This is a genomic window from Bdellovibrio bacteriovorus, from assembly GCF_048286975.1.
Taxonomy (GTDB): Bacteria; Bdellovibrionota; Bdellovibrionia; order Bdellovibrionales; family Bdellovibrionaceae; genus Bdellovibrio; species Bdellovibrio bacteriovorus_H.
This window is the reverse complement of record NZ_JBLVRT010000001.1, coordinates 739,157-795,267: the sequence shown is the minus strand read 5'-3', so window position 1 is coordinate 795,267 and position 56,111 is coordinate 739,157. Positions and strand designations below refer to the sequence as shown.

The following is a 56,111-nucleotide window of genomic DNA, read 5'->3' as shown; positions in this document are numbered from 1 at the left end:
TCGGCATCAAGATTTTGTGGTGGAATTCGCGTACTCATTGAACCCCTCTAGAGTGGCGAAAATTAATAGAACTCAAAATTTGCGGGCCTCGTGCGTGGTGGTGGTTCTAGGTGGCCCGCTGATGCAAGACTTGAACGATACTAGTTCATTTTCTTTACACGAATCTTATAGTTGTCAATTTTCTTCTTAAGGGTGTTGCGGTTGATGCCCAGCATTTGCGCGGTTTTCACCTGGTTGCCGTTATAGGCACGCAAAGCCAGTTCAAGAAGAGGTTTTTCAACTTGTTCCAGAACCACATTGTACAAACCGTTCAATTCAACTTGTGCTTCTTTTTGCTGGGCAAAAAGAACTTCTAGTTTGCTTTTAACTAGTTTCTCCAAGCTTACAGATTGAAGGTTAGCGACAAAAAGATTATCGGAACTGTTTAGGTTCGGCGTCATGGAACTCCCAAAATTTCAGACTGAATAGTTAGAGACTATACTCCGCGTGTTTCGGGATTCCAAATATACTTATGGAGCTGTAATTGCAACCTTGCTGATGAATTTTTCTGCAAAATTTTTTCTGCCAACCAGCGTTCAGACACTTGGCCGTATGATGGGCTGTATAAAACCACAAATTTTTCAAATAAATTATGTTGACGGCAGAAATCCTCAGACCATTCGAAATCTTTTTCTGAACAGATCACGAACTTGTATTCCGTGCTGGGAGTGGAAAAGCCGATGTTCTCCATCACAAATGAATCTGCAGCACCACTGTCAGGAGTTTTCACATCCAAAATAATTTTTACGCGAGGATCAACCATCTCAACACTTTTTGATCCACTTGTTTCCAAAGAAACCAAGTAGCCTTTGTCGCACAAAGTTTTCATCAAAGTGTGAACTTCTTTTTGCAACAGCGGTTCACCACCGGTGATGCAAACATTAGGTGCCTTATGAGAATCGATTTCGGCGATGATGGCTTCCAGAGTCTGCATCTCACCTTCGTAGTACGAATACTTGGTGTCGCAGTAAGTGCAGCGCAGGTTGCAGGCGGTCAGGCGCACGAACACCGTGGGGCAGCCCACATAGGTCGTTTCACCTTGAATACTATAGAAAATCTCATTTATTTTAAGCATTTGACTGGCTCTTTGTCGGGCATACCGGGGCTTAAGTCAAGGAAGGCCCCGGGGAGCATGACTAACTGCTGGGAATTTCGTAAATTTTTTAAATGAACCAATTCCTTAAAAAGTTTCGACAGGACGTCATTTCAATAGGCTTTTTAGGCTTGGGGCTTTTCCTCGCCCTGGCCCTTGTTAGCTACAACCCTATGGATCCTTCCCTAAATTCAATGGGACAGGGCCTAAGATCCACAAATTACTGCGGAATTGTCGGAAGCTTCCTGGCGGATATGCTGTATCAGGCGATGGGCCTTGCGGCCTGGGTTGTGGTGGCCTGTTTTGGCAAAATCGCCTATGCGAGCTTTAAGGGTGAATCCCTGAACCTAAAAAACATTCGTTTTGTCTGGGCTTTGTTGCTGATCGTGAATGTGGCGGCTTTGTTCAGTCTGTATTTGCCCAACACCAAGATCTTCCAGGGGCAGATCTATCTGGGGGGCCTTTTGGGTTTGGGCGTGTCCCAGGCGCTGATGCAGGCGTTTAACTCCGTGGGTGTGCAGGTGATCTTGTGGTCTTTGATGGCCGTGCTGGTGGTGTTCTATTCCGAACGCACACTGCAGGAACTGGCAGAGATTCCCCAGGGTCTTTTTGCTGACATGAAAAAGAAAAAGTTCACCGACAAAATTGCGGCGTTCTTTTCTGGCATGTTCGTGAAAGAAGAAAAAACCAAAAAGTCCAAAAAAGAGGAAAAAGCCAAAGCGGCGATCTTCCCTCTTTCCGATAAAAAATTCGTAGAAAAAGCATCTGAAGAAGAGGAAGAGGACGAGGAGCTGGAAGAGCTTCTGGCCGCGGCCGAAGAAGAGGATGAAGAGGAAGTCGAAGAAGACGAGGAAGAATCCGACGACGAAGAAGAGGAAGAAGTTCCTGCTGTTCGTCTGGCGCAAAAACGCAAAGTCGTGATGAAAGCCAAGCCTCCGCGTCGTATTGAAAACTGGGATATGCCGAAGCTGGCGTTGTTGGAAGATCCTCCAGCATCCCGAATCAAGATCGACAAGGCCGAGATTCAGCGCAAAGCCGATTCACTGGTCGAAAAATTGAAGAACTTCTCCATCGAAGGCAGCATCCAGGACGCCAAACCCGGCCCGCTGGTCACGATGTATGAATTTAAACCCAATGCCGATGTGAAGATCTCAAAAATCTCAGAACTGGAAGACGATCTGTCTTTGGCATTGTCTTCAGAATCCGTGCGTGTGGTGGGTCACATCCCGGGCACTGATGTGGTGGGTATTGAAACCGCGAACTTGAAGCGTGAAACCGTTTATTACAAAGACTTGATCGCGGAAGACACCTTCTGGAGTGAAGACCTGGCATTGCCAATGGCCGTGGGCCGAGCGGTGGATGGGGAGCCAAAAGTTGTGGATCTGAGAAAGATGCCGCACTTGCTGATCGCCGGGACGACGGGTTCTGGTAAGTCCGTGTTCGTGGGCTCGATCATCACGGGTCTGTTGTTCAGGCACTCACCGAAAACGCTGCGTTTGGTACTGATTGACCCGAAAATGGTCGACTTAGCACCATTCTCGACCGTTCCGCATCTGGTGCTTCCGCATGTGACCGAGCCGAAGAAGGCTGCGACTGCGCTGAAGTGGGCGGTGCGTGAGATGGAAAAACGTTATAAGTCCCTGTCGAAATTCGGTGTGGGTAAAATTGAAGCCTTCAACGAAAAGACCGGCAATCTTTCCAAGGCCGACGTGGAAGAGCACGAAAAGATCAATCAGGATCTGGAAGAAGGCAAAGCGAAGCTGGATCAGTACTATTACCAGCCACTGCCTTACATCGTGATCGTGGTGGATGAGTTGGCGGACTTGATGATCGTTGAAAAACAAAACATCGAAGAGCCGATTCAGCGTCTGACACAAAAAGCCCGTGCCTGCGGAATCCATTTGATTCTGGCGACACAGTCTCCGCGTAAAGACGTTGTGACCGGTTTGATTAAAACGAACATCCCAGGCCGTGTGGCCTTGAAAGTGGCTTCCAAGATGGATTCCCGTATCATCATCGATGACTCGGGCGCTGAACGTCTGCTGCCAAACGGGGATATGCTGTTCCAGGCGCCGGGTGTGGGAAAACCAACCCGTCACCATGGTCCTTATTTGTCAGACGCCGAAATCGGCAATGTCGTGAAGCACTGGGCATCGCAGGCAGAGCCGGAATACGATCCACTGGCGATGAAAGCCCTGGATGGATTTGCTGGCGGTGATGGCGGCGAAGCTGGTGGCGGCGATGGCGGCGGCTTTGGTGAAGAAGAGTATGATGAAAGATACGACGAGATTCTGTCTTGGGCTTCTGAGCAGAAAGAAATCTCTGCGTCTTTAATTCAGCGCAAATTCAGACTCGGTTATCCGCGTGCCGCCCGCATGATTGAGATCTTCGAAAAAGAAGGTGTTGTGGGGCCAGCGAATGGCAGCAAGCCGCGTCAAGTTCTTGTGAGTAGTTACAGAGAACAATAAATAGAGTCTTGACTGCACCACCCTTGGTCGTGGTCTCATTAGGAGACCATATAACCATTCAAGGAGGAATTTATGTTCAAGGCTCTTATTGCGGCCCTAGGTTTGGCGTTCTCTGTTAATGCAGTTGCAGCACCATCTATCACGGAAGTAGTAGTTCAGGCTCAAATGCCTGGTATTCTGGAACAGGCTCAAACAACTGGTTTGGACTGGAAAGTTGGCGACAGAGCTGACTACAGCATCGACATGGGCTTCATCAAAGGCTCCATGATCACGTCTGTAGCTTCTATCGGCGCTGATGGCATCTGGATGAATCAGGATATGGATCTTGGTTTTGCTGGTAAGCAAAAAATGGAAATGCTGATCGATCCAAACACTGGCGAAACTAAAAAATTGCTGGTGAACGGTAAAGAACAACAAATCCCTAAACAAGACATCGAAGTTATCGAAGTTAAAGAAGCGCGCATCACAGTGCCTGCTGGAACTTTCGATTGCATCCACGCTCGTCTTAAAAACAAAGAAGACAACTCTGAAATCAACGCATGGATCAATCCACAGTTGGTTCCAATGTCCGGTTTGTTGAAACAAGTTGCTCCAAGCCAATTCGGCCAAGTGACTGTAGCTTTGAAATCATTCCAGAAGAAATAATTCATGAGAATGACAGTGATGAGAGCCGCCCTAACAGCGGCTCTTTCCTTTTTGACCCTGCCCGCTTTTTCTCAGACAAAACTTCCCAAGTCTGAGACCTACAAAGATATTATCGAAAAAGCCTACAATTTGAGTCTGCAGCGTGACCGCACTCAGGCGCTCAATATTCTTTCTGCCGCGATTCAAAGAGAAACCCGTCCCCAGGCGGTGGCTGAACTGAAAAAAACCGTCAGCGAAGTTTCCAACATCTTTTTCAGCGACAAGTCCCAGCAGCTATATGAAACCGGCGTTTCCTTGCGCAAGGCTGACGTGAATCAGGCTTTGGATAAGGTGTCGGAAGCTGCACGCATCGAACCTGACAACTTTCCGATCGTGATTGAGATGGCGAGGCTGATGATTGCCAAGGGCGACTGCAAGGCCGGCCTTGAAACTGTAAGAAAACAGCTTTTGGTGGTGCCTTTTGATGAGGATCTAAAGCTCACCCAAGCCCAGGCTTTGGCGTGTCAGACCAAATGGCCGGAATACCAGAAAGTCTATGACACGGTGGCTGTGAAGAAGTCTCCGCTGCAGAAATACTGGTACGCCTTGGAGGTCCAAAAGTTTCTGGATCTTAACAATCCGCTAAAAACTCAGGAATCCCTGGTTCTTTTGAAGAAAGCGGACGAAAAGTTTCCTGAATTCTTCTATTGGCAGTGGAAAGTGGCTCATTCTCAGAAAAGGATGAACACCGAACAGGCTCAGAAATACGTGATGACCTGCAAAAACATTTCTGCGAACCAGTACAGACAGTATATGATAGACCCCATGCTTTGCCGACGCATTTTGGAAGTCGAGGGCGAGCTTAAGGGGATGAATGGAACCACTGAATAAAATCCTTCTGTTTGCAGTATTGGCCCTGGCTGTCTCCGCGTGTGGAGTTAAGGGCCGTCCCCTGCCGCCACTGAATCCGGCACCGCTGGGCCGTGGTGAGCCGACCTTCAAGGATGCCAACCAGGCACCGAATCCCAAAAAGAAATCCATCAAAAAAAATCAGGATGACGACACCGCCGCCGAGACGGAGGAGCGATGAACCGTCTGTTGCCGCTTTCCATCACCAAGATGTCCGGAGCGGGAAATACGTTTTCACTGATCGATGCCCGCACGGGCTCGGCGTGGGCCGACCTTGAAAAAACCCTGGGCCTGACCCGCCCGCAGTTTGCAAAACTGGTGTGTGACCGCGTACTGGGCCTGAGCACCGATGGTTTCTTGCTGATCGAAGATGGCAGTGAGGGTTTTGATTTTCATTGGGACTTTTATAACAACGACGGCTCCACCGCGGAAATGTGCGGCAATGCTGCCAGATGTGCGGCCCGTTTTTGTTATGACACTTTAGAAGCCAAGGGCACCGGTGTTTTGCGCTTTAAAACCGGTGCAGGCCTGGTGGTGGCGCAAATTCTGGGTAACAGCCGCATCCGCGTGAAAATGCCGGAAGCCCGCTTTATCCAGGAACTGATCGAACTAAAAACCAAATCCAGCTCCACGGAAAAATTCGCACTGGTGAACACCGGTGTTCCGCACTTGGTGCAAAAGATCCATGCGTTTTCAGACACGGTGGCTTTAAAAGACATGGCCCGCGAAGCCAGATCCCATCACGATCTGCAGCCCGCAGGTGCCAACGTCACCTTCTATGCCGAGGAGTCCGCGGGAAAAATCAGAGCCGTGACTTTCGAGCGCGGGGTGGAAGACTACACCTTGGCTTGCGGCACGGGAGCTGTGGCGGCAGCGTTCGTTCATAACAAAGAAACCAAAGAATCCAGCGTGGAAGTGCAAATGCCCGGGGGTTCAATGCAAGTGACATTCGTCAGTGGTGATCCCCACCCGCTGATGGAAGGGGACGCGGTTTTTGTCGGGGACTTTAAATACAATCTTGAGGTGGTAGGATGAAAAATTTCAAAGGCACGTTCACCGCACTGGTAACGCCATTTAAAAACGGAAAGATCGACTTCGCTTCGCTGGATAAGCTTCTGAAGCAACAACTTGCTGGCGGCGTGGATGGTTTTGTCGTCAACGGCACGACGGGTGAAAGTCCTGTATTGACCTCCTCAGAGAAGGCCGAGCTTTTCAAACACATCCGCAATGTCTGCGGAGACAAAGTTGTTCTGATCATGGGAACCGGATCCAACAACACGGCCCAAACCATTGAAGACTCCCGCAAGGCGGAAGAAATGGGTGCGGATGCGATTTTGGTTGTGGTTCCCTACTACAACAAACCACCACAACGCGGACTGTATGAACACTTTAAAGCCGTGGCTTCTTCCGTGAAGATTCCAACGATTCTTTACAATGTTCCAGGTCGTACCATCACCTCGCTTGAAACAGGCACCATTCGTGATCTTGCCAAAGTCAAAGGTGTGGTTGGTATCAAAGAAGCCACCGGCAAAATTGATCTGGCCAGTGAAATCATCAAGGCCTGCGGCAGCGAATTTGTGATGCTGTCCGGGGATGACGGCACTTACGTTGAATTCCTGGGCGTTGGTGGCCACGGGGTGATTTCAGTCGCGTCACATGTGATTCCCGCACAAATGGTGCAGTGGAAAAAATGGGTGTCTGAAGGCGCGCTGGATAAAGCCCGCGCGGACATCGCAAAATACAACGACCTGATCAATCTTCTTTTCGTTGAAGCCAATCCGATCCCGGTGAAAAAGGCGTTGCAGTTGATGGGCATTCTGGAGTCCGCAGAACTGCGTCTGCCATTGGTGGAGCTGGGAGCTGAAAACACCGCAAAACTTCAGGCCGAGATGAAAAAAGTGGGTGTGCTGTGAAGAAAATCAAAATCGGCCTGATGGGTTCTGCCGGCCGCATGGGTCAAGAGATCGCCGGGGTGATTGAAGCCAACCCCCGCTGCGAACTGGTTTATGCTCCACTGCGCGGTGAAAAGTGGGACTCCAAGAAGGCGCAAGCTGTGGATGTGTGGATTGACTTCACTTCACCGGAAGCCCTGAAAGATGTTTTGAAAAAAGCCAGCGAAACCAAAACACCGGTGGTGTGCGGAACGACGGGCTTTTCCAAGAAAGAAAAAGAGCTGCTGAAAACCTACAGCAAAAAAATTCCGGTTCTGTGGTCTTCCAACATGAGCCTGGGTGTGGCGGTGCTGAACGAAGCGCTGAAAGCCTTTTCCGCGATTTCGCATTTTGATTTTCAGATTGAGGAAATCCACCACAACCGCAAAAAGGACCGACCTTCCGGCACGGCGATCACGCTGCAGGAAAATCTGGAAAAAGCGGTGGATAAGAAACTTCCCGAAGCTTTGGCCATTCGCGGGGGCGGCGTGTTTGGCGTGCACAAGATCTTTGCCATGAGTGATGAAGAGGTTCTGACCTTTGAACACACGGCCTTGAACCGCACCGTCTTTGCCAAAGGATCGGTGCAGGCAGCCGAGTGGCTGGTGAAACAAAAGCCGGGTCTATATCAGATCCGCGATGTTCTGTTCGGAAAAAGCAAAAAATGAGTCCTGTGCGGCATTCGGCATTGATATATCTGACGCTGGATCTGGTCGGCGGCACCGAGAAAGCCAAGGCACTTTTGGCTAAATTGTCAGAGTGTGGAGACATTGTGGCGATTTCTTCGGTGTACAAACGTTACCTGACTCCGGAGCGTCTGGATCTGAGTGCCCGCATGGAGTTTGTGATTCGTTTTGAAACCATGATGTCGGTCGATCAGTGTCTGCATGTGGTGCTTTCCGGTTGTGCGGAAGGCGCGCCGGGTCTGCTTCAACGCAGCCATGCCGAACTGACCCTTTTGACTTTCGATGACATGATTCTAATGTCACCGCGTCTGACGCTTCCCTATCCGCAACTGCACCAGGATCCTCTTATTATTCGCTGTGCCGCAGAGGCCTGGGGGCAATATGAGCATCCCATCTATCAAAAGAGCTTAAGTGAAATTGCGCGTTCCGCCCTGCCGGCCAAGCAGGCCGAGTTCCATATTCAGGGTAAAAGCCTGGTTGATTTTTAATCCTGGAAAACGTACAAATTGAGGGTATCCAAAAATCACGTTTCCAGACTCGGGAGTCCCCATGAAGTTTTTCATCGATACAGCAGAAATTGAAGAAATCAGACAAGCCAATCTTCGTGGTTGGGTTGACGGTGTTACCACCAACCCTTCTTTGATCGCAAAAAGCGGCAAGGACTTCCACACCGTGATCAAAGAGATCTGCAAAGAGATCACAGGTCCAGTATCTGCAGAAGTGATCAGCCTGCAGCACGAAGAAATGGTTCGTGAAGGTAAAGAGCTGGCGAAACTGGCTTCCAACGTTGTGGTGAAAATCCCAATGTGTGAAGACGGCATGATCGCCGTAAAGAAATTGAAATCAGAAGGCATCAAGACCAACGTCACACTGGTGTTCTCTCCAATGCAGGCGTTGCTTGCGGCTAAAGCCGGCGCGACGATGGTATCCCCGTTCGTGGGTCGTCTTGACGACATTGGTGTTGAAGGTATGCAGATGGTTGATCAGGTTATCCAGATGTACCGCAACTATGACTTCGAGACTGAAGTATTGGTAGCCAGCGTAAGAAGCCCGATGCATATCCAACTTGCAGCTGAAATGGGCGCGGACATCGCGACTATTCCGTTTAAAGTAATGCAATCCATGACTCACCATCCGTTAACTGACAAAGGTATCAAGATGTTCATGGATGACTGGAATAAGGCTCAGAAGAAATAATGATGAAGACCTTCGTCTGGGTATTCCTTCTTGCATCGACGCTTTTTTTTGCTGGTTGTCGCACCGGTGGGGTGATCTTGCGTGAAACCCCACTGAACTTGAGTGAGACCCGTCGCGCGATTGTGGCTGTGATTGGTGAACCCAAATCCATCAGTCAAAACGGGCGCGAGATGACGTCTCAGTACTACGACAAAAAAGGCAAGAATATCGACAAGATGGATATGGCCAGAGAACGTTTTTACACCCATGTCACTGTTCTGGGTGACCGCCGTCCTTACGATGTTCAGGTCCAGGTTCTGGTCGAAGGTCGTAATGAAGATGGCGGTTTTGACCTGCTTGACCGCGACGACGACAAAGCCGCGCCCATCGCGGAAAAGATCCGCCAGTCCCTTAACCAAAGTCGCGACAGTCGTAACGTCATTGACGACTTCCGTTCCTTCTAAATACGATAAAGGCTAGTCAGAAATGACTATTCTTCAAATGAGGTGACTGTTGCAAGGAATGCGACTGAAGCGGTTCATATTGCCGCTCCTGGTATTAGCTGGAAGCTTATACTGGTCAAGCCCCACGGGTGGCTTGAAGTTCATACCTATTTATGAAGCCCTCACCATCAAAGCTCAGAAAAATTCTCCACCACATATCGCCTTTGAAGAACTGCTGGAATCCGAGAGGCAACTTGCAGAGTGGTCAAGAATCGAAAAAGTGAAACCATTGAATCTTGCCGCAGAAAAGTCCACCGCACCGCTGTTTGCGAAGCGTGTGGAGATCGCTGAAATGGTGATTCAAAAAACTCCGGAAAGATTTGTCGCGGAAGCACCATCCACAACAACGGTGGATGCCGATCCGACGGCATGGATGAATGATCTTTCCCCTGCTCAAGCCAAGCGTCTGCAAGCCGCTCAAAGCCGCAGCGAAGTGATGGGTCAGGACTGGAGCCAGCCAACGTGGTCTGACATGGCCAAAGAGGTTCTGGAAAAATCCGGCGTGATGACGGCGACAACATCCTCCAACCCACGTGTGTATGTGGCGGGTGTGGATGCTTCCGGCAAAGCCAGCACCAAAATTCCCCAAGCTGAAGTGCGCATCCCGGATCGCAACAATCAACCCTCTGAGGACGGTCTGAATCCTTCCTATGGTTTGGTGGAAGAACAAAGACCGGCGGGCATTCGCACGATTTCGGGTCCTTTGGAAATCACCGGCGGTCTGGCGGTCACCAATGAACATCATATTGAAATCCGTCGCAGTGACGAAGGCGTCTTAAAAGAACTGGGCAAGGTCAATCTTGTTCAGGGTCAGTATAATATAGATGTCGAAGACGTGACCGGATCCATCATTGCCCGTCTGGTGGACAAAGAGGGTAAAACCCTGGGTGAAGGCAGCTTCCGCTTAAATCGTGTCGCCTCGATTGCGCAAAACCGTTTGCAGGGACCGAAGATTCGCATCGAACCACATCCTGACTTTGGCGGCATTGTTACAAGTGCTTACAATCCAAAGCCGGATGATGCAGCTCCCGCCAAGACTCTGGTGACCTTTGTAAAAGGTGCCAAAGAAGTCGCTCCGAAAAAAGACGGAGCCGTGGCGATGGATAATGTGACCAAAGGATCCACGACGGTGATGCGCGCGGCAGCGCCTTCGCACATGCAGACAGCATCGATTGTGGTTTCGGGTCAGGAATTTAAGACGCCTCTTTATCCGGCTTCGATGATCCAGGCCCTGCAGGACATTTTGAGCCAGCAACGACAGATGTCCTTTGAAGGCGCACCAACCATCATCTGGGGTAAGGTCAGCCTTGATGGCAAAACACTTTCCGGAATTGATGTGGTTGTCGAATCAGATCCAAGCCTTGTGCCGGTTTACTTTAATCAGTTCATGCTGCCGGATCCAAGTTTGAAATCCACCGGCGACAACGGTCTGTTTGCCTTTGTGAATGCGGAGCCAGGCTTCCATTCCCTGCTGGCAACAAGGGCGGAAGCGATTGTGGGTTATCAGAACGTGGTGGTCGAAGAGGGTTCTGTGGCTCAAGGGGATATTCAGTCCACTATGAAAAACGAAGCCGTTCCGCTGCGGGTGTATGACGCCTTTGCGGGCGATGCGGTTCCGGCCACCGTGACCATGCAAAGCTTGCAGAGCGAATTTGAAGTTCAGGGTGCCACGACGGTGACTTTGCCGAACCTGAAGCGCTATGGTCTGATGCGAGTACAGCCTGAGGGCACCGACTATGTGGCGGCCAGATATGTTTACAATGACAACGACGAATACGTGCACGCCCCGGTGGTTCGCTGGTCATGGCTGAGCGCTATCAAAGGTTATCTGAAGATTGATGATCTGCCGACGGCGGGTGTGATTGTGGGCTTTGTTCCGGATGAAAACTTTGAAGTTTATCTGGCTGCATATGATTCATTCAACCCGCGCCAGATTGTGTACTTCGATATGCAAGGCCGTATCCTGCAAAATGGCAAGGGCATCGCGGGTGGTGGTTTCATTCTTTACAACGTTCCTGAAGATATTCACGAAGTTGTGGTGGTGGGCGAAAGAACGCAGAAGATCTATTCCCGCGTTCTGCCCGTGGATCCAAACACGCTGTCCGTGCTTAGTTTCCGAGAGTAAATTCAGAAACACATTTCTTGAAATAGTTCCCGCGATCTTCAAAGGACTTGAATTCATCAAGACTGGTTCCGCCCGGGCTTAGTAATACTGTATCACCAGGTTTTGCACTTCCCAGGATGTCACACAGGGCTTCACCCAAACGGGCAAAAGACCTTCCGGGCAACGTGGATTTTGTCTGTGCGATATCACGACATTCACCGAAGAACACAAACTCAATGTCTTTCAGATTTCCCAGGGCTTTCAGATCCTGCCACGGCAGATTTTTATCCCGGCCGCCCAAAAGCAGCCACAGCTTTCCGGATTTTGAAAGAGTGTCGTGGGCCGCCGCGGTTGCAATCAACACACTGTCCATGGCGGTGGCTTTGCTGTCGTTGATGAAACGAATGCCCTTGTGGGTGCCAACACTTTCCAGTCTGTGGACAAGGCCCTTAAAGGCCTTCATGCCCTCAATTGCTGAAGCCGGCCATTTTGCAGAAAGTGCCAGGGCGCTGGCCAACGCCAGATTGTCCTGATTGTGCTGCCCGATCAGTTGCGCTTTCTCAAGCTGCAAAGAAGTTAAAGCCTTGTCCGATCGCGAGATAATTTTCACCTGTTCAGATCCGCCATTTTTGTGGAAGTACTCAACAAGGTCGCCGCCTTCGCGATTAAGTAACAAAGCATCCTTGGTCAAAGACAGGATCTTCCATTTGGTGTCGTAATAGTGCTGAAGGTTGTCGTAGCGTTCAAGATGATTGGAGGTGAGGTACGTGATCGCGGAATAATCCAGGGAAAGACCCTCGCAGTTTTCCAGTTGATAGCTGGATAGCTCCAGAATCACCCAGTCGGCGCGCGGACGTTTGCCTTCAATCACATCGGCGGCATAGTCTGCAAACGGGGTTCCCAGGTTTCCACCGACAAAGCCAGTTTTGGAAAAGGCCTCTAGCCCCGCACCTAAAATCGAAACGGTCGTGCTTTTTCCAACGGAACCGGTCACGCCGATCATCTTTTCGGTTTCCAGGGTCGCACAGGCCAAAGAAAGTTCGCTGGTGATTTGGACTCCGTTTTTCCGAGCGTCTTGAATCCAGGCCGATGCCAGGGGAACACCCGGGGACACGACCAGTGTTCCGGGTTTTTGATTCATCAGGACCTGAGGGTCACGAAACTGAGCCGATTCCAGTTTTCCATCAAAAGTAAGAATGGATTCGGGCGCATGACCCGCCAAAGTCAGCAGGCGTTTGGCGGCTTCACCGCTTTTACCCATGCCGACAATTGCAATTGGAGTCTTCAGGTTCTTGATAAATTCTTTCATCTGCACGATCATAGACTTGGGAGGCAGATTTGCCCACTTCTTTTTCAAGACCTTTTCCTGATTTTAAAATGGCGTCGCACACTGCGATCATCAGTGATTTGCATTTGTGTGAAGCCGAACCTGTGAACCTGCGTTTTCCGTTGTGGAAGAAATTCAAGACGCGTCAGTTCTTCTTTGATGACACCTTTGAAGTGTTTCTGAAGAACTGTGAAGAAAAGGCTCAAGGTGCTTCGGTTGAGCTTGTTCTGAACGGGGATATCTTTGATTTTGACAGTGTCCTGCGTTTGCCGGATGAACCGGTCTTTCATGTCAGCGGTCTTGAAAAGCGCCGCGGGCTGTTTCCGATTGAAGAGCGATCCCGATTTAAAATTGAAGTGATTCTGAAAGATCATGCCGACTGGGTCCGCGCCCTGCGCGAGTTTGTACTGCGTGGAAATCGCGCCGTCTTTGTGATTGGCAACCACGATCTTGAGCTTCACTTCCCGGAAGTGCAGGCCGAGATCTATCGTCATTTGAACCTGCCGGAAGACAAAAAATATCAGGTCCGTTTTGTAGAGTGGTTCTATATCAGCAATCAGGACACTTTGATTGAGCACGGCAATCAGTATGATCCCTATTGCATGTGTGAAGACCCGATCAATCCGTTTGTTCGTGGTTATAATTTTGTTTCGTTGAAGCTTCCGTTTGGAAACCTGGCTTGTCGATATCTGATGAACGGAATGGGTTTCTTCAACCCGCATGTGGACAGTAACTACATCATGAGTATTCCGCAGTACATTAAGTTCTTCGTGAAGTACATGCTGCGTGCACAGCCGGGATTGGTACTGACCTGGTTCTGGGGCTCTGTGCTGACTTTGCTGCACTCGTTCTATGACCGTCTGGCGGCGCCGATCAGAAACCCATTGAAGATTGAAGACCGCGTGTCTTTGATCGCAGAAAAATCAAATGCCGAGCCACGCATGGTGCGTGAACTGAAAGAGCTCTTTGTAGCTCCGGCAGCCAGCAATCCGTTTTTACTGGCGCGCGAACTGTGGTTGGATCGGGCGTTTATTATCTTTGTGGCTTTCTATCTGATCTTTCAACTGATGATCTTTGTGCGGGCCATTTATGAAATCTCGTTCTTCTGGGCATTCATTCCGCTGTTCCTGTTGTTGCCGTTTTTCTTATTCTACAGCAAGTCCGTGACGTCCCTCGTGTCTGGCTACAAAGAACCCGATGACCGGGTGATGGCCATGACCAGTGCGATCACCAAGGTCAATCGCATCGTTTACGGGCACACCCATCACACCCGTCATGAAATGATCGGGTCTGTCGAACACTTGAACAGTGGATGCTGGTCACCGGCCTTTTTGGATGTGGAATGCACCAAGCCTCTGGATCAAAAAACGTTCGTGTGGATCTCTCCGGGTGAGGCCGGAGCCCGTCAGGCAGAGCTTTTCAAGTTCGTGGATGGAAAACCGGAGCTGTTAATGAACCCGGGGCGCTCTTAAATTAGTGCGCCGCAAGAAGATTTCATATTGTCATTCACAGGACCCTATGCAAACCTTTTATCTGTTCGATTAACATGGATGGAGAGGTATATCATGGCAGAAGTACTTGTAGTAACAAGCAAAGTTAAAAAACTGATCAAAGAAAAAGGTCAAATGAACACATCTGCTGAGACTATTGACGTACTCAGTAAAGCCATTGAGCAACTGTGCTTGAAAGGCGTTGAATCTGCAAAAGCTGACGGTCGTAAAACCGTAATGGCTCGCGATATCGTTATCGACCACCTTTAATTCGGTCGAACGAAAGTTCGTTCAGCATTGGTTCAATTTTAAAACCCACGGCCCTGAAACCGTGGGTTTTGCATTTTTTAGCACTGAAAATTCCGCCGGAGTTTGAATGATTAAAAAAGCCCTGCCCGTCCTTCTTGTTCTTGGCGCTGTCATCAGCTATCTGCTGTGGCCCCTGTCTTCTGAAAACACAGAAGTCCCTTATTCGACCCCTATTGCTGAAAACCAAGATCCTCAAGAAGCGGAAGCTCCATCCGACTCGGAGCCGGATGCAGTTTCCTCGGCCTTTGAAATGAAGACTGAACAAACTGTCAGTGAAAGTGTGCCCTATGAAGAGCCGTCGTCACCTCATGATGAAGTTTCTGCCAAGAGTGAAGTGACCTATGTGGTGGAAGACGGCGTGGCGGTTGTTAACGAGGACATCGTGATCGGAGTTCCCCGCAGCGCCAAAGTCCGCGGCAGTGTGGCTGTGGAAAGTGTTCAGTTGTGGGAAGGCGGTGTGGTGCCTTTTCATATTCAGGGTGATGTACCCAATAAATCAGAGATCATTCAGGCTATCGCCGCGTTTGTTGAAACACCCATCAAGTTTGTTCCTTACACCAATCAGGAAGATGTTCTGGTGTTTGAAGCCGGGTCAGGATGTAAATCCTATCTTGGAAAAGTCGGTGGCAAGCAGCCGCTGTGGATTTCTGGAGGTTGCGGTGTGACCGAAATCATTCACGAAATCATGCACGCTCTGGGGTTTATCCATGAACAGAATCGCAGCGACCGGGACCGGTTTGTTGAAGTGATGTGGGATAATATCCAGGAAAAGTACAAACACAACTTTGAACTTTTTCCCGCGTCGTTGATGGTGCTTAGCGGGGCTTCGGCGTTTGATTTTGAATCCGTCATGCTTTATCAGCCGACGGCTTTTAGCAAAAACGGCGGCGTTACCATGAAATCAAAAACAGAATTTCAACTTGCCCCAAGTGCCGCGCTGAGCGCCGGAGACATCCAGCGCCTGACAAATGTTTATGGCAGAAACTAAATCATAGCCTGAAGTTCTTCCCAAGAGATAATCTTCACGCCCAGGCCCTGGGCCTTTTCAACTTTCGAGCCTGGATCATCACCCACGACCAGATAATTCAGCTTGGATGAAACCGAGCCCAGAATTTTCCCGCCGTTTTTTTCAATCAAGTCTTTGGCGTCATCACGCTTCACCGGCAACGTTCCGGTGATCAGGAAGCTCATGCCAGAAAGCGAACCCTCTTGGGCACGCACGGGACCTGCGATGGTAACCCCAAGCTTTAGCATGGCGTGAACTTCGTCGACCAGCTTGGGATTTCCTGTCCAGTCGCGGATGGATTTGGCAACCTTCGCGCCGATCTCCGGCACCAGCAGCAGTTCTTCTTCGCTGGCCTCCAGGAACTTATCAATTGTCAGGAAGTGATCGGCCAGATGTTTTCCGGTTTGTTCACCCACAAATCGAATTCCCAAAGCAAAGATGAATCGCGCCAGCGTCGGGTTTTTGCTGTTTTCAATGGACTTGATGATGTTGTCGGCCGACTTTTCACCCTGACGATCCAAGGACAGAATCTGCTCTTTGGTCAGACGATAGAAATCCGAAAAGCTGGTCAGCAGATTGTTGTCGACCAGGGTTTCAATCAGACGATCGCCAACTTTGTCGATGTTCATCGCCCGTCTTGCCACGAAATGTTTCAGCGATTCCTTCACCACGGCGATACACAGTGGATTCACGCAACGGGTGACAACTTCGCCTTCGGCCTTCACAGCGACAGAACCGCACGCCGGACAGTTTTCAGGAATCGAGTATGGCAGACGATCCGCCGGTCGCTTGTCAGGGTTTACAACTTCCACCACTTCGGGGATCACATCGCCTGCGCGCTGAATGATCACGGTGTCGCCAATGCGGATGTCTTTGCGGGTGATTTCATCCTGGTTGTGCAAAGTGGCGTTCGTAACGGTGACCCCGCCCACTTTCACGGGCTTCATGATCGCCACCGGAGTCAGCGCCCCCGTGCGACCCACCTGAACAATGATGTCTTCCACGGTGGTTTGAGCCTGTTCCGGCTTGAATTTCGCGGCCGTGGCCCATCGGGGGCTTCTTGCCACCAGTCCCAGGTCCTCTTGCAATCGCAGGGAATTGACCTTGATCACCACACCGTCGATATCAAAAGGAAGTTTAGGACGGACTTTCTCAATGTGGTGATAGTACTTCACAACCTCTTCAGGCCCCTTGGCCACCACCAGCAGCTCTTCTTTGTAGGGAAGCACTGTTGGGATGCCGTGATCGCTAAAGTATTCCTGAATGTTCTTTTGTGTGCTGAAGCTTTCACCTTCCACCGCGCCCAAGGCATAACCGAAGAAACGCAACGGGCGAGAAGCGGCGATGCGCGAATCCAGCTGGCGCACAGTACCGGCGGCGGCATTGCGAGGATTGGCAAAAGTCTGCTGCCCGTTCTCCTGCTGAGTTTCGTTCAGCTTTGCGAAGTCCTCCTTGAACATCAGAACTTCCCCGCGCACCTCCAGAAGCTCTGGCGGATTCTTATGAGCAAGTTTTAGCGGGATGCTTTTGATGGTTTTAATATTGTGAGTGACGTCCTCTCCCACGGTGCCGTCGCCACGGGTGATGGCGCGAACAAGCTGACCTTTTTCATAGATCAGCTCCATGGAAAGGCCGTCAAATTTAAGCTCGCAAAGATATTCCACCGGTTCTTCGGTGTTTAGGAATTTTTTAACACGTTCATCGAACTCGAAAATATCTTCGGGCGAGTAGCTGTTCGCCAGTGAAAGCATCGGCAGGCGGTGCTGGGCTTTTGCAAAGCCTTCCAAAACAGTTCCGCCCACTCGCTGGGAAGGTGAATCGCTGAGGTCCAGACCTTTGGTGCTTTTTTCAAGCTCCAGAAGTTCATTGAAGAGCTGATCGTATTCGTAATCTGTAATGGTGGGCTTATCCAGAACATGATAGTTGTGGTCGTGTTCAGAAATGATCTTTTTTAGCTCTTCATGGCGTTTTTTGGACATAGAACAATTTGCACCTATCTCTGAGGTCCAGTCACCATCAAACGCATTGGGCAAAAGATGACTCTCAAGGCAGTTTGTACTAGCTTAAATGTCGATAGACCGAGAGGAGCTTCCGGTGATTGACAAAAAGAAGATCGAAGCGATTGCCAAACTTGCCCGCCTGCATGTGACGGATGAAGAAGCCCAGGAATACAGCACCCAGCTGGCCAAGGCCCTGACCCACTTTGAGCAGATTTCAAAAATCAACACCGCCGGGATTGAACCTTTGGTGACTCCGACGGAAATTGAATCCTATTGGCGTGAAGATGTCGTCAGTCAGGAATTCACCGCGGATGAAATGACCGGAAATGCACCGGACCGCGCGGGCAACCTTTTCAAAGTTCCACCGGTTGTCTAGGAGGTTGATTGTGGATTTAACATTTGCCTCCATTTCTGAAATCGCCGACGCCGTCAAATCCCGAAAAATAAGCGCCAAGGAAGTGGCACTGCATTTTCAAAAGCGCATTGAGGCCTTAAATCCGAAACTGAACGCCTTCACGTCATTGAATCCCCTGGCCGTCCAGGACGCCGAGGCCCTGGATGCGCGCATCGCCAAGGGCGAGAACGTGGGTCTGCTGGCGGGTGTGCCCTTTGGTATTAAGGAAATGTTTTGCACCAAGGGTCTGACAACCACCGCCGGAAGCAAGATTCTGGAAAACTTTGTCCCGCCTTATGATGCCACCGCCGTGGCTCGTCTAAAGAAATCCGGCATCGTGGTGATGGGAAAACTTAATCAGGATGAATTTGCCATGGGTTCTTCCAATGAAACGTCTTTCCACGGTGTGGTGAAAAACCCGTGGGATCTGGAGCGTGTGCCCGGGGGATCTTCCGGTGGCTCTGCCGCCGCCCAAGCTTCGCGTTTGGTGGCGGGAACGCTGGGTACAGACACCGGGGGATCGATTCGTCAGCCCGCAAGCTTCTGTGGCATTGTCGGGGTGAAACCCACTTACGGTCGTGTGAGCCGCTATGGCATCATCGCTTATGCATCTTCGTTGGATCAAGCAGGCCCGATGGTAAGTTCGGTGAAGGATGCCGCTTTGACTTTGGAAGTGATTTCCGGATTTGACCCGCAGGATTCCACCACAAGTCAGAAAAAAGTCCCGGCCTGGAGCCAGAATCTGAACGCCGATGTCAAAGGCATGAAGATCGGTCTGATGAAGGAATACATGACCGGTGCTTTGGATCCGGACGTGCAAAAGACTGTGGAAAACTCCGTGGATACATTGAGAAAACTGGGCGCTGAGATTGTTGAAGTCTCTGTTCCCATGACCGAGTTTGCTGTGCCGGTGTATTACCTGGTGGCTGCGAGTGAGGCGTCATCGAATCTTTCCCGCTATGACGGCGTGAAATACGGATATCGTGCCGAATTTAAAAATCTTTCGGCGGTGGATCTTGAAGAGTTCTACAGTCAGACGCGGGGTCAGGCGTTCGGTGCCGAAGTCAAACGTCGTATCATGCTGGGCACGTACTGCCTTTCCAGCGGTTACTATGATGCCTTTTACAACAAGGCCGGTCAGGTGCGCCGCCTGATCATGGAACAGTATCTGGAAGCCTTCAAAAAATGTGATGTGATTTTAAGCCCGGTCACCACTGCACCCGCTTTCAAGATTGGCGAACGGGTTTCTGATCCGTTGGCGATGTATTTGAATGACATCTTTACCACCTCGACAAATCTTGCCGGTCTGCCGGGAATGAGTGTTCCTTTTGGCCATTCACAAAGCGGTCTGCCGATCGGTATTCAGCTGACGGCGGGTCACTTTGAGGAACAAAAGATGCTGAATGTGGCTTACGCGCTGGAAGGCGCCTCTTTGGTGAAAGGAAAACATCCCCATGTCATCTAGAGGATATGAAGCCGTCATCGGTATTGAGATCCATGTGCAGCTGAGCACGAAGACAAAGATCTTCAGTTCGGAATCAACGGCCTTTGAAGCCGGCGACAATGAAAACACCTCGCCAGTCAGCGTGGGTATGCCCGGCAGTTTGCCGGTTCTAAACAGCAAGGTGGTCGAATACTCGATAAAAACGGGTCTGGCCTTGGGTTGTGACATCCGTCGCAAATCCGTTTTTGCGCGCAAGAACTATTTCTATCCGGATCTTCCCAAGGGCTATCAGATCTCCCAGTATGATCAGCCTATCTGTGAAAACGGATCGATCACTTTCAAAGTGGATGGAAAAGAAAAGACCGTATCCATCACCCGCGCCCATATGGAAGAGGACGCCGGGAAATCCAACCACCACGGTGAATACACACTGATCAACTACAACCGTTCCGGCATTCCGCTGCTAGAGGTTGTCTCGGGTCCTGACATGCGCTCACCCCAGGAGGCAGCAGAATACGCGCGCACCATCCGGCAGATCGTGCGCTATCTGGATGTCTGTGACGGGAATCTGGAGGAAGGATCATTGCGTTGTGATTGCAACGTCTCGGTTCGTAAAGAGGGTGCGACCCAGTTCGGCACCAAAGTTGAAATCAAAAATATCAATTCATTCCGTTTTGTTGAAAAAGCCATTGAATACGAAATTGAACGCCAGATTGATTGTGTTGAGCGCGGTGACAAGATCATCCAGGAAACCCGACTGTGGGATCCGGATAAAAACCGCACGTTCTCGATGCGCGCCAAAGAAGATGCGCAAGACTATCGCTATTTCCCGGATCCGGATTTGCAGCCAGTGATCGTCACGGACAGCATGATTGAAAAATACAAAAAGGAACTGCCCGAGCTTCCCATTGCCCGCGCCAAGCGTTTCCAGGATGAACACGCGTTGCCGGAGCTGGATGCCACGGTGCTGACCACGGAAAAAGATCTGGCCGACTTCTATGAAGATACTGCGAAAGAATCCAAAAACTTCAAGGCGTCCTCGAACTGGATTATGACCGAGCTTTTGCGCGAGCTGAATTCCGCCAATAAAAACATCAAGGATTCACCAATCAAGCCGGCGCAGCTGGGCAAAATGATTGCGATGATCGACAAGGGCACAATTTCCGGTAAAATCGCAAAAACCATCTTCCAGGAAATGTGGGCCTCCGGAAATGATCCGGAAGTCATCATGAAGGAAAAGGGTTTGGTGCAGATCTCGGATCCTGCGGCCATTGAGAAGCTGGTCGAAGAAGTATTGGCGGCCAATGTGCAGACTGTTGAAGATCACAAATCCGGCAAAAAGAAAAATCTCTTTGGTTTCTTTGTCGGTGCCGTGATGAAAGCGTCCAAGGGTCAGGCCAATCCGGATCTTGTGAATAAGATTCTTCTAGAGAAACTGAAATAGAACAGGACATTTGAGATGAAAAAAGTTGCAGCCCTTGATCTTGGAACCAATACCTTCCTGTGCCTGATTGCTTCAGGTGACAAGGATGGAATTAAAAAGGTGCATCGTGATCTGATGCAGGTGGTGCGTCTGGGTCAAGGGGTTGGGCAGACCGGTGAATTTCACCCGGATGCTTTGGCCAGAGCCCGTCAGTGTCTGACGGAATTCAAAAAAGAAATCGATTCCGAACACGTCGATCAGATTCTGGCAATGGCGACATCCGCCGCGCGTGACGCCCGCAACGGTCAGGAGCTTTTCCGTATCGGTGAAGAGCTGGGCATTCCCATTGAAATTATTCCGGGTGAGGATGAAGCAAGAATTACTTATCTGGGGGGTACCGCAGGCGGCACCAATCCGCATGTGACTTCCCTGGTGGTGGACGTCGGTGGAGGTTCCACTGAACTGATCGTTGGCAAAGGGGCTGACATTCTGTACGGCCACAGTCTTGATATCGGCGGCGTTCGTCTGACAGAAAAGTTCATCACGACTCAGCCGGTGATTGAAAAAGACCGAAAGTCTTTGGAAGTGTTCATTCAGGAACAATTGAAAACAATTCTGCCTGAAATTCAAAAACACAATATTGATCAAATCGTGGCAGTGGCTGGAACACCAACCGCCCTGGTGGCGATTGAGGTTGGTGGCTTTGATGAAAAGAAGGTCGATGGCTTCTTCCTGAAGAAAGACCGTCTGGCTCACTGGGTGGAGGAATTTGCCCGTACCACAGTCGAAGAAAAAAAGACCAAGTATCATCTGGGTGGCCGAGCGGATATCATTTTTGCAGGAGCTTCGATCCTGCTGGCAGTGGTGGAAGCTTTGAAATTGGAAGGTATGGTTGTTACGACCAAAGGGGTTCGTTATGGTGTTGCGCTGGAAATGTTCTACGCTCGCTAAATTTGTCATGTTCGCAGGAGTGTTCGTGGTCCTGCTTCCGCAGGCCTTTGCGGCTAAGGAATTTTCAAAAAAGAAAGTTACTCTGGGCTCCAAGACTTTTGTCGTGGAGATCGCCGAGACACCGGACCAGCACGAGCGCGGCCTGATGTTTCGCTCGCAGATGGGTGAAGACGAAGGAATGCTCTTTATATTCAAGAACGAGGAAACTCGATTCTTCTGGATGAAAAATACATTAATAGATCTGTCCATCGGGTACTTCGACAAAAGTCTGACGTTGATTGATGTGAAGGAAATGAAGTCCGGTAAAGGTGTGCCGGACGCGGCCCTGCCGTCTTATGCCAGTGCACAACCTGCGAAATATGCGCTTGAAATGAATAAAGGTTGGTTCGATAAAAATAAAATAAAGATGGGTTCCAAACTCAAGATCCACTAGATCAAAAGTCCAGTGATTTTCTTAGTGTTTGCATGACTTCGATCTTGTGCTTAGATTGTTAATAACGCTTAACTGAAACAGTATGTTTCGTGGCATCAATCAAGGATGAATACATGATGAAAAAACTCGTTATCTTACTAGCGTGCCTAGGTCTGGCATTCCAAGTAACAAGCTGTACGTCTAAAGATAGCCAAGCAGACGCTGAAGTTGCTTCCGACTTCGATTCCGCAGACCTTGAAAAACTAGAAGGTGATGACGCCCTTGAAATTGCTGGTGACGACTCTTTGGCCAGCGACCAACTTCCAGAAGATGCTCTGGGCGAAACAACCACGACCACTGAAACAACCACAACAACTGCTGAAACGACTCTAGGTGATGATCAGGCGACGACAGAACAGACCGACGTCGCAACAACCACCGAAACATTGCCAGCAGATCCGTTTGCAGAAGCTCCAGCGGCGGATGTTCCAGCTCCAACAACTTCAGTGGCTGAAACAACGACCACAACTGACACTTCCTCCAACTCTGTTTTTGAAAGCTCTACCGTTACTGAATCTTCAACGACCGTGGTAGACTCCTCTTCTGAAGCTCCGAAAAAAGCCAGCGCACCTTTGCAAAAGGTTGCAACGACTCCTTGGAAAGCCGGCGGTACTTGGTTTAATACAGTTTACTTCGCTCGCCCGGGTGACACTCTAAAAGGTATCAGCCAGATGATCTATGGCGCTGACAAGCGCAAGGAACTGAAAAAAGGAAATCCGACATTCAATTCCCGCGACGTTCGCGCTGGAGACAAGGTTTATTACAGCTCTCCAAACCGTCCGGATGATTCTGCACGCATGATCACCTACTACGAAGACAATGGTATTGCGCCAGAGACTTACGTGGCTAAATCCGGTGACAATATCAGAACGGTTTCCAAAAACCTTCTGGGTTATGACAATGCCTGGAAGGAAGTTTGGTCTTCCAACTCTGTAGATTCCAAAGGCAACATTGCTGAAGGCACTGAGCTTCGTTACTGGAGAGGCGGCGCAGTGGCTGCTGCTCCGGCGCAACCAGCGATGGAACAACCGCACCAGGAAGTTGCTGGCAACATGCCACAGGCTCCTGCAGAAGAGATCCCGGCTCCACCAATGCCGGAAGATCCAATGGCTCAACAGGCTCAAATGGACATCCCGCCTCCGCCAATGGAACAAGCGGGTGATATGGCTCCGCCTCCTCCGCCACCGGACATGGCTCAGGACATGGCGCCACCTCCACCACCACCAGTGGAAGCCATCAACCCTCCAGCTCCGCAAGTGGCTGAAGAAGCACCGACTGGCATGGACAATGACACGACAATGGCTTTGGCAGTTGTTGGTCTGGCAGCGGCAGGTTTGGCAGTGCTGATTGTGATGAGAAAGAAAAGAAAACAGAAAGAGCTTGAACAACAGGCGATGGACAATACCCACGTAGGAACATAATCAGTTCCCGGGTTCTCCAAAAAAGAAAAGAGCGAGTTTTCACTCGCTCTTTTTGTTTTTGCGGATCTTATCCGACTTTTTTAAAGATCGTGTCCATCACTGACCGGCGATCGTTTCGGGAGTTCTCCACGAAATAGATCAGGTCATCAACGATCTGAACGTCGCGATTGTTCACCGGCATGAACTTCACACCGACCCCAACGGAATTGGTCCAGATCACATGAGCGGCGATCTTGCGCTCACGACCGGCCACGATAATGACCAGGTTTAGTTTCTCATTGGCGCGAACTTCTCCGCCCTCAAACTCTAAAAAGGCTCCCGTGATGCTGATATTCTTAAGCGTGCCTTTGGTCTCTTCGCGCGCGTAATTGCGCTTAAAAGACACCTCGAGGTTAAGAGGGGTTCTTGGTGCCGGAACTGTATATGTGTCCTCCACGTCAGACTCCTTGTGCTTAAATTGGATACTATCCTTTCGGTATTACTTACCAAAAATTAATAGGGGGTCCGGGTGATTTTTAACTTTTCGGATTAAAATTCTGAAAACTGGACTTACTTAGGCTCATATTTAAACACCTGAAATAGCTTCATTTTTAGAAAACAAGAAAAGTGTTAAACCCTCGAACATTATGAACAATCTTCTGTTTCCTCGACCCCGTTTCAAGCTGGGACAGGCAAGGGGGCCTGGGAGCCGCCAGAGTTTTGCTATTGACAAGCAGGGGGCGGCTCAAGGACAGTGAGGTCATAACGAATAAGCATGAATCCAATCGGATCAGCTTCCTATATATATATCGCTCTTTTTTCTGATTAAATCCTACAAGGAGAATTTGTTTGTCTGAACCTAAAGATCAACAAGGCGTTGAGGTGGCAAAAAAACGTACTCGCACTGCGAAGAGTACATCTGAAGATACCTCCGCCCCCGCTGCTGAAGCTTCCCCAGCTCCGGCCGCCGAAGCCGCCCCTGCGGCCCCAGCACCTTCCGAAAATGCCCCTGTTTCAGCAGCTCCTGCCGCTGCTCCGGAAGCCCGCCAAGACAGACCTCAACAGCAAAACCAACAACGCCGTGAATTCCGCCCGCACAATCGCGACAACCGTGATCGTGGCGATCGCAATGACCGCGGCGACCGTAACGACCGTGGCGACAGAAATGATCGTGGTGGTCACCGTGGTGATCGTGGCAATAATCAGCGCCGCGACTTCCGTCATGACCGTGGCCGCGATGAAGCCCAGCCAATGGGTGACGATGCTCACTCAGCGATGCCGGCCCAGGTTCAGGACGTGGATTTGGCGGACATCTCTTTGACTGATGAGGAAAAGAGCTGGTTGTCCTCCAAGGACTTGAAATCAAAAAACATCACGCAGCTGACAGAGCTTGCGAACAAACTGAAAATCGAAAACGCTGCCGGTCTTCGCCGTCAGGACATGATCTTCGAAATTCTGAAACGTGCCGCGAAGCTGGGTCAGGACATTTATGGTTCTGGCGTTCTGGAAATCCTTCCGGACGGTTACGGATTCTTGCGTTCTCCGGATTACAACTATCTTCCAGGTCCGGATGATATCTATGTATCTCCGTCCCAGATCCGTCGTTTCGGCCTAAGAACCGGTGACACCGTGACGGGCACAGTTCGCCCGCCGAAAGATGGCGAGCGTTACTTTGCATTGTTGAAAGTGGATTCTCTGAACTTCGAGACCACTGAAAAAGGCAAAGACAAGATCCTGTTCGACAACTTGACGCCGCTTTATCCGAATGAACGCCTGAAGCTGGAACACAGCCCTGGTGAATACACCACGCGTGTTGTGGACCTGATGGCACCGTTGGGTAAAGGTCAGCGTGCCTTGATTGTTGCGCCGCCAAGAACAGGTAAAACCGTTCTGATGCAGCAAATTGCCAATGCGATCACACACAATCATCCGGAAGTGAAATTGATCGTTCTTCTGATCGATGAACGTCCGGAAGAGGTGACCGACATGCAACGTACCGTAAAAGGTGAAGTTGTTTCGTCCACGTTCGATGAGCCACCAACTCGTCACGTTCAGGTTGCCGAGATGGTTATCGAAAAAGCAAAACGTTTGGTTGAACACAAACATGACGTTGTAATCCTGCTGGATTCCATCACTCGTCTGGCGCGTGCCTATAACACCGTTGTTCCTCCATCCGGTAAAATTCTGTCTGGTGGTGTGGACTCCAACGCCCTTCACAAACCAAAACGTTTCTTCGGTGCGGCTCGTAACATTGAAGAAGGCGGATCTTTGACTATCATCGCGACGGCTTTGATCGATACGGGTTCCCGTATGGACGAGGTTATCTTCGAGGAGTTTAAAGGTACTGGTAATGCCGAGATCCACTTGGATCGCAAGCTGATGGAAAAACGTATCTTCCCTTGCATGGACATCAACAAATCCGGCACTCGTAAAGAGGACCTGTTGGTTGATAAAGCAGACTTGAACCGTCTGTGGATCCTGAGAAAAGTTTTGGCACCAATGAACGTTATCGACGCGATGGAATTCCTGATCGATAAAGTTGAAGGTACAAAAACAAACAACGACTTCCTGAAAGCGATGTCCGGACCGGGCTAAGCTTTGCTTCGCGCTGGAGATTGTAAATTTGAAGTTATGAAAAAGGGAGTCGATGAGACTCCCTTTTTTATTTATGGATTGGGTTGGGGTTGGGGTTGAGGCTCGGGCTGCGGTTGAGGCTGCGGCTGGGGTTCTGGTTGTGGCTCAGGCTCTGGCGTGGGTTCGGTTTTTTTCAAAGTATCGGTTTCGCAACCGCCGTAGATTTGATCGGTGTTGATCACACCTTCAAACGGATAGACGAAGTCGGACATTCCGTCGGAGCCCTCTTTAGTCGTATTTACTGTCAGCTTGTGGTTCAGGCCTTCAGAGGTGATATGAATCAGGCCGCCTTTATCAAAAGTCACTTTGCCGGTCAGTTCAACCGAACCCTGATCCGAAGTGGACACTTTCACTTTGTTGGTGTCGGAACTATAGGACACAGAAATAAAAGGTTCAGTGAAGGTGCAGTAGATGCTTTCAGCCGAAGCCACATGAGACAGGGTTAAAACGGCCGCAAAAGGGATCAGAAACTTCATGGAAATCCTCCTTGTTATAGTGGCTCAAGGGTAGGTGCGCTGGGGGTGGCTCTCAAGAATCCGTCAGGGGCGAAGGCAAAATACAAGGGGCTGTCAGCTTTGGGGAGGTCTGGTTTTCCTGGGGGGCGCAAGAACACCGGAAAGCAATCGCCGCCCGCCCTGGATACTACTTAAATATATGTAATCACGAATGTTTGTGCGAACTAGTCGGGCTTCTGAATGGGGTGTCTGTTGCTAAAAAAAGCAGCGATTTATGCTCGACACGGGGTAGTCAGTATGTTACATCCTTACAGCTTAAGACCCATAGGTTAAATTATTTAGAAGGAATCAGGTCATGAAACAAAACCTACACCCAAAAGTAAATACTGTTGTATTTAAAGATATCTCTTGCGACTTCAGTTTCTTGGGAACATCTACTCTGCACTCTTCCGAAACTGTTAAATGGGAAGATGGTAAAGAATATCCACTAATCAAAGTTGAGATCTCTTCTGCATCTCACCCGTTCTTCACTGGTAAGCAACGTGTGATGGATACTGAAGGTCGTATCGATCGTTTCAAAAAACGTTACGGCAAGAAGTAAATTTCAGACCTCCGTTCGGAGGACGTTCTTGTATGAAATGCGGTTCAATCTTCGAACCGCATTTTCGTTTTCAGCGATGGTCCCAATCCCGATCAGCATGATGTATCAGACCTATCAATCGATCCGTTAGTACCAGGAGCCTCAGCCATGTTCTCGAAGTTAGATGCAGTCGAATCTCGTTACGAAGAAGTCAATATGGCTCTTCAAAGACCCGACATTGCCTCTAATCAGACGCAATACCGTGCTTTGATGAAAGAACTGGGCAATCTGGAAAAGATCGTTCTGGTTTATCGCGACTATCGCAAAAAAACTGAAAATCTGAAAGCCAGCAAAGAGCTTCTGACCGCGGAACAGGATGCAGAAATGCGTGAACTGATTCGTGAAGAGGTGAAAGAGCTTGAGGCTGAGCTGCCTGATCTTGAACAACAGCTTAAAATCGCATTGATCCCCAAAGATCCGAACGACGACAAGAATACCATTCTTGAGATTCGTGCCGGTGCCGGCGGGGACGAGGCGGCTTTGTTTGCTGATGAATTGTTCCGTGGTTACGTTCACTATGCCTCCACTCAAGGGTGGAAGGTGGAAATGATCTCTTTCTCTGAAGGCAATGCCGGCGGCGCCAAAGAGATCATTGCCAGCATCACGGGTGACTCTGTCTTCAGTAAAATGAAGTTTGAATCCGGTGTTCACCGCGTTCAGCGTGTTCCTAAAACGGAAGCCGCGGGCCGTATCCATACGTCCACGGTGACCGTGGCGGTGATCCCGGAGGTTGAAGTTTCTGAAATCAAGATCCCGATGTCTGACGTGAGAATTGAGACCATGCGTTCTCAGGGCTCTGGCGGTCAGTCGGTGAATAGAACTGAATCAGCGGTTCGTGTCGTGCATTTGCCGACAGGTATCGACGTAAAATGTCAGGAAGGTAAATCACAGTCCACGAACCGTGAGCGTGCTTTCCAGATCCTTTACGCAAAACTGCAGCAGATCGAGGACGAAAAGGCCCGTAAAGAGGCTTCCGATGTCCGCCTGGAGCAGATTGGTACGGGGGATCGCTCTGAGCGCATCCGCACTTACAACTTCCCTCAGACCCGTATTACCGATCACCGTATCGGTTTGACGATCCACCAGCTGGATCAGGTCATGAGTGGTTCATTTGAGTTGCTGATCGACCCACTCGTTGCTAACTTCCAAGCAGAGGCACTTAAAAAACAAACCTCTGCTTAAAGAATGAAACTCAAAGAAATACTCGATAAAACCACAGCTTTCTTCAAAGACAAAAAAATCGATACTCCACGTTTGGATGCGGAACTGCTTTTGGCCCACGGGCTGAAGCTGGAACGCATTCAGCTTTATTTGCGCTTTGATCAGCCGATGAAGGATGAAGAGCTGGCCGTTCTGCGTGAACTGGTCCGCCGTCGTGCTTCGGGCGAGCCGGTGGCGTACATATTGGGGTATCGTGATTTCTTCAATCACCGTTTCGAGGTGAATAATCAGGTGCTGATTCCGCGCCCGGAAACTGAACACATTGTGGAAGACGTTCTGGCGTGGGCTTCGGACAAAGAAGCTTCCTTGGGTCTTGTTGACCTGGGATGTGGTTCGGGGTGCATTGGACTGAGTCTGCTGAAGGAATATCCGAATGCCAAGCTGATCGCTGTGGACCTGCTTCCGGGGGCCATTGAGGTTGCTCAACGAAATGCGCAAGCTCTTGAGGTGGCCGATCGGGTTCAGTTCCTGAACTTGGATGCGGGTAATGTGGAAGCTATCATGTCGGCTTACAAGGACTTTACCGGTCAAAGCAGTATTGATGTGCTGGTCTCCAATCCTCCGTACATTGCTTCGGACGACCCACAGGTGGAAGAAAACGTTAAGAAGTTTGAACCCAACTCGGCTTTGTATGCCGAAGACAGTGGCCTGGCCCTACTAAAGGGATGGTCCAAAGCTTTCGCCCCCTACCTGAAGACACCCGGCTTGATGTTGATGGAAATGGGAATGAGTCAGGGGCCGGCGATGAAGCAGGCCTATGAAAGCTTAAAAATATTTAACGAAATCAGTGTCATCAAAGATCTTTCTGGGCATGATAGAGTCATCCGCGGAGAAACACATGGATAAAATGGTCGTCATGGGCAATGGCCCACTAAAAGGTACTGTCGCTACGAGCGGTGCAAAGAACGCTGCTCTGCCAATTTTGTTTTCGACTCTTCTTGCTGAAGGCAACCACGTCTTCACAAATATGCCGAAACTGAAGGATATCGAATCCACTTCTGAACTTCTGAACAGCCTGGGCTGTGAAACGAAGTGGGTGGGTGAAGAGTTTCACGTCACGGTGAACAAACCTTCTTCTTTCGAAGCGTCTTACGACCTGGTTCGCAAGATGCGCGCAAGCTTCCTGTGCATGGGCCCGATGCTGGCAAAATACGGTGAAGCCGTTGTGTCCCAGCCGGGGGGTTGTGCTATCGGAAGCCGTCCGATTGATTTGCATTTGGACGGTTTCAGAGCTTTGGGCGCTACAATCACACAAAAAGAAGGTTACGTTCACGCAGGTTCCCCGAAACTAAAAGGTGGAACGTTCCTGTTTGAAACTGTGACCGTGGGTGGAACCGAGAACGTGATGATGGCAGCAACACTTGCCGAAGGAATCACGGTTCTGGAAAACGCTGCCAAAGAACCCGAGATCGTGGATCTGGCCGAATATCTGAACAAGATGGGCGCCAAGATCACCGGTCACGGCACCAGCGTGATTCGTATTGAAGGCGTGGCAAAACTGACGCCTGCAAAACACTCCATCATGCCGGATCGTATTGAAGCAGGAACTTTGCTGATTGCCGGTGCGATCACCAAAGGCCAAGTGACGGTGACCAAATGTGTGCCGGCTCACTTGGAAGCATTGATCCTGAAAATGCGCGAAGCGGGTTTCAAGATTGAAACGACCAAAGACACCATGACGGTCTTCCCTTGTGATCAGTGGGAGGCGGTGGATATCACGACGGCCCCTCACCCCTTGTTCCCGACAGATCTTCAGGCGCAGTTCATGGCGTTGATGACGGTGGCTCACGGGACCAGTGTTATCACTGAAACCGTTTTTGAAAACCGTTTCATGCACGTGACTGAGCTTTGCCGTCTGGGTGCTGATATCACTCCGAAAACCCGCGTGGCCGTTATCCGTGGCAGCCCTGGTCAGTTGACCGGTGCGCCGGTGATGGCAACGGACTTGCGTGCCAGTGCTTCCTTGGTTCTGGCGGGCCTGGTGGCTTCGGGTGAAACCGTTGTCAGCCGCATCTATCACCTGGATCGTGGATACGAAAAGCTTGAAGACAAGCTTTCATCCCTGGGTGCGAAGATCCGCAGAATTGAATAACAAAGAAAAGGCTCCTTCACGGAGCCTTTTTTATTTCTGCGAACTATTTTCCAACACAAGCCTTGATGGCTTTGCTGAACGCCGAAGATCCGGTGATGGAAGTTCCGGAGTTTGTATAGCGAGCCCCCGCCTTCACCACGTATTGTGCGCGGCAACCGCCGTGAGTGTTGATCCCGACAAGTTCATTGGTCTTTTCATTGATCACCGGTGCACCCCAGCTGCCATACGAAGTATCGGCATCGTGTTCGATGATTTCTGGAATCAGGAAGATGCCAGCCTTCACCAGCTTTCCATGGGACACTTGTTGTGCAAAGTGCATTTGGTCCGGATTGGAATTCGCCGGCATATCGCCGCGTTTGATGTCATATAGATCATTCAATGCGTAGCCATAGCTGACAACACGGATGGGATCATTGTTCTGGGATTTCTTTGTCGCCATACGATAGAAGCCCTGAACAGCTCCTGCATTTTTGCCAGTGACTTCGTTGGGTTTCAGTCTTAGCACAGCCCACTGATGTCCTATGCCGTCCTCTTTGTGGCGTTCCGTGCCTTTTTCTACATAGTAGCGGTCTTCCAGGGAAGACTTCTGCGCGACACCTGCAACGGACACCGGTACGTTGAATTCAACATAGTCACGATCCAAAGCACATGCCCCCACGGTCACGACACAGTTGTCGCTGACAAGAGTGACTGTGCAGCCTTGGGTGGCACCGTCTTTAACCAGGCGGCCGACTTTGCTGTCGAAAGAAAGAGCGCGATCATCAGTTCCACCGCAGATTTCAGCGTGAGCCAAAGACGAGAAGACAGAAGCAAGCAAAAGAGAAACAACGAACTTCATTGAAAGACCTTTCTGGAAAATTTTGAAAGATCTAATGGGACAACCAGCAACAAATCAAAAGAAAGATATTCACTGCAACCATTGGCTGCGTAAACACATGCGTTCCAAAATTTAGCAGAAACAAAAAGTGAATCTACAAACCAAGAGCATCCATTTTTTCTTTTTCGTAAGTGTCATTTTCGCCGGGATAGCGAAGTTCAGATTCGTGCTTTCCGCTTTCTTTGGCCAGTGCCCAGATCAGGCTTTGTCCTGAAGGCATGCTATTGGGAAGCTTTGTGAAGACCGGATCCTTGAAAGATTTTTGGGCGTCGATGACTTTCCATCCGCGTTTTTTAAACATCGCAATCAGATCATCCAGGAAAAGGGCATTTAAAAGATTATAGTGAACCAGCAAAGTGTGTTTCACTTCGCGGCCCAGAACCTTTTTGGAAAGGTCATTGTAGTACTGCGCCCGGTCCCACATGTGCTGCAGATAAAAATCACGGAACTTGGTAAGATCAAAGCTGGGATCTGCTGCAAGCTTGTCGCGCAGGCGACGGTCCACATACCAGTCGGAAGCATCGATGGTCACATGGCCATTGCGATAGGAGTTCTTTTTCATCCATTCACGAACGGCATCGCGTTTTTCAGCAGTGTCCCCTTCCGCCAGCATGGGAAAGCGGAAGATCTTTTCAAAGCTCTTCTGGGTTTTCAGCTGCTCCTCGCACTGCTGGATTTCGGCGATCTCGTCAGTAACGCTGACCTTGGCATCGAAGCGCTTGTGATTCACCGTGTGGTTCCCGATCAGATGGCCCTGGCGGGACCATTCGGCCAGAAGCTTTTCATCTTGCGGGGATTTCAGGTGCTTGCACGTCACAAACAAGGCGGCTTTGATTCTGTGCTTTTCCAGGGCGCCCAAGATGGCTTCATTTCTTTTGTCGGCAGGAAGGCGGGTTTCTTCATGCACATTGAAGTCGTCCATGGTGATGCTGACTTCGGCCGAGTGGGCGAAACTGGAAACGATCAGGGACATAAATACAGTGAGGAATGATTTCATTAATCAACCATGGCATTTAATTTCGAATTTTTGAATTTTAAAAAAGAAAAAGGCCTGCAAGGAGGGGGATCCGCAGGCCTTTTAAGAGAAAAAAAACAGTCTCAGCCCGCGGAGGGGATGGGGCTGAGACTCATGATTGAGATTACTGAGTAACCTCGCTGATACCAAACACAAAGAAGACGACCGTTTTGTTCCCAAAGCCGAAACCAGGGAGGGGGTCCACAGTTTCCAGCTCAAAATTGGGAGCAAGTTGATGTTCAAGTTCAATACCGCTCATCATAACTTTAAAACCAATGTAAGGAGTCAGGTCGATTTGTGACTTCAAAAGGAAGAATGTTTGCTGGTCAGCCATCGCCAAAACGAGAGAGCCGTCAGCCAAAGCCACGATTTCACCTGTGTGAGTTTTGAAGTTGTAGTTTTGAAGATCGGAAACACCGACTTCTTCGCCCATTGCATTGTTTGGCAAAACACCAGCACGCGCCACCGCGGAAATCGCCAGTACTACCAAGATATATGCTGCAATCAAAGCGTTACGAATCACTACTTACTCCCCAATTCACGAACTAACGATGTCCTATAAAGCAAACCCTGTGCCAATATGAGACAGTCCTGAAAGTGCGTTTAATTCGATTTGAGGTCGGCCAGGCTCGACTTAAGCACTCAAATCGGAACCAGGGGTAATTCCATAATGGGTTTTAGGTTCTATTCTGGAACCAGCTTCCTTGACTAAAGCACAGACCTTGAGACGCCCCCATGAGGGTCGTAACTTTTGTCAAAAAACCTTTGTATAATCAGGTGTCTATGTCACGCATTCAGGTCACTTGGGTTGTTAAAACTAGAAAGGGTCAGGTCAAAGGACCTTACTCCACCGAAGCCATTCTTAAAATGATTGGTGAGGGTGTCTTTTCCGGTCAGGAGATGATTTCTAAACTTCCTGATGGCCAGTGGACTCTGATTTCCAAAGAGCCGGGTTTCTACGACAAACTTCTGGAAGCTTTGGAAGGCGTCGTTGATGTCGATCCGAAAAAAGCCCAGAAGATGGAAGCTGAAACCGTGATCGTGCAGGCGCCGAAAGCTCCGCGCAACAACACGAACACGGGCAGCACCCCTTCTCCGGAAAGTTTTGCTAACGTTCAGCCGCAAAAGCCGCTGTTGCAGCAAATCGATGTGCTGGATACGCCGGCCTATGTTCCACCCGCACAGAAGATTGCTTCGGTCAGCTCGGGTGATTCCAAGTCTGACTCCGTGATTGAACTTTCCAACATCAAAAACATGGAAAAAGGCGAGATCGCCAAGTCCCTGAAAATCCCCGCTTTGATTCTGGCCGTGGTGATTGTTCTGGGGGTTTGGCTGCTGTGGGACACCGGTCCTGCGGATGGATCCAAAATTCATCTCTTAGCGCCTGGTAAATCCACGGCCACCCTTTCAGATCAGCAGATCAAAGAAAAGCTGAACGAAGCGCTGTTTGCAATGGAGCAAGACACGTTTGAATCCTACGTGGCCGCCCAAAACAAACTGGTCAGCATCGTTGAAGGCGCTCCGATGAACATCGAAGTGCGCGCACTTTTGTGTGTCGTTTACTTCGAACTGTGGCCCCATGCCGTTCAGGATGCCCAGGATATTAAAACCATTGCTGGTGTCACCCAGGCCACGCGGGCTTTGAATGTGATCAGCCCGTTTGGACAAGTGTGTGAATCCGTGAAGTTGATGACTGCGGGCCGCTACAAAGAAGCCAAGGGCACGATCGAGGCGACCTTGGAAGGCTCTGAGCCGTTCTCGTTGTTGCCAGTGCTTTACGATTTCAAGGCCGAGCTTTTGGCGGGTGAAAAAGACTATGTGAATGCCGTGCCTTACTATGAAAAAGCCGCGCAGCTTTGGGAAAAGTGGCTGCATCCGCAGGTTTCTTTGGCGGAAGCGCTTTATCATCAAGGTGACTTCACCACGGCCGCCGGGATTCTAAGAAATGTTCTGACAAAGAATCCCAAACACAAAGAAGCCAAAGTCTTTGCCGGCATCGTGGAATACAACGGCTTTAAAAAATCCGACACCGCTTATGCATTCCTGAACTCCGGATTGGAATCCAAGGGTCGCATTCCCGCTTTGATCGAGGCGGAAGGTTACGGCGCTTTGGCTGAAATCTTTGTCCTGCGTGGCGAGAAAAAGAAAGCCCTGGAAGTCGCGCAAAGAGCCTTCGGATTAAATCCCAATAACGGCGAACTTCGCCAGTTGGTGATTCGCCTGGGTGGTACTGACAAGGTGAAGGGCGAAAAAGGCCGTAACAACGAATTGCTTTATTTGGGTGATCAGTACGTGCGCCAAGGGGATTTCCTGGCGGCCCAAGCCGAATTCAAAGCGGCTTTTGAGGCGGATCCCAAGAACGGAACGGCTGCGATGAAGGCGGCCAAAGCTTTGTGGCAACTGAATCAAAGCTTTGAAGCGATCGAGTGGCTGAATAAAGCCATTAAAGCTGAACCAAAACTGGTGTCTGCTTACGTGCTTCAGGCTGATTATATGTCCCAGCGTTTTGATTTTATCGGGGCTTTGCAAATTCTAACCAATGCGATGAGAATTGCGCCCAACAACTATGAAGTTTTGCGTGGACTGGCGCAACTGGAGTTCCGTAAGAACAACATGCCTGGCACCGTGAACTATGCCCTGCGTGCGGCGAAAGCTTACGATGGGGATATTGATACTTATATCTTGCTGGCTAAAGCCAATGGCCTTCTGGCTCGCTCCATCATGCCGATCAACAAAAAGGAAATTGAGCGTAAAGACAACGCCTCGAAAGATGCGATCCGCTATGCCACCAAGGCGGTGGAAATTGATGCGACCAATCCGGAAGCTCAGATCACTTACGCCAAGATGCTGGCGCAAACCAACGGGGTGGATTCCGGAATCACTTACTTGAACGAGCTGATCAAACGGTTCTCGTACACTCTGGATTACCGAATCGCTTTGGCGGAAGTATATAAATCCGAAGATCGCTACAGTCAGGCCAAAGACATCTATGAAAAAGTCGCCGAGGCCGATCCGCGCAACAAGAAAGCGTGGCTGGGCTTGGGTGAAAGTGAAAAGGCTCTGGGATTAAACGACAAAGCCCTGAAGGCGTTCTTAAGCGCTGCGGTTTTGGATCCCACGGATGGGGAGGCTTTGTTCCAGGCCGGAAAATTGTATCTGGAAACCAGCCGCTTTGAAGAAGCCATCCAGCAGTTTAAAAGGGTGCAGCGTCTGAACGCCAACTACCCGCGCACGCACTATTATATTGGTAAGGCGGCATTTGCGTCGGGGGATTTTGCGACGGCTTTGGAAGCCTCCAAGTCCGAGAAGAAGCTGAATCCGAACGTGGCTGATTCCTATATTCTGGCAGCGGAAGTGTTCACCGCCCGCCGGCAGTATGCCGAATGTGCGGCAGAGTACTCAACCGCCATGAAGCTTCGTCCGCAAGGGGCGGATATTTACGTGAAGTCCGCCCAGTGTTACCGCCAGTCGGGATCCCTGGATGTGGCTGAAGACATGCTGGCTCTGGCATCGGCCCGCGAAAGCGGATATGCGGAAATCTACCGGGAGCAAGGGGCCATTTACGAAATGAAGGGCGACACCCGCTCTGCGGCGCAGGCCTACAATAAATATCTTGGCCTCTCGCCAAATGCTTTGGATCGTGCTGAAATAGAAGCGAAAATCATGAGACTGGGCAACTAGGGACGGACAACGGAAGGAATTTAAGCCATGGGAATCGGCGATAAAATGAGAGGACTTGCCTCCAGCGCACAAGAGGGCGTGAAGTCTTCAACAATCTCACTTTTTCATATCAGTTTGCGATTGATCACGGGATTGCTCCTGGGGTTGACGCTGGCTTTGATCGGCCAGGAACTGGTGGGTTACGGAACATTTGCCCTGCTTTTTGTCATGGTGGTGGTTGTGGCCGTTATCATGAAATTGCTGGCGAACTGGAGCATTGGTCAGATTTTAATTTTTGATTTGATCTGTGTGCTTGTGGCGATGCTGCTTAGAATGTATATACTTGTCGCACCCTAATTAGGGCGTTAGTTGTTAAAAGGACGTTGAGATGATTGATATTAAACTTCTTGAGAAAAAAGCTGAAAACGGAACTTCTTACTATGATGAATACAAGCAGGGCCTTGTTAATCGTGGTGCTTCGACCGAAGTTCTTGAGCAGATCATGGAGCTTAATAAAAAGCGTAAAGAACTGATCACTCTGGCGGAAACGGCCAAAGCCAATCAAAACAAACTCAGCGGCGAGATTGGTAAAATCAAGCGCGAAGGCGGCGACGCTTCCGCTATTTTGGCGGAAGTCGACGTTTTGAAAACCCAGGTGAAAGATCTTGAAGCCAAGGCTGCGGAAGCCGACCAGCAGGTGACGAACCTGGCGTTGGTGATTCCGAACAAGCCGCACTCTTCTGTGCCGGTGGGTTCTTCTGAAAAAGACAATAAAGAGATCAAAGTTGTTGGCACTCCGACCAAGTTTGCTTTCAAAGCGAAAGAACACTGGGAACTGGGTGAAGCGCTGAACATCATTGATTTCGAGCGTGCAGCAAAAACAACCGGAACTCGTTTTGCCTTCCTGAAAGGGGCGGCGGCGCAAATGGAACGCGCGCTGATCCAGTTCATGATGGACAAACACTCCATGAAACATGGTTACACCGAAATGATTCCTCCGTTCATGGTGAACAGCAACAGTTTGCTGGGCACCGGGAACTTCCCGAAATTCAAAGAGGACGTTTTCCATCTGGAAGGCTCTGACTTGTATCTGATTCCAACCGCGGAAGTGCCGGTGACGAATTACTACAACAACGAGATCCTGGATGAAAAAGATCTGCCACAAAGCTTCTGTGCGTATTCTCCGTGCTTCCGTTCTGAAGCGGGTTCTGCGGGTCGCGACACCAAAGGTCTGATTCGTCAGCACCAGTTCGACAAGGTTGAATTGATGGTGTTTGCTCATCCGGACAAGTCCCATGAAGTTCATGAGGCTTTGACCTCCCACGCTGAACAGATCCTGATGGATCTGGAGCTTCCGTTCCGTCGTGTGCTTCTGTGCACCGGGGACATGGGCTTTGGATCTGCGAAAACTTATGATCTGGAAGTATGGTTGCCGGGCCAGAATGCGTACCGTGAGATCAGCTCTTGCTCTAACTTTGAAGACTTCCAGGCTCGTCGGGCCAATATCCGCTTCCGCAGCGCGGGTGGTAAACCCCAGTTCGTTCACACCCTGAATGGCTCTGCTTTGGCGGTAGGAAGAACTTTGGTGGCCATCCTGGAAAACTACCAGCGTGAAGACGGTTCCGTGGGCATTCCAAAGGCATTGCAGCCTTATATGGGCGGCCGTACCGAGATTCGTAAGTAGACACCTCATGCTGCGTCATGGAAACAACTGCTTGAATACTCTCGTCAAAACCCATAAAACGGTCGACGGAGAGTTGGTAGAGCGGTTGAATACACCAGTCTTGAAAACTGGCAGCCCTTCGCGGGGCTCGAGGGTTCGAATCCCTCACTCTCCGCCATTTAGGTTTCTTCCCCAAAAAATCCTGTAAAACTGAATAATGTTTTCCCCGGAACCTGCTTTCCTATTGCGTTTGCGGCTGTGACTTGATGTGATTCGGACTTCAAAACAATGAGGTGATCACTATGTCGGTTCTTTTCAAGATCTGTGTTTCATTGATGTCTTTGGCTTTGCTTGCAGGCTGCGACAGCGGCGGTGGTTCGAAAGATGGCAACAACAACGCCAACGGAAAACCCAGCGTAAAAAACCGCATCAACTGGTCTTCCATTCCTTCCAAATACAATCCCTCCATTGAAGACGTTGAGTTCCGCGTGGACGGTTATGAAAAGATCAACGTGAACGTCTTTGGTTTTGATGACGACGTGGAAGTGGTCTATTCCAAAGATCTGCCTGCCGACTCCGGATTCCTGCGCATCTATCGTGTGTGGGCAAAGCAAGCGTCCTGGGGCTCGGTGAACGATAGACCCAATGGCACCACTTTGGATCTAATCGGTAGCGGCAGCTATTCTTGTTCAATTGCCACCAGCAACCGTGAAATCGTGCAGCTTGAAGGCGGATGTTATGTGCGCATTCAGGTCTTCATGCCTGCGGGTGCCGAAATCGAGGTTTATAACGTCAACAAACTGATGACCAAAAGATTCTTTGCCATCAAAACGGACGTGATGCTGGAACAATTGGACAGAGCTTCACGAGATGAAGACAAGTTTGCGGTGATTGAAACTTATCTGGCCTCTTACCGAGGTTTGAAAAAGAAACCGGAAATGCAGGCGGTTCAGTTGGGTGATGTGGTGTCTGAATTCCCGTTCTCTGAAGGAAAATTCAAAGCGCTTCGTTTGTTGCATGCGACAGTTGTGGACCGAGAAAACCTGTCCAAGATGATTGAAGACAGATTCAGTTACTTCGATCGCGCAGAGGCCCGCCGCATCGTCGGGATCTGATTTTTCTTGCGCTTGGGGGCCAATGCTAAGATTCTGGCCCCTATGATGGAACTCATTGATATTATATTGCACCTTGATAAGCACATCGCTGAATGGATCGTTTTCTTCGGACCCTGGCTGTATGTGATTCTTTTCCTGATCATCTTTGCTGAAACCGGCCTGGTGGTGACGCCGTTCCTGCCGGGGGATTCCCTGCTGTTTGCTTTGGGTGCCTTCACCGTGGTGGAAGGTGGTTTGAATCTTTGGGTGATTCTGATCAGTCTGACGATCGCCGGCATTCTGGGCGACACCGTGAACTATCATATCGGGAAGTATTTAGGACCGAAGGTCTTTGAGTCGGACTCCCGCTTCTTCAAGAAAAAATATCTGGAACAAACCCATGCCTTCTATGAGCGCTGGGGAGCTTTTACAATTGTAGCTGCCCGCTTTGCTCCGATCGTTCGCACATTCGCTCCGTTTGTAGCCGGCATCGGTGAAATGCAATACCGTAAGTTCATCGTTTACAACATCGGTGGCGCGATTGCGTGGGTGTGGATCTTTGTTCTGGCCGGTCACTTCTTCGGAAATCTTCCGGTGGTGAAGCAGAACTTCCATATCGTGATCTTTGGTGTGATCGGCGTTTCTTTGTTGCCCATGGTGTGGCCGTGGGTTTCAAGTAAGCTTAAGAAAAAGCAGGCTTAATCAGCCAGTCAAGCGCGAGACCAGTTCCTTCAAGTGAGGATTGGTCTCATAGAACACGGGGTCCACGGATTTATAGTGCTCACCCAGTGACTTCACAACAAAGCGGCCGCTGGCGACGAACAGCGGATTCTTGGAATCCAGATACTCCTTCAGCTTCTCGGCAAGTTCCTTATCCATATTACGCTTACCACTGACTAACAAAGCATCCGCAGAAACTCGGTTGTTCTTGGAATAAACAAACCGTCTGAGGAAGGCGATGTCTTCAGCCAAATCGCCCAGAACAATAATTGTGTTGGCCTGAACGCGGGGATCTGTATGTTCCAGACAAGAACTTAGGACTTCCAGCAGGGATTCTTTCACCAGATAAGAAGGCACAAAGTTCGATGCTAGAGAGATAGCGGCAGAAAGAACTTTGTCGTTGGCTTTTCCGACTTTGTTGGCTGACAGAATGGTTCGCAGGAAGCTTGTGAAGGCTTCGGCCTGCATTTCGCCGCTCATTCGCACCTTGTAGGTTTTCAAAATGCCAAAGGCGGTGAAGAAGGACTGATCTTTCCCGGCTTCGATTTCAGCACTTAAAAATTCATAAGCGGCGCACAGGTCTTCATCACTGCGGAAGTAAGTCAGAAGGCTGACGTCTTTCTGTAAAGCTTCAGTCACCGTGGTGAAGTCTTTTGCCCGGAACAAGGTCGAAGGCTTGGAGAAGCCTTTCAGCAAGGTTTCTTTCGTGTCAGAGACTGTGCAAAGACCCTCCACCGAATCGGCGGCTTCCGCATAGAAAGTGACCGAACTTGAAGCTTTGTCATCCACCTGACTTAGCAGACGGGCAGATTCAATCAGGGGCAGACCGCTCAGGGCAAAGCCTGAATCCTGATTCACAAAACGAATCTTACCTAGAACAAAACTACCCTTTACCTTGAAATAGTGATCGGCCCCTTCGGGAAGGCTTGCTTCAATTTGCTGAGCGGCTTCAAAGACACTGCGCAGGCACGCCAGCGCCAAGGCTTGGGAATTCTGTTTGTCTTCTTTGATATGGAAAACGATTTCATCCCCCACGTACTGATAGATCAAACCGTTATAGCGTTCGATCAGTTCGCGGGCTTTGATGAAGTAGGTGTTCATGATCTCGGTGACGTACTCGTCCTTCTTATCCAGGAAGATCTGGGTGTAGCCGTTCAGATCCACGCGGATCATGGTGCTTTGGAAAGCATAGGGAGCTTTCTGGCCGGACTTCATTTCATGCAGGATGGCCGGGGTCAGAGAGTCTGAGTAGTATCTGTTTTCGTGTTCGAGATACTTTTTTGTGCTTTCGTAGGTTTGGGTGGCTTGTAAAAGTGTACGGCCCTCTTTGGAAAGGGTCTTAATACTGGCAAGCTTTGAGCGATCACGATTGGAAAGAATCTGTGTGATGTCCAAAATGTCTTTCAGGAACAGATAAACGACCAAGCCCACAATCAGGGTTACGATCAGAAGATCCTGTAGGATCAGCCCTTTCATCGACAAAGCTGTTTGCAGCATGATTTGGTTTTTGTCCTGGAAAACGCCCACGGTGAAGCGATAGTCCATCAGTTTGATAGTGCGAATGGCGAGCTTGTCAGTCTCAAGAGTTTGATTGAAGTTTTGATAGTCGACATTGATTCCAGCTAAGTTATCAAAGTTGTTATACCAAAGAACCACCTCTGGTCCATTCTGAAGAATGTAGAAGTCAATCAGGAACAGGTTGCGGGCACCTTCCAGTCGGTCTTTCAGTTGGGTGAAGTTCTCAGTGATGACCAGCGGAGTGAAGCTTTCTTGCACGAAGCGCATCTGTATCAAGCGGCGTTCGACTTCGCGGTCGGTCAGCTCTTTCACGTTTAGATAGAACTGTACCGCAGAGGCGATCACGTACCCGATCCAAAACACACTGACGATCAGGACAACGACAGACTTGTTCTTTTTATTTTTGGCGAACAAAGCGATCTCCTTGATCCAGGAAGATCACCTCACCTTTGGTGGCCCCAAATGAATTGCCATACAGATCCAGAACGGTGATTTTCTGGGACTCAAGCTGCTTACCGAAGGCTGGATCCGAAAGCTTCTTTTTTGCCTGAGCATAGTTGCTGTTTGAAATAAATGTGATCACTTCATCCCGCGCGGCGCTTGGCGCCGAAGATCCGGTGTCGGACTTGGCATTTTTCACAGGTTCCGTACCGCCGCCGCTAGGACGAGTGGCAGCCGGTCCACGAACGGGAGATGGTGATGGGGCCGATCCCAGGCCTGCGCCCGCTCCGGAACCGCTAAAGGAACCTCCACTCGCTCCAAAGGAAGCGCTGCCACCAGCCACTTCCCCTCCGCCGCTGCCGCCAACAGAACTTTCGTTCGCAGGAGCGCGGGAGGCAGAAGGTGCAGAAGTGCTTGCGACATTTCTAGAAGAAGAGGCAGCTGCTGGGGCCGATGGAGCTATGTTGGAGCCATCCAGCGTGATTTGTTCAACCACCCTTTCATCAGAGGCCATGGATCTGGTAGAGGCCTTCAATAGGGCTGCACCAGGATTGGAAGAGGAGCCCTTGATGGCAGCATTGGATTTTGTCGAGGCGACAGAGCGAGAGACTTCAGAAGATCCGCTGCCAGCTTCCGAGCTGCCAGTGTCAGTGGCGGCCAGAGCTTGGGTGTTCATCGCACCAACCAGATTGTTGGCCATGCGTAACATGCCACTGCTTTCAGACGCTGAACGGACCAGGGCCTGCTGGGAACCGGCCTCGGTAGAGGGAGGTGGACTTACGATGGATTCAGACAATGTGGGAGCTGGCGGAACCTGAACTTGCGCCACGGTCAGCTCTACCGGAACATTGGCGGTCGCGGCAGCGGATGCTTGCTGCGAGCCTCCTTTGACAGCGGCCGAGGTCGCCGCCGAGCCCATACCTTTATCGGATTTACTAGTGTTGGCTTTCATCTCTTGGTCCATAAGATTGGCAGTTGACTGGGCGGCAGCCTGTTCCGCGCCATCTTGAGCATTCTTTTTCAGGGTTCGGGTCATACTGAAGGGAGTCATGTCTATCGCAGCGATCTTCGGGTAATTGTCGGGGTGTCCTTTGCAGAAGTGTTCAACTGCAGCAACATCCTTTTCGCTCTTCAATCCCGCACGATGTAAAAGTTCATGGGCCATGCTTGATGGTGAAATCACCGCATTGGATTTTTTATTGGTCTCTGGGGTCGCACCACTCAAAGCTTCCGGATCCAGATGAATGAATCCAGTTGTCTCATCCGTGCTGAGGGCGGCCTTTTGGTCCTTCGCCTTTTCGCATTTGACCAGCGGCCCATAGCTTTTAGGTTGTTTTCCCAACTGGGCCACTTGCAACTGATACTTGGCCGCCAGCAGTTCGGGTTGAACCGGAATTTTATCTTTGGAGAAGGCTTTTTTGAACTCTTCGCCGTTCAGGCAGTCAGTCAGTTTGTTGGAGGAAGTCAGATTTTTACTGAGTGAATCAGTGAGGCTTTGCAGGAAGTCTTCGGATAATTTGTCCTGGCAACCACTGTCGATAAGGTGCTCTTCAATTCCCATTGCGAGTGCGCGACGGTTAAGATCGTCGCCTAAAGAGGTGATTTTCTTTTTGATTGCAGTGACTTCGCATCCTTCGTCCTGCAGGTTCATCAGGGTCGGCGCGCGAACTCCGGAAGCTTCGAGCGTCCATCGACCACCCACCATCGTATAAGAAGCTTCGGTGATGACATTTCTTTTGTTGGTGCGAACTTCCCAGCGGATAGGATTTCCATCTGTGAAGTGAGTGTAAATTTCAGTGGAGCCTTTTTTCAGATACCAGAAGTCAATCTTTCCATCGAGATTGCTATCCAAGCGGATGTCTTCGAAATCTTTGTAGGAAATGACGTAGCGGCCAGGTTTGAATTTGCCGGGGTTGTAAACGATCTCGTCCGCCTTCAAATAGGTCTTCCCGGGGCTTTGAGCCCACGCAGATTGAAGGAAAAAGATGGCGGTTAGAAGGATCTTCACAGTCTATAAATCGGCATAAATGCCCGATTGGTTTACGGTACTTAGATCTGGCTGGTCTATGGCCCAGTTTTGAGTTGGCACCATTCCTTAAGATCTTCCGCTCTTTCATCATATCAATATGAGACAAATTTTTACTTTGCTGGTGCTGTTTTTGGTTCTAATGACCGTAAATGCTGGAGCGGCGCCTGCGCGCAAGCTGAAGATGTTTACTCCCGAGACCAAAAAATACGTTGTTGTTTCTGTTTTGGATTATCAGGGACTGACGCTTTCTGAAAGCTGTTTAAAGAATGGCAAAATGAACTGCGACGCCTGGAAAGCGGCACAGACCAAGTTGGATGTGGCGAAGACTCCGAATGTGGGTGTGATCGGCAATCCAGCCGCTCGTTATTGCCTTTCACATAAGGCTTTGAATCGTATTCTTCTTGATGCCAAAAAAGCAGAGTATGATTACTGCGTTTTTCCGGACGGCTCGGTGATTGATTCGTGGACTCTTTATAACAAACACTTTTCCAAGAAGCAGTAGGTTGAGGCAATGAAGAGACTGTTGGTGGCATTTTCAATTCTGTTCGGAGCCAGTACAACGCTGGCCGAATATGGAATGATCCCGCATTCCCAAATAAAGTATGGAGAGGGATACGCCTTAAAGGGTGAATCCACTGTGCAAGTGACTAATATGCCAAAGGTGAGATCTCAGGATAGCTTCGGGATCTGTTATGCTGCCGTGGCGGCAGTATTGGTGGATGAGGCAAACTGTGTGCAAAGTGGAAATGCCAGTTGTGCCACTGCCCCGGATTCACAAAGGGTCTCGGCTTTGGATGTCACTCGGTACAGCCGTGCCCCCGAAGAAGGCGCGGATGGGGAAATGTGGCGTGACTACAAGGGACTAAACGAGGGAGGTATGCCCGTCTTCACTCTTTTGAATATCAACAAAGCCAAAGATGCCGTCAGTGAGCAGTGCGCTCCAACGGATCAGATCGTAGCCAGGGCTGGCAGCGAACAGGCGGCCCAGGATCTGGAAATCGCCATGTGGAAGTCGCTGAAAGATTCTTATGAGAGCTTCAGAAAGAAAAATGCCGAATGTACTGAGTGTGGTCTTGAGTATGCCACTGCCAAAGCCAACGATATTAAACAGAATTACAATCTGAAAGCTTCGAACAAAGAGATTCTAGATGCGTTTTCACAAGAGTCCTATTCTTTGTTTCTGGATAAACTTTTGATTCCTAAAGAATGCCGTAAGATGTCGGACATGATCAGTCTTGAGGGTAAGTGGGCGGTAAAGTCCTTCCCTATGGAAGGTGAAAAAGGCGACTACAAGTCGTCGATCAACAAAGTCAAAGAAGTCCTGACACAAAAAAGACCCTTGGCCCTTAGCTTCTGCGCTCAAGATCCTTTGTCGGTGAAATCCAATAAAGCTTGTGGAGAAATCAAGGACGCTTCGGGGAACGTGTCCGGTGCGGGTCACGCGGTGGTGATCAAAGGCTATCGCGAAATCTGTAATTCCAAAGGTGTCTGCCGTCAGGAACTTCAGGTGCAAAACTCTTGGGGTGAAGGCTGGCAGAAATCAAATGATGACGGCTGGGTGGATGCAAAAGAGCTTCTGGATCGCACCTTCTATGAGACCTACGCTTTAAACTGGTTGCAGCCTCGCAGCTAAACTTAAAATACAAGGGAAGCTCAACTTGACTAACTCCATGAGTCCCCATAAATTCGTCGGCCTATGAACAAAGAATTTATGTTAAGAGCCATCGAGCTTTCCAGAAACAACATGCGTGCCGGCGCAGGCGGTCCTTTTGGGGCAGTCATTGTTAAAGACGGCAAAATCATCGGTGAAGGTTGGAACAAAGTGACTTCCTCCAACGACCCGACCGCGCATGCTGAAGTTTCTGCTATCCGCGACGCTTGCTCCAAAATCAGTAATTTTGAACTGGCTGGTGCGGAAATCTACACAAGCTGCGAACCTTGTCCAATGTGCCTGTCTGCAATCTACTGGGCACGCATTGAAAAGATCTATTACGGCAACACCCGCAAAGACGCCGCTGAAATCAACTTCGACGACGACTTCCTTTATCAGGAAATTCCAAAAGACCTCAAAGACCGCAAAGTACCCATGGTTCAATGCGCTCACACAGAGGCATTGGAAGTTTTCAAAGAGTGGGACAACAAGACGGACAAGGTTCCGTACTAAAGCCCAGTAAATAGTTTTGGGACTGCAGTCCCCATCACAAGTCAGAGAGAATAAAGGAATGAAAGCACTTTCATTCCTTTTTCTTTTTTTGAGCGTTGTTGTCTCTTTGTCCTGCCAGCACAAGGAAAAACAAATCCCCCGCGATATCGCCTCTCTGCAAGCCAACGGCGGCATGGAAGGCATTTGGTTCTTGCAAGGAACTTCCTCCACCCGCGGGCCTTATAATGGTGAGCTGGAACTGCGCAAGGCATCCGATGGAACTTTTGATGTGGTTCGCGTGGTCACCTATATCAATTACTTCTTTGATGGTTTGAAAGTGCAGGAAGTGTGGACCGGAAAAGCCGTGGCCACGCATGATTCCCTGACGATTTCCTATGACCTTCGCCAGGGTGATTTCATCACAAAGCTTGGCAATCAAAAGCGAGATCCGTCGGACTTCGATGCTCCGATCACGGTGCTTTCGCGCTATGTGGTGACCCCGAACGGTCTTGCAACTCACTATGCCGATAAAAAAGTTTCTAACTACAACGAATGGATCACCACCCGTCGCGATCTTGAAGCGCAACCGTTGTGGGTGAATCAGCGCCAGACCATCAGTGCCCAGGGACCGAAAGTTCCTCTGGTGGTTCGTGGTGTGATCAATCTTTTCAAACGCGACATCGGTTATGAAAAAGATCCGTTGGTGAAGTCCTATAAAAACCGTCCCGAGTATAAAAACGAAAATCCGTACATTGTCTTTGATCCGACAGACTTCCAGTTTTATCGCAACAACAAGGACGTGATTCGCGTCACTAATAAAATTGTGGATGATATCAGCATCACCGAAGCTGCGGTGAAACGAAATGCGTATGCGCCATCACTGGAAGAAAAAGCCAACAGTTATGACAAGAACACCCGCGATTTCCATATCAATGAAGCTGGCATGGTCGCGCACGCCGTGCTGGATGAAAATGGACGTCTGCTGAATTACTCCTTCGACGGTGACGCCGCCCTGTGGACGGGCATGTATCTGGGCTCTCAGGCTATGCGCTATTTAAAGACCAAAGACGCTGAAGCTTTGGATAACGTGAAAAAATCCCTGCGCGGTTTGATGACGTTGATGGAGATCACCAACGATCCTCAGCAATTCGCAAGAACGCTCGCTCTGTATAGTCCAGCCCAGCCGGTTCCGGCCAAGTGGCATCGCGGTGAAGGCAAGTTCCAGCACCTGATCTGGCTTGAAGGCGGCAACAACGACATGATCAAAGGGATCACTCACGGCTTCCTGTGGGCCGGAATGGTGCTTCCACAAAGTGAAACCGAACTTTGGAAAGAGCTTCGTGCAAATTCCCGCAAGCTGATTGATCTGCAGGTTGTGAACGACAAATCCCAGAACCGTCCGGCGGCGTTGGGACTGGCCGCCTGGCTGACGAATGATGCCGCCTTCAAAGAGCAGTACATCAAATACTACGACAAGATTAAAACCAAGGTGACTGGTTACAGCTTCGACACCACTTTCTACTGGCATGGCTCTGCGGACTGGAGTGGGATCAATTTGGGGTTGGTGGGTGATATCACCGACATCACGCTGGCAGACCTGCTGGGTCAAAGTAAAATCCGCGATCAGTTGCGCGAACGCCTGATGGATGCCTGGGTGACCTATTCCCCGGCGCAAAGACATTTGCAAACACTGGTGGCTTACGGCTTTGCTTATAAACACGGAACCCGTGGTGGGAACTTCCGATCTGAAAGCAGCGAAGCGCAGTTTAATGCTTCGTTGAACCAGGCCGCTTGGGGTCTTCGTGAAATCCCGTATCCGCGCCCGAATCTGGATGTGACGATCGATCATTCATTGCGCCCGGATTGGTGCATGTCTCCGATTCCAAGACTGTTCTGGAAGTCCCTGAAAAAACCGGAACCACCCGTCAGCTATTTCTATCAGGGTTTGTATAACTACCCTGTATTTGAGCTGCAGGCCTTCACCAGTAACTTTGTCTGGAAAGACGGGGCCTTCCTGTATCAGGATTCCCACCGCAAAGGTGTGGAAAACTCAGGGGTGGATTACCTGTATGGCTACTGGCTGGCTCGTTACATCGGGGCTGCCAATATCAACTAGGCGCCTGTAAAAGATACCGTTGCTAATCATGGGGATATCTCTTAAAAAGGTCCCCATGAAAAAGAAAAACGGCCGTGATTCCAAAGAGCTTGCTGATTTCTCCTTGGGTGAAATTCAGACCCACTATCCAGAAACATATGCTCCAGAAGTTCTGGAGGCCTTTGACAACAAAAACCCGGGCAAGATCGCCTGGACAACTTTTGTGTGCACTGAATTCACGTCGTTGTGCCCTAAGACCCGTCAGCCGGATTTCGCAAAAATCTTCGTCAACTACATCGCAGACAAGAAAATGGTCGAATCCAAATCCCTGAAACTGTATCTGTTCAGCTTCCGTAACCACGGGGACTTCCACGAGGACTGCGTGCAGACTATCTGTGATGATCTGGTGAAGCTGATGAAACCCAAATACATCGAAGTTATCGGTGAGTTCACGCCGCGCGGGGGGATTGCGATTTACCCTTATGCGAACTATGCCGCTAAAGATAAGTTCTTCCAGGATCTTTATAAGAAGCGCATGAGCGAATACGCTCCGGGCAAGTACTCTATGGAGCTTTCAAAGCTCTACTAAGCACATACATCAATTTTGAATTCAAAAGGCTCTGTCAGGATTTTTGACAGGCCTTTCTTTTTTTCGGACACGTGAGTTGCTAAGGCAAGAATTAGTGGGCTGCAGTAGTATGGCGTCGATAATAACTATTTTGTGGAGTCCAAGATGAAGAAATTTGCCCTTGTTTCGTTGATGATGTTTTTTGCGACCGCTTCCCAGGCTTCCGAGATGGGAACTTACACTCTTAACAAATCCCGCTCTTTGTTTAGTGGCGCTCAAGTGTTCCAATTGGAACTGTCCGAAGGCTTTCAAATGAGCTTTACCAGCAAGGAACTGGGTCATTGCAGTACCAGTAAAAAGCTGACGAACACCAACTATGTTTATGCTTTGGCAGAGGGCCCTGGCATGGCCGAAAATCTTTGGGGCACCGTTTTCTGCGATAACAAGCAGTGGTTCACGGTTTATCTGAAAGTCAAAGGCGGTTATTTGCCAGGGTCGGGCGAGACAGTTTCTGGTAACTTAAGAATTTCGGATTCTTCTTTTGATGAAGTTTTTGAAGCCAAAGTAGCAATTACGAAACACTAGATAAGTAACGCCCAGAAACACAAAAACCTGCTCGAAGGCAGGTTTAAGTGGCGGAGAAGGAGGGATTCGAACCCTCGGTACACTTTTGGTGTACGAGCATTTAGCAAACGCTTGGTTTCAGCCACTCACCCACCTCTCCGCGGTCGGTTTTCTCGACTGAGGATCCAAATTGCCATAGCCCAGCCCGTTAATCAAGGTCTTGCCTCGACTCTTTTTGTAAAATTATCAAGAATGCTTGATTTTTCCCTGGCCGCAGTCTATCTATACGTCTCTTTCTCAGTGCACTCGTAGCTCAGCTGGATAGAGTACTTGACTACGAATCAAGTGGTCAGAGGTTCGAATCCTCTCGAGTGCACCATTTTTTCCCTTTCAAAAATTCTCCTTAAATTAAGATTTATAATACGCAGCGCGCCAAATCGGCTTTTGCTGATCGATCGTTGTTATTTCGCCTTCACGATCGATCCATCAACCGGGTTGAAGTAGATTTCGACCTTCTTTCCTTCCTTATTGGTTCCGTAAATTTCGTAGCAAGTCCCCGGCTGCTTGAACTTCGAAATTTTGTATCCCTCGGCTTCGACCTTTTTCTTAAAGGCTTCTTCGGTCATCCATTTATCTTTTGGTTCTGAGGTACACTCTTTTTTTGCATGGGCTGAAATTGAGATGGTTGCCAATAGAATTGTAAGGGCTAGCTGTTTCATGTTTTTTCTCCTTTTGATGGGATTAATTCCCTATCGCTTAGACTCAGTATCGCTATTCGCCGAAGATTGAAAATGGTCTGAATGCCCTAAGTGTTGGAATAAAGGCCGGATAGGCCATTTGCCCAATGGACGACTTTTTAAAAAGAGACGATTTTAAAGCTTCAGAAGCACAGAATTCAAAAGGAGGCGTAAGATGCGGTCCACTTTGATATACGATTTGCCGACACGGCTTTTTCATTGGTTGTTTTCAGCCCTGTTTCTATTGTCATTTATCATTGCCAAGACTGTTGATGATGAATCGGTGGTCTTTAGCTACCATATGCTTTCCGGACTTTTGTTGGGCGGGCTTGTCGTGTGGCGGTTCGTTTGGGGCATCATGGGTACAAAGCACGCCAAGTTCTCGGGATTCAGCCTGAACCCCCTTGAGCTAAAGAATTATCTTGTTGGTGTATTAGTGGGGTCCAAAAGGCGCTGGTCAGGGCATAATCCTGCCTCCAGCTGGGCTGCGATGGCGATGTTTGCCTTGGCATTAGGGTTGTCCGTAACGGGTTACCTGATGACTACGGGGAGCAAAGAGACCTTTGAAGACGCACACGAACTTATGGCAAATGCGTTTGTTGTGATTGCAGGCCTTCATGTGGTCGGCGTGATTCTTCATTCTTTGAGGCATCGGGATGCTATCGCGCTAAGTATGCTTGACGGAAAAAAAGAGGTGGATGGTGATGGGGTCGGAATTTCCTCTTCCAAGGGAATTGCGGCGGTGATCTTACTGTCATTGGTTGCCGTGGGTGGCTTGTATCTGACTAAAAATTTTGATTCGCAAAGAAGAACTCTTTCACTGCCGGGACAAACACTGCAATTGGGAGATGCGGAAGTATCCACAGAAGGTGATGACGACTAAAGTAGATTTTCGTAGGATCTGAATATGAACCAAAAAGAACGTGCAGTTCTTATAGCAGTGTTGGCGACCGTTACCTTAATGGTTGCTGTGGATTTGGCGACAGACTCTCAAGAGGGCGTCGCTCTTTGGCATGTTCTGATCGAGGGTGGAGCAGGTTTGGCGGCTCTTTTCGGAATCTTCTTCCTGATGAAAGATTCATTCAACCTGCAGCATAAGTTGTCAGACTCTTTAAATGAAAACGCCAGGCTTAAAAGTGAGGCCCAGGAATGGAAGCAGGAGGCACGAAAATACATCGAGGGCCTCTCCCATTCCATTGATTTGCAGTTATCAAAATGGAACCTGTCGCTGGCTGAAAAAGAAGTGGCTCTGCTGTTGTTGAAGGGACTTTCGCTTAAAGAAATTGCCGAAGTTCGCGGCACCAGTGAAAAAACGGCGCGAGCCCAGTCGATAGCTATCTATTCCAAGTCCGGATTGGCGGGCCGGTCCGAACTGGCCGCCTTTTTCCTTGAGGACTTGCTGCAGCCTCAAGCAGCGGAATAGCCAGTCATGTTATAGCTAGCCAGTTTCAACTCGCCGAGTTACGTTTGAGCGATGAAAAGCACGTTTTATCTTAAAATCGGCATGATGGTTCTGGCTCTGGTGGGTGTCTTCTATGGCATGAAGGCCCTGGATGGCGGCGCTTTAGAGGATAAAGCCTCGGACCCGCAAAGCGCGCTGGGTCTTCTGATCGGCAGCGACTATCGCCCCTTGAATTGGTGCCCGGAAAAAGCCCCTAAGGTTGAGATCTTTGACCCAGCCGGCGCCCTGATTAAAACCCTGGAAAGGCCTGAAGACATCAGTTCCGTCTGTGAAATCATGATGGGGGCCTTTTCCATGGAAGGCATTGAGGAAAGCTCATTTAAAAAGAGCCTGGCAGCCCATGGCGCCGCTGCCGGAGAAATCGTGATCTTGGAACAGGTTCCGGGAAAGCCGGTTTTCCGCGTCAAAGGGATGCCTTTTAGCTCTCCGATGCTTTCCAAGGCTTTGGATAGGCTTGCAGCCCCTTAAGATTATTTCTGTTTGACAAGAACCGCCCAAAGCCGCTAATTTAGCCCTTCACCGAGTTCAGAAGTAGCTCAGTCGGTAGAGCAAGCGGCTGTTAACCGCTGGGTCGGGGGTTCGAGTCCCTCCTTCTGAGCCAATCTTTTTAGATTGTGATTAAGAAAACCAAGTCCATAAGACTTGGTTTTTTTATTTTTACCCCCTGTAAAATTCGATAGCATGGAATCTCCAAAAGGAGTTTGCCATGAAGCTTTGGATTTTCAGCGCGTTGATTCTTCCGGTTCAAGTTCTGGCTTCGCCCCCGGCTTTTCAAGAGTCCATTTCTGGCATCAATCCTCACCTAAAAAAATCCCCGAAATTTGTAATCCCTGTCGCCAACGACAAGGACCTGTACCTGCGCATGGAAAAAGCGCTGACTTCGGAAAATCCCGAGCAGTCTTTGCGCACTTTGGCCGAAGAAGGTGACTTTACGACGTGTTCAGCCTTTCAGGCCACAACGCCTTCCGGATTGCTGCCGATGACGGGGCTTTTGGAGATTTCAAAAAAACTGAATGATGAGGCGATCGGCGCCAAGTCCTGGGAACAAAGTCTGAAGCTGGCGAATTTGTGGTGGCACGTTGGTAACTGTGAAATGCCAGTGATCACCGGGCAGATCGGCATGGCGCTGTTGAAAGATTCCCTGACAGAAATGGCGAAACTTTCCAAAGAAAACATGAGTGACGATGATCGCGCGAAGCTGTCCGAACTAAAACGCAACATCAAGGACTGGAGTCCTTCAGCGCATCTGGAAAAAGAGTTCCGCTTTGAGATGGTGCTCACCCCCGCTTTGCTGCTGCCAGAGCTGAAATCCGGGAAGTTTGAATTCAACAAAGAAGAGCTTGAAGAAGAAAGTTCCGAAGAAACAGCCCTGGTGGGTTTTCCAGGTCTGATCAAACTTTTGTATCCGGAAGGTTATGGCACCTTTGACTGGAATGAAGGTGCAAAGCCCGTGGCCGCGGTGGTGGATCAAATCAAGGGCGCAAAAAATCCTGCCGCGAAGATGGGAAAAGCCGTCGACGAACAGGAGGCAAAATATATTAAATCCTTCTATGAAGAACTGAAGCTGCGCGAACAGGGTGTGAAGTCGGTAAAGGATCTTTTGAAAGATGCAAAAGCCACCGAGCTGATTGAGACTTTGCAAAAAGATGAAGAGCTGCTGAAAGCAAAGCGCGAGCTTGCGCAAAACTATAAAGATAAATCCGCCTTCATGATGGCGGTGCTGGTGTTTAAGCTGACGACGCCGAATTTTTCCAAGTCCATTGATAAGAAAGCACAGACCCTGCACAAGGATCTGATCCGACTCAGCAAGCCGCTGTAGCCGCCACGGGGCCCAATCCGGGCCCGCCTTTGTATCAATTTCCTGTAAAGCCTATTTTGTCTCAAAGTGACCCAAAAGGGCCTCAATTAGGGGTCCAAATCGTTTATATTGCAAATGAGCCATCTTTCGCCGGGCATAGCCTTTGTATTATGGGGACTTGGAATTATCGGACGTCTGCTGGAGGACTCATGCGCCTTATTAAATATCTGCCCCTTGTCGCCTTTTGGAGCCTGACGGCTTTCACTATGAAAGCGGGCGCCGAAGTGAAGAGCTATCGGGAGTGGAAAACTGAAAGAGTTCAACAGGCTCAGGTCAAAGTGACGACTTTGAAGACCCAGATCGACGCCCGTAAAGGCATCCGCCTGGCAGCGGCAGGTACGGACCCCAATATGGCTCACCGCGCGGGTTTGGAGGCGGTAGCTTCTCAGGATATCTCTGTGGAAAAGCTGGAACGCGAACTTCGTGAGGAAATCTATGACCTTGAAGTCGCCAAAGACCTTTCCGTGACGGACTATTTCGTGGGTTATCTTACAAAGGTTCAGGATAAAAAGACCGCTTTTAATGAAGTGGCCGGCAAACTGTCCCCAGAAGAGGTGGCGGAGCTGATGACGGCCTATGCGAACTCCGTGTTCGGAGCGCATTCTTCGGACCTTCCAGCCAGCGCAAATAACTTTGGCAAAGACGGCGTTAAATAAGCCCTCGAAAATTCTAAATAAGTCTTAATCTTTATTCGGCGCGCCAAAGCGTTTCATTCAGGAAAATTGGGCGCCCGACCTTGACTCTTTCTACAGCCGATTCATATTAGCTTCCATAAATACAGTTTATACATAACTGAGTTTTAAACGGAGGCTCACAATGGCTAAGAACGAAATTGGCGTTCGCCCACTTCATGACAGAATTCTAGTTCGCAGAATGGCGGAAGAAGAAAAAACCGCTGGCGGTCTTTTCATCCCTGACACAGCAAAAGAAAAACCACAAAAAGGCGAAATCATCGCGACTGGCAAAGGCCGCGTGACTGAAGATGGCAAGATCCTTCCATTGGAAGTTAAAGTTGGCGATAAAGTTCTTTTCGGCAAATATGCTGGAACTGAATTGAAACTGGATGGCGCTGAATACCTGATGATGCGCGAAGAAGACATCCTGGGCGTATTCAACTAAATTTATTTTTTAAATATCTACTCTGGCGAAGGCTGGAGTGAATCAGATAACGGAGAAAATCATGAGTAAAGTAATTACATTCTCAGAAGACGCTCGTACACACATCCTTAAAGGTGTGAACACTCTGGCGAACGCAGTAAAAGTAACTTTGGGACCAAAAGGTCGCAACGTTGTTATCGACAAATCTTTCGGTTCCCCACTGATCACTAAAGACGGTGTGACTGTTGCGAAAGAAATCGAACTTGAAAACAAATTCGAAAACATGGGCGCTCAGATGGTTAAGGAAGTTGCTTCCAAAACCAACGACGAAGCTGGTGACGGTACAACAACTGCAACAGTTTTGGCGCAGGCTATCTACCGTGAAGGCGCGAAACTTGTTTCCGCTGGTCACAACCCAATGTCCATCAAACGTGGTATCGACAAAGCAGTAGCTATCGTTATCGACGAATTGAAAGCGATGTCCAAACCGGTAAAAGGTTCCAACGAAGTGGCTCAAGTTGGCGCTATCTCTGCAAACAATGACAAAGAAATCGGTCAGATGTTGGCAGACGCTATGGATAAAGTAGGCCGTGAAGGCGTTATCACTATCGAAGAATCCAAAACTGCAAAAACTGAAGTGACTGTAGTTGAAGGTATGCAATTCGACCGTGGTTACCTTTCTCCATACTTCGTAACCAACGCAGAAAGAATGGAAGCAGTTCTTGAGAACGCTTACGTTCTTGTTTACGACAAAAAAATCTCTTCCATGAAAGACATGATCGGTATCCTTGAAGGCGTTGCAAAACAAGGCCGTCAATTGTTGATCATCGCGGAAGACGTTGAAGGCGAAGCATTGGCAACTTTGGTTGTTAATAAATTGCGCGGCACTCTGCACATTGCTGCAGTTAAAGCTCCAGGCTTCGGTGATCGTCGTAAAGCTATGCTTGAAGACATCGCGATCCTGACTGGCGCGAAAGTGATCTCTGAAGACGTTGGTTTGAAACTTGAGGCGGCGACTGTTGCTGACCTTGGTGTTGCAAAACGCATCGTTGTAGACAAAGACAACACAACAATCATCGATGGCGCTGGTAAAAAGAACGACATCAATGGCCGTGTTGGTCAGATCAAAGCTCAGATCGAAGAAACTTCTTCTGACTATGACAAAGAAAAACTGAAAGAGCGTCTGGCTAAATTGGCTGGCGGTGTTGCGGTTATCCACGTTGGTGCTCCTTCTGAAGTTGAGATGAAAGAGAAAAAACACCGTGTAGAAGACGCTTTGAACGCGACTCGCGCTGCGGTTGAAGAAGGTATCGTTGCTGGTGGTGGTACTGCTTTGCTTCGTGCTTCCACTAAAGTTGATAAATCCAAATTCTCTGAAGAAGAGCAATTCGGTGCGACGATCATCAAACGTGCTTGTGAAGAGCCAATCCGTCAAATCGCGGCTAACGCTGGTTTGGATGGTGCGATCGTTTTGGATCGTATCCTTCAGAACAAGTCCACGACTTGGGGCTTCAACGCTTACTCTGACGAATACACTGATCTGATCAAAGACGGTGTTATCGATCCAGTTAAAGTTGTTCGTTGCGCTTTGACTAACGCAGCTTCCGTTTCTTCTTTGATGCTTACTACAGAGACTATGATCGCTGAAGCACCTAAGAAAGAATCTGCAGCTCCTGCGATGCCTGGCCACGACGGTATGGGCGGCATGGGTGGCATGATGTAGTCTTCTGACTACTGACTGTGCTTAACGCAAAAAGCCTGGGTTTATAGCCCAGGCT

56 protein-coding genes and 4 tRNA genes (1 of these 60 cut by a window edge) are annotated in these 56,111 nt (G+C 49.5%); 46 read left to right on the top strand and 14 right to left on the bottom strand.

Going from position 1 to position 56,111, the window contains the following annotated elements; all coding sequences use genetic code 11:
* From dnaB to ACNQKP_RS03915, 3 genes are all read right to left on the bottom strand, one after another.
* A protein-coding gene (dnaB, locus tag ACNQKP_RS03925) for a replicative DNA helicase (protein WP_011162661.1) crosses the window boundary here: on the bottom strand, window positions 1–38 show its 5' portion. The gene continues 1,378 nt to the left of window position 1, outside the view; 38 of the gene's 1,416 nt are visible here — the first part of the coding sequence; its start codon is at window positions 36–38; its stop codon lies off the left edge, out of view.
* A gap of 102 nt (window positions 39–140) precedes the next feature.
* Window positions 141–380: a helix-turn-helix domain-containing protein gene (locus tag ACNQKP_RS03920; RefSeq protein ID WP_015089245.1), complete on the bottom strand. Its 240-nt coding sequence runs from the start codon at window positions 378–380 to the stop codon at window positions 141–143.
* 95 nt (window positions 381–475) lie between these two features.
* Complete coding sequence (locus ACNQKP_RS03915; protein ID WP_417862964.1) at window positions 476–1,114, bottom strand: radical SAM protein; 639 nt, start codon at window positions 1,112–1,114, stop codon at window positions 476–478.
* Window positions 1,115–1,206: 92 nt separating this feature from the next.
* Here ACNQKP_RS03915 and ACNQKP_RS03910 point away from each other — a divergent pair, with 92 nt between their 5' ends.
* The 11 genes from ACNQKP_RS03910 (at window position 1,207) to ACNQKP_RS03860 (ending at window position 11,554) form a co-directional block, all read left to right on the top strand.
* Complete coding sequence (locus ACNQKP_RS03910) at window positions 1,207–3,600, top strand: DNA translocase FtsK (protein WP_417862963.1); 2,394 nt, start codon at window positions 1,207–1,209, stop codon at window positions 3,598–3,600.
* A gap of 72 nt (window positions 3,601–3,672) precedes the next feature.
* On the top strand, window positions 3,673–4,245 hold the full coding sequence (locus tag ACNQKP_RS03905; protein ID WP_041576722.1) for a hypothetical protein: 573 nt from the start codon (window positions 3,673–3,675) through the stop codon (window positions 4,243–4,245).
* 18 nt (window positions 4,246–4,263) lie between these two features.
* Entirely contained in the window at window positions 4,264–5,115 is an 852-nt protein-coding gene (locus ACNQKP_RS03900) for a tetratricopeptide repeat protein (RefSeq protein WP_417862962.1), read from the top strand.
* A complete protein-coding gene (locus ACNQKP_RS03895) occupies window positions 5,099–5,314 on the top strand; it encodes a hypothetical protein (RefSeq protein ID WP_417862961.1) in 216 nt (71 codons plus the stop codon). Before ACNQKP_RS03900 ends, ACNQKP_RS03895 begins: the two co-directional genes overlap by 17 nt.
* Window positions 5,311–6,168: a diaminopimelate epimerase gene (gene dapF / locus ACNQKP_RS03890; RefSeq protein WP_417862960.1), complete on the top strand. Its 858-nt coding sequence runs from the start codon at window positions 5,311–5,313 to the stop codon at window positions 6,166–6,168. The genes ACNQKP_RS03895 and dapF overlap by 4 nt, the downstream gene beginning before the upstream one ends.
* Window positions 6,165–7,046: a 4-hydroxy-tetrahydrodipicolinate synthase gene (gene dapA, locus ACNQKP_RS03885; RefSeq protein WP_011162669.1), complete on the top strand. Its 882-nt coding sequence runs from the start codon at window positions 6,165–6,167 to the stop codon at window positions 7,044–7,046. Before dapF ends, dapA begins: the two co-directional genes overlap by 4 nt.
* Complete coding sequence (locus tag ACNQKP_RS03880; protein WP_038450449.1) at window positions 7,043–7,732, top strand: 4-hydroxy-tetrahydrodipicolinate reductase; 690 nt, start codon at window positions 7,043–7,045, stop codon at window positions 7,730–7,732. Before dapA ends, ACNQKP_RS03880 begins: the two co-directional genes overlap by 4 nt.
* The gene (locus ACNQKP_RS03875; protein ID WP_015089254.1) at window positions 7,729–8,238 is read left to right on the top strand and encodes a hypothetical protein; all 510 of its coding nucleotides are present in this window, start codon (window positions 7,729–7,731) and stop codon (window positions 8,236–8,238) included. Before ACNQKP_RS03880 ends, ACNQKP_RS03875 begins: the two co-directional genes overlap by 4 nt.
* Window positions 8,239–8,299: 61 nt before the next feature.
* Window positions 8,300–8,947 (top strand): fructose-6-phosphate aldolase, encoded by a 648-nt coding sequence (gene fsa, locus ACNQKP_RS03870; RefSeq protein ID WP_011162672.1) that lies wholly within the window; start codon window positions 8,300–8,302, stop codon window positions 8,945–8,947.
* Complete coding sequence (locus ACNQKP_RS03865) at window positions 8,947–9,390, top strand: hypothetical protein (protein WP_011162673.1); 444 nt, start codon at window positions 8,947–8,949, stop codon at window positions 9,388–9,390. Before fsa ends, ACNQKP_RS03865 begins: the two co-directional genes overlap by 1 nt.
* Window positions 9,391–9,523: 133 nt before the next feature.
* Window positions 9,524–11,554: a hypothetical protein gene (locus ACNQKP_RS03860; protein WP_417862957.1), complete on the top strand. Its 2,031-nt coding sequence runs from the start codon at window positions 9,524–9,526 to the stop codon at window positions 11,552–11,554.
* Here ACNQKP_RS03860 and murD read toward each other — a convergent pair.
* Window positions 11,538–12,890, bottom strand: coding sequence for a UDP-N-acetylmuramoyl-L-alanine--D-glutamate ligase (murD, locus tag ACNQKP_RS03855; protein WP_417862956.1), 1,353 nt, complete (start codon window positions 12,888–12,890; stop codon window positions 11,538–11,540). The two genes, ACNQKP_RS03860 and murD, sit on opposite strands and share 17 nt — an antisense overlap.
* Window positions 12,891–12,910: 20 nt before the next feature.
* Between murD and ACNQKP_RS03850 the strand changes: the two genes are divergently transcribed.
* The 3 genes from ACNQKP_RS03850 to ACNQKP_RS03840 all read left to right on the top strand — a co-directional run bounded on the left by ACNQKP_RS03850 (window position 12,911) and on the right by ACNQKP_RS03840 (window position 15,647).
* Window positions 12,911–14,332, top strand: a complete 1,422-nt coding sequence (locus ACNQKP_RS03850; protein WP_417862954.1) for a metallophosphoesterase — start codon at window positions 12,911–12,913, stop codon at window positions 14,330–14,332.
* 93 nt (window positions 14,333–14,425) lie between these two features.
* Window positions 14,426–14,620 carry a histone-like protein gene (locus ACNQKP_RS03845; protein WP_011162677.1) on the top strand — a complete coding sequence of 65 codons (195 nt, stop codon included), beginning with the start codon at window positions 14,426–14,428 and terminating at the stop codon, window positions 14,618–14,620.
* A 106-nt stretch (window positions 14,621–14,726) separates the two neighbouring features.
* The gene (locus tag ACNQKP_RS03840; RefSeq protein ID WP_417862952.1) at window positions 14,727–15,647 is read left to right on the top strand and encodes a M12 family metallopeptidase; all 921 of its coding nucleotides are present in this window, start codon (window positions 14,727–14,729) and stop codon (window positions 15,645–15,647) included.
* On the opposite strand, the gene ligA is transcribed toward ACNQKP_RS03840, so the two are convergent.
* Window positions 15,644–17,644: an NAD-dependent DNA ligase LigA gene (ligA, locus tag ACNQKP_RS03835; protein ID WP_417862951.1), complete on the bottom strand. Its 2,001-nt coding sequence runs from the start codon at window positions 17,642–17,644 to the stop codon at window positions 15,644–15,646. The genes ACNQKP_RS03840 and ligA overlap by 4 nt on opposite strands.
* Before the next feature lie 88 nt (window positions 17,645–17,732).
* On the opposite strand from ligA, the gene gatC reads away from it, so the two are divergent.
* The 6 genes from gatC to ACNQKP_RS03805 all read left to right on the top strand — a co-directional run bounded on the left by gatC (window position 17,733) and on the right by ACNQKP_RS03805 (window position 23,770).
* A complete protein-coding gene (gene gatC, locus ACNQKP_RS03830; RefSeq protein ID WP_417862949.1) occupies window positions 17,733–18,041 on the top strand; it encodes an Asp-tRNA(Asn)/Glu-tRNA(Gln) amidotransferase subunit GatC in 309 nt (102 codons plus the stop codon).
* 10 nt (window positions 18,042–18,051) lie between these two features.
* A complete protein-coding gene (gatA, locus tag ACNQKP_RS03825) occupies window positions 18,052–19,524 on the top strand; it encodes an Asp-tRNA(Asn)/Glu-tRNA(Gln) amidotransferase subunit GatA (RefSeq protein ID WP_417862948.1) in 1,473 nt (490 codons plus the stop codon).
* A complete protein-coding gene (gene gatB, locus ACNQKP_RS03820) occupies window positions 19,514–20,947 on the top strand; it encodes an Asp-tRNA(Asn)/Glu-tRNA(Gln) amidotransferase subunit GatB (RefSeq protein ID WP_417862946.1) in 1,434 nt (477 codons plus the stop codon). Before gatA ends, gatB begins: the two co-directional genes overlap by 11 nt.
* A 15-nt stretch (window positions 20,948–20,962) precedes the next feature.
* Window positions 20,963–21,877 (top strand): Ppx/GppA family phosphatase, encoded by a 915-nt coding sequence (locus ACNQKP_RS03815; RefSeq protein ID WP_417862944.1) that lies wholly within the window; start codon window positions 20,963–20,965, stop codon window positions 21,875–21,877.
* Window positions 21,878–21,884: 7 nt separating this feature from the next.
* Window positions 21,885–22,310, top strand: coding sequence for a DUF192 domain-containing protein (locus ACNQKP_RS03810; RefSeq protein ID WP_417862942.1), 426 nt, complete (start codon window positions 21,885–21,887; stop codon window positions 22,308–22,310).
* An 89-nt stretch (window positions 22,311–22,399) separates the two neighbouring features.
* The gene (locus tag ACNQKP_RS03805) at window positions 22,400–23,770 is read left to right on the top strand and encodes an LPXTG cell wall anchor domain-containing protein (protein WP_417862941.1); all 1,371 of its coding nucleotides are present in this window, start codon (window positions 22,400–22,402) and stop codon (window positions 23,768–23,770) included.
* Window positions 23,771–23,837: 67 nt separating this feature from the next.
* Here ACNQKP_RS03805 and ACNQKP_RS03800 read toward each other — a convergent pair whose 3' ends face one another.
* Window positions 23,838–24,206: a PilZ domain-containing protein gene (locus tag ACNQKP_RS03800; protein ID WP_011162686.1), complete on the bottom strand. Its 369-nt coding sequence runs from the start codon at window positions 24,204–24,206 to the stop codon at window positions 23,838–23,840.
* 392 nt (window positions 24,207–24,598) lie between these two features.
* Between ACNQKP_RS03800 and rho the strand changes: the two genes are divergently transcribed.
* Window positions 24,599–26,344: a transcription termination factor Rho gene (rho, locus tag ACNQKP_RS03795; protein ID WP_417862939.1), complete on the top strand. Its 1,746-nt coding sequence runs from the start codon at window positions 24,599–24,601 to the stop codon at window positions 26,342–26,344.
* Between the two features lie 71 nt (window positions 26,345–26,415).
* Here the strand turns inward: rho and ACNQKP_RS03790 are convergent, their stop codons facing one another.
* Window positions 26,416–26,859 (bottom strand): hypothetical protein, encoded by a 444-nt coding sequence (locus tag ACNQKP_RS03790; protein ID WP_417862937.1) that lies wholly within the window; start codon window positions 26,857–26,859, stop codon window positions 26,416–26,418.
* A gap of 334 nt (window positions 26,860–27,193) precedes the next feature.
* Here ACNQKP_RS03790 and ACNQKP_RS03785 point away from each other — a divergent pair, with 334 nt between their 5' ends.
* From ACNQKP_RS03785 to murA, 4 genes are all read left to right on the top strand, one after another.
* A complete protein-coding gene (locus tag ACNQKP_RS03785; RefSeq protein WP_011162689.1) occupies window positions 27,194–27,439 on the top strand; it encodes a type B 50S ribosomal protein L31 in 246 nt (81 codons plus the stop codon).
* A gap of 147 nt (window positions 27,440–27,586) precedes the next feature.
* Window positions 27,587–28,660, top strand: a complete 1,074-nt coding sequence (prfA, locus tag ACNQKP_RS03780) for a peptide chain release factor 1 (protein WP_417862935.1) — start codon at window positions 27,587–27,589, stop codon at window positions 28,658–28,660.
* 3 nt (window positions 28,661–28,663) lie between these two features.
* Window positions 28,664–29,545, top strand: a complete 882-nt coding sequence (gene prmC, locus ACNQKP_RS03775; RefSeq protein WP_417862933.1) for a peptide chain release factor N(5)-glutamine methyltransferase — start codon at window positions 28,664–28,666, stop codon at window positions 29,543–29,545.
* Window positions 29,538–30,791, top strand: a complete 1,254-nt coding sequence (gene murA, locus ACNQKP_RS03770; RefSeq protein ID WP_417862931.1) for a UDP-N-acetylglucosamine 1-carboxyvinyltransferase — start codon at window positions 29,538–29,540, stop codon at window positions 30,789–30,791. Before prmC ends, murA begins: the two co-directional genes overlap by 8 nt.
* Window positions 30,792–30,834: 43 nt before the next feature.
* Here the strand turns inward: murA and ACNQKP_RS03765 are convergent, their stop codons facing one another.
* From ACNQKP_RS03765 to ACNQKP_RS03755, 3 genes are all read right to left on the bottom strand, one after another.
* On the bottom strand, window positions 30,835–31,629 hold the full coding sequence (locus tag ACNQKP_RS03765; RefSeq protein WP_417862929.1) for a trypsin-like serine peptidase: 795 nt from the start codon (window positions 31,627–31,629) through the stop codon (window positions 30,835–30,837).
* A 133-nt stretch (window positions 31,630–31,762) separates the two neighbouring features.
* Window positions 31,763–32,665, bottom strand: coding sequence for a polysaccharide deacetylase family protein (locus ACNQKP_RS03760; RefSeq protein WP_417862928.1), 903 nt, complete (start codon window positions 32,663–32,665; stop codon window positions 31,763–31,765).
* Between the two features lie 142 nt (window positions 32,666–32,807).
* The gene (locus tag ACNQKP_RS03755) at window positions 32,808–33,206 is read right to left on the bottom strand and encodes a hypothetical protein (protein WP_011162695.1); all 399 of its coding nucleotides are present in this window, start codon (window positions 33,204–33,206) and stop codon (window positions 32,808–32,810) included.
* Window positions 33,207–33,466: 260 nt separating this feature from the next.
* Between ACNQKP_RS03755 and ACNQKP_RS03750 the strand changes: the two genes are divergently transcribed.
* The 6 genes from ACNQKP_RS03750 (at window position 33,467) to ACNQKP_RS03725 (ending at window position 39,802) form a co-directional block, all read left to right on the top strand.
* Complete coding sequence (locus ACNQKP_RS03750; RefSeq protein ID WP_417862926.1) at window positions 33,467–36,364, top strand: tetratricopeptide repeat protein; 2,898 nt, start codon at window positions 33,467–33,469, stop codon at window positions 36,362–36,364.
* A gap of 27 nt (window positions 36,365–36,391) precedes the next feature.
* Window positions 36,392–36,700: a hypothetical protein gene (locus ACNQKP_RS03745; RefSeq protein WP_088566685.1), complete on the top strand. Its 309-nt coding sequence runs from the start codon at window positions 36,392–36,394 to the stop codon at window positions 36,698–36,700.
* A 31-nt stretch (window positions 36,701–36,731) separates the two neighbouring features.
* Window positions 36,732–38,027: a serine--tRNA ligase gene (serS, locus tag ACNQKP_RS03740; protein WP_417862924.1), complete on the top strand. Its 1,296-nt coding sequence runs from the start codon at window positions 36,732–36,734 to the stop codon at window positions 38,025–38,027.
* Between the two features lie 67 nt (window positions 38,028–38,094).
* A tRNA-Ser gene (locus tag ACNQKP_RS03735) sits at window positions 38,095–38,184 on the top strand.
* A 124-nt stretch (window positions 38,185–38,308) separates the two neighbouring features.
* A complete protein-coding gene (locus ACNQKP_RS03730) occupies window positions 38,309–39,121 on the top strand; it encodes a DUF4476 domain-containing protein (RefSeq protein ID WP_417862922.1) in 813 nt (270 codons plus the stop codon).
* A 45-nt stretch (window positions 39,122–39,166) separates the two neighbouring features.
* Window positions 39,167–39,802, top strand: a complete 636-nt coding sequence (locus ACNQKP_RS03725) for a DedA family protein (protein WP_038452044.1) — start codon at window positions 39,167–39,169, stop codon at window positions 39,800–39,802.
* Here ACNQKP_RS03725 and ACNQKP_RS03720 read toward each other — a convergent pair whose 3' ends face one another.
* Together ACNQKP_RS03720 and ACNQKP_RS03715 are read right to left on the bottom strand one after the other, a co-directional pair.
* The gene (locus tag ACNQKP_RS03720; protein ID WP_417862920.1) at window positions 39,803–41,752 is read right to left on the bottom strand and encodes an adenylate cyclase; all 1,950 of its coding nucleotides are present in this window, start codon (window positions 41,750–41,752) and stop codon (window positions 39,803–39,805) included. It lies immediately after the preceding gene.
* A complete protein-coding gene (locus ACNQKP_RS03715; RefSeq protein ID WP_417862919.1) occupies window positions 41,736–43,787 on the bottom strand; it encodes a hypothetical protein in 2,052 nt (683 codons plus the stop codon). Before ACNQKP_RS03715 ends, ACNQKP_RS03720 begins: the two co-directional genes overlap by 17 nt.
* Window positions 43,788–43,905: 118 nt before the next feature.
* Between ACNQKP_RS03715 and ACNQKP_RS03710 the strand changes: the two genes are divergently transcribed.
* From ACNQKP_RS03710 to ACNQKP_RS03685, 6 genes are all read left to right on the top strand, one after another.
* Window positions 43,906–44,310 (top strand): DUF333 domain-containing protein, encoded by a 405-nt coding sequence (locus tag ACNQKP_RS03710; RefSeq protein WP_011162703.1) that lies wholly within the window; start codon window positions 43,906–43,908, stop codon window positions 44,308–44,310.
* Window positions 44,311–44,319: 9 nt separating this feature from the next.
* Window positions 44,320–45,441, top strand: coding sequence for a hypothetical protein (locus tag ACNQKP_RS03705; protein WP_011162704.1), 1,122 nt, complete (start codon window positions 44,320–44,322; stop codon window positions 45,439–45,441).
* 63 nt (window positions 45,442–45,504) lie between these two features.
* The gene (locus tag ACNQKP_RS03700) at window positions 45,505–45,972 is read left to right on the top strand and encodes a nucleoside deaminase (RefSeq protein ID WP_417862917.1); all 468 of its coding nucleotides are present in this window, start codon (window positions 45,505–45,507) and stop codon (window positions 45,970–45,972) included.
* 58 nt (window positions 45,973–46,030) lie between these two features.
* Window positions 46,031–48,067: a hypothetical protein gene (locus ACNQKP_RS03695; RefSeq protein WP_417862915.1), complete on the top strand. Its 2,037-nt coding sequence runs from the start codon at window positions 46,031–46,033 to the stop codon at window positions 48,065–48,067.
* A gap of 55 nt (window positions 48,068–48,122) precedes the next feature.
* Window positions 48,123–48,635 carry a preQ(1) synthase gene (gene queF, locus ACNQKP_RS03690; protein WP_417862913.1) on the top strand — a complete coding sequence of 171 codons (513 nt, stop codon included), beginning with the start codon at window positions 48,123–48,125 and terminating at the stop codon, window positions 48,633–48,635.
* 144 nt (window positions 48,636–48,779) lie between these two features.
* Window positions 48,780–49,199, top strand: coding sequence for a hypothetical protein (locus tag ACNQKP_RS03685; RefSeq protein ID WP_041576743.1), 420 nt, complete (start codon window positions 48,780–48,782; stop codon window positions 49,197–49,199).
* Between the two features lie 48 nt (window positions 49,200–49,247).
* Here the strand turns inward: ACNQKP_RS03685 and ACNQKP_RS03680 are convergent.
* A tRNA-Ser gene (locus tag ACNQKP_RS03680) sits at window positions 49,248–49,338 on the bottom strand.
* 142 nt (window positions 49,339–49,480) lie between these two features.
* Here ACNQKP_RS03680 and ACNQKP_RS03675 point away from each other — a divergent pair.
* Window positions 49,481–49,557 (top strand) — tRNA-Arg (locus ACNQKP_RS03675).
* An 82-nt stretch (window positions 49,558–49,639) separates the two neighbouring features.
* Here the strand turns inward: ACNQKP_RS03675 and ACNQKP_RS03670 are convergent.
* A complete protein-coding gene (locus ACNQKP_RS03670; RefSeq protein ID WP_011162711.1) occupies window positions 49,640–49,897 on the bottom strand; it encodes a PepSY domain-containing protein in 258 nt (85 codons plus the stop codon).
* A 193-nt stretch (window positions 49,898–50,090) separates the two neighbouring features.
* Between ACNQKP_RS03670 and ACNQKP_RS03665 the strand changes: the two genes are divergently transcribed.
* From ACNQKP_RS03665 to groL, 8 genes are all read left to right on the top strand, one after another.
* Window positions 50,091–50,798 (top strand): cytochrome b/b6 domain-containing protein, encoded by a 708-nt coding sequence (locus ACNQKP_RS03665; RefSeq protein WP_417862911.1) that lies wholly within the window; start codon window positions 50,091–50,093, stop codon window positions 50,796–50,798.
* A gap of 24 nt (window positions 50,799–50,822) precedes the next feature.
* Window positions 50,823–51,338: a helix-turn-helix transcriptional regulator gene (locus tag ACNQKP_RS03660; protein WP_417862909.1), complete on the top strand. Its 516-nt coding sequence runs from the start codon at window positions 50,823–50,825 to the stop codon at window positions 51,336–51,338.
* 51 nt (window positions 51,339–51,389) lie between these two features.
* A complete protein-coding gene (locus ACNQKP_RS03655; protein WP_417862907.1) occupies window positions 51,390–51,845 on the top strand; it encodes a hypothetical protein in 456 nt (151 codons plus the stop codon).
* A 57-nt stretch (window positions 51,846–51,902) separates the two neighbouring features.
* Window positions 51,903–51,978: transfer RNA gene (locus tag ACNQKP_RS03650), tRNA-Asn, on the top strand.
* 105 nt (window positions 51,979–52,083) lie between these two features.
* On the top strand, window positions 52,084–53,196 hold the full coding sequence (locus tag ACNQKP_RS03645) for a hypothetical protein (protein WP_417862905.1): 1,113 nt from the start codon (window positions 52,084–52,086) through the stop codon (window positions 53,194–53,196).
* Window positions 53,197–53,384: 188 nt separating this feature from the next.
* Entirely contained in the window at window positions 53,385–53,891 is a 507-nt protein-coding gene (locus ACNQKP_RS03640; RefSeq protein ID WP_417862903.1) for a hypothetical protein, read from the top strand.
* Window positions 53,892–54,066: 175 nt separating this feature from the next.
* Window positions 54,067–54,354 (top strand): co-chaperone GroES, encoded by a 288-nt coding sequence (gene groES / locus ACNQKP_RS03635; protein WP_038452046.1) that lies wholly within the window; start codon window positions 54,067–54,069, stop codon window positions 54,352–54,354.
* 61 nt (window positions 54,355–54,415) lie between these two features.
* Window positions 54,416–56,056: a chaperonin GroEL gene (gene groL, locus ACNQKP_RS03630; protein WP_417862902.1), complete on the top strand. Its 1,641-nt coding sequence runs from the start codon at window positions 54,416–54,418 to the stop codon at window positions 56,054–56,056.
* Window positions 56,057–56,111 lie beyond the last annotated feature (55 nt).

What these genes read in the sequence shown, in the direction of transcription:
- ACNQKP_RS03915 (WP_417862964.1), bottom strand. Translation starts at nt 1,114, where the DNA reads ATGCTTAAAATAAATGAGATTTTCTATAGTATTCAAGGTGAAACGACC.
- ACNQKP_RS03910 (WP_417862963.1), top strand. Translation starts at nt 1,207, where the DNA reads ATGAACCAATTCCTTAAAAAGTTTCGACAGGACGTCATTTCAATAGGC.
- ACNQKP_RS03905 (WP_041576722.1), top strand. Translation starts at nt 3,673, where the DNA reads ATGTTCAAGGCTCTTATTGCGGCCCTAGGTTTGGCGTTCTCTGTTAAT.
- ACNQKP_RS03900 (WP_417862962.1), top strand. Translation starts at nt 4,264, where the DNA reads ATGAGAGCCGCCCTAACAGCGGCTCTTTCCTTTTTGACCCTGCCCGCT.
- ACNQKP_RS03895 (WP_417862961.1), top strand. Translation starts at nt 5,099, where the DNA reads ATGGAACCACTGAATAAAATCCTTCTGTTTGCAGTATTGGCCCTGGCT.
- dapF (WP_417862960.1), top strand. Translation starts at nt 5,311, where the DNA reads ATGAACCGTCTGTTGCCGCTTTCCATCACCAAGATGTCCGGAGCGGGA.
- dapA (WP_011162669.1), top strand. Translation starts at nt 6,165, where the DNA reads ATGAAAAATTTCAAAGGCACGTTCACCGCACTGGTAACGCCATTTAAA.
- ACNQKP_RS03875 (WP_015089254.1), top strand. Translation starts at nt 7,729, where the DNA reads ATGAGTCCTGTGCGGCATTCGGCATTGATATATCTGACGCTGGATCTG.
- fsa (WP_011162672.1), top strand. Translation starts at nt 8,300, where the DNA reads ATGAAGTTTTTCATCGATACAGCAGAAATTGAAGAAATCAGACAAGCC.
- ACNQKP_RS03865 (WP_011162673.1), top strand. Translation starts at nt 8,947, where the DNA reads ATGATGAAGACCTTCGTCTGGGTATTCCTTCTTGCATCGACGCTTTTT.
- ACNQKP_RS03850 (WP_417862954.1), top strand. Translation starts at nt 12,911, where the DNA reads ATGGCGTCGCACACTGCGATCATCAGTGATTTGCATTTGTGTGAAGCC.
- ACNQKP_RS03845 (WP_011162677.1), top strand. Translation starts at nt 14,426, where the DNA reads ATGGCAGAAGTACTTGTAGTAACAAGCAAAGTTAAAAAACTGATCAAA.
- ACNQKP_RS03840 (WP_417862952.1), top strand. Translation starts at nt 14,727, where the DNA reads ATGATTAAAAAAGCCCTGCCCGTCCTTCTTGTTCTTGGCGCTGTCATC.
- ligA (WP_417862951.1), bottom strand. Translation starts at nt 17,644, where the DNA reads ATGTCCAAAAAACGCCATGAAGAGCTAAAAAAGATCATTTCTGAACAC.
- gatC (WP_417862949.1), top strand. Translation starts at nt 17,733, where the DNA reads ATGTCGATAGACCGAGAGGAGCTTCCGGTGATTGACAAAAAGAAGATC.
- gatB (WP_417862946.1), top strand. Translation starts at nt 19,514, where the DNA reads ATGTCATCTAGAGGATATGAAGCCGTCATCGGTATTGAGATCCATGTG.
- ACNQKP_RS03815 (WP_417862944.1), top strand. Translation starts at nt 20,963, where the DNA reads ATGAAAAAAGTTGCAGCCCTTGATCTTGGAACCAATACCTTCCTGTGC.
- ACNQKP_RS03810 (WP_417862942.1), top strand. Translation starts at nt 21,885, where the DNA reads ATGTTCGCAGGAGTGTTCGTGGTCCTGCTTCCGCAGGCCTTTGCGGCT.
- ACNQKP_RS03790 (WP_417862937.1), bottom strand. Translation starts at nt 26,859, where the DNA reads ATGAAGTTTCTGATCCCTTTTGCGGCCGTTTTAACCCTGTCTCATGTG.
- ACNQKP_RS03785 (WP_011162689.1), top strand. Translation starts at nt 27,194, where the DNA reads ATGAAACAAAACCTACACCCAAAAGTAAATACTGTTGTATTTAAAGAT.
- prfA (WP_417862935.1), top strand. Translation starts at nt 27,587, where the DNA reads ATGTTCTCGAAGTTAGATGCAGTCGAATCTCGTTACGAAGAAGTCAAT.
- prmC (WP_417862933.1), top strand. Translation starts at nt 28,664, where the DNA reads ATGAAACTCAAAGAAATACTCGATAAAACCACAGCTTTCTTCAAAGAC.
- murA (WP_417862931.1), top strand. Translation starts at nt 29,538, where the DNA reads ATGGATAAAATGGTCGTCATGGGCAATGGCCCACTAAAAGGTACTGTC.
- ACNQKP_RS03765 (WP_417862929.1), bottom strand. Translation starts at nt 31,629, where the DNA reads ATGAAGTTCGTTGTTTCTCTTTTGCTTGCTTCTGTCTTCTCGTCTTTG.
- ACNQKP_RS03760 (WP_417862928.1), bottom strand. Translation starts at nt 32,665, where the DNA reads ATGAAATCATTCCTCACTGTATTTATGTCCCTGATCGTTTCCAGTTTC.
- ACNQKP_RS03750 (WP_417862926.1), top strand. Translation starts at nt 33,467, where the DNA reads ATGTCACGCATTCAGGTCACTTGGGTTGTTAAAACTAGAAAGGGTCAG.
- ACNQKP_RS03745 (WP_088566685.1), top strand. Translation starts at nt 36,392, where the DNA reads ATGGGAATCGGCGATAAAATGAGAGGACTTGCCTCCAGCGCACAAGAG.
- serS (WP_417862924.1), top strand. Translation starts at nt 36,732, where the DNA reads ATGATTGATATTAAACTTCTTGAGAAAAAAGCTGAAAACGGAACTTCT.
- ACNQKP_RS03730 (WP_417862922.1), top strand. Translation starts at nt 38,309, where the DNA reads ATGTCGGTTCTTTTCAAGATCTGTGTTTCATTGATGTCTTTGGCTTTG.
- ACNQKP_RS03725 (WP_038452044.1), top strand. Translation starts at nt 39,167, where the DNA reads ATGGAACTCATTGATATTATATTGCACCTTGATAAGCACATCGCTGAA.
- ACNQKP_RS03710 (WP_011162703.1), top strand. Translation starts at nt 43,906, where the DNA reads ATGAGACAAATTTTTACTTTGCTGGTGCTGTTTTTGGTTCTAATGACC.
- ACNQKP_RS03705 (WP_011162704.1), top strand. Translation starts at nt 44,320, where the DNA reads ATGAAGAGACTGTTGGTGGCATTTTCAATTCTGTTCGGAGCCAGTACA.
- ACNQKP_RS03700 (WP_417862917.1), top strand. Translation starts at nt 45,505, where the DNA reads ATGAACAAAGAATTTATGTTAAGAGCCATCGAGCTTTCCAGAAACAAC.
- ACNQKP_RS03695 (WP_417862915.1), top strand. Translation starts at nt 46,031, where the DNA reads ATGAAAGCACTTTCATTCCTTTTTCTTTTTTTGAGCGTTGTTGTCTCT.
- queF (WP_417862913.1), top strand. Translation starts at nt 48,123, where the DNA reads ATGAAAAAGAAAAACGGCCGTGATTCCAAAGAGCTTGCTGATTTCTCC.
- ACNQKP_RS03685 (WP_041576743.1), top strand. Translation starts at nt 48,780, where the DNA reads ATGAAGAAATTTGCCCTTGTTTCGTTGATGATGTTTTTTGCGACCGCT.
- ACNQKP_RS03670 (WP_011162711.1), bottom strand. Translation starts at nt 49,897, where the DNA reads ATGAAACAGCTAGCCCTTACAATTCTATTGGCAACCATCTCAATTTCA.
- ACNQKP_RS03665 (WP_417862911.1), top strand. Translation starts at nt 50,091, where the DNA reads ATGCGGTCCACTTTGATATACGATTTGCCGACACGGCTTTTTCATTGG.
- ACNQKP_RS03660 (WP_417862909.1), top strand. Translation starts at nt 50,823, where the DNA reads ATGAACCAAAAAGAACGTGCAGTTCTTATAGCAGTGTTGGCGACCGTT.
- ACNQKP_RS03655 (WP_417862907.1), top strand. Translation starts at nt 51,390, where the DNA reads ATGAAAAGCACGTTTTATCTTAAAATCGGCATGATGGTTCTGGCTCTG.
- ACNQKP_RS03645 (WP_417862905.1), top strand. Translation starts at nt 52,084, where the DNA reads ATGAAGCTTTGGATTTTCAGCGCGTTGATTCTTCCGGTTCAAGTTCTG.
- ACNQKP_RS03640 (WP_417862903.1), top strand. Translation starts at nt 53,385, where the DNA reads ATGCGCCTTATTAAATATCTGCCCCTTGTCGCCTTTTGGAGCCTGACG.
- groL (WP_417862902.1), top strand. Translation starts at nt 54,416, where the DNA reads ATGAGTAAAGTAATTACATTCTCAGAAGACGCTCGTACACACATCCTT.